Source organism: Achromobacter aegrifaciens (genome assembly GCF_902859735.1).
GTDB lineage: Bacteria > Pseudomonadota > Gammaproteobacteria > Burkholderiales > Burkholderiaceae_B > Achromobacter > Achromobacter aegrifaciens.
In genome coordinates this window covers 1-53540 of the sequence record NZ_CADIJY010000016.1, presented here as the reverse complement: position 1 = coordinate 53540, position 53540 = coordinate 1, and the positions used below count along the sequence as shown (strand labels likewise).

Genomic DNA, 53540 nt, shown 5'->3' with positions numbered 1-53540 from the left:
CGGCCTCATGCCGCAGCCATAATATTTCCTATGCCTAATACAGACATCGTCATCAGCAATAAACTGGGCCTGCATGCCCGGGCGGCTGCCAAGCTGACGCAGCTGGCCAGCAAGTTTTCCAGCGAGATCTTCATCTCGCGCGGCGCGCAGCGCGTGAACGCCAAGAGCATCATGGGCGTCATGATGCTGGCGGCCGGGCTGGGCGTGACGGTTAAGCTGGAGGCCTCCGGCAATGACGCCGATCAGGCCCTTTCCGAAATTCAATCATTGTTCGACAGCAAATTCGGTGAGCAGGAATAGAATTTCTTCCGAATCGGCCGGCCTGAGCGTTGCCCAGGCCGGCTCGTCTACGACCCTCAATGACGCACCCAACAACGGGGCTGGTTCTGCCAGCCCCGTTGTGTGTCTGTATGGCAAAGGCGTGGCCAAGGGATACGCCATCGGCCGCGCGGTCGTCATGGGTGCGGCGGCGCTGGAGGTCGCGCACTACCGCATCTCGCCCGAGGACGTGCCTGCCGAAAGCAGCCGGCTCACCGATGCCCTGGCTTCGGCGCAGCAGGAACTGCTGCAGCTGGCCGATACCTTGCCGGCCGACGCGCCGCGCGAGCTCGGCGCCATGCTCAACGTGCACAGCCTGCTATTGGGCGACCCGCTGCTGGCCGAGCAGACCCTGGCGCTGATTGCCGAACGCCACTACAACGCCGAATGGGCGCTGACGACGCAGGGGCAGATCCTGGGCCAGCAGTTCGACGCCATGGAAGACGAGTACCTGCGCGAGCGCGGGGCCGACGTGCGCCAGGTCATCGAACGGGTATTGCATGTGCTGGCTGGCACCTCGGCCATCCTGCCCGACATGTCCCACATGGGCGGCGACGACGCGTTGGTGGTCGTGGCCCACGATATTTCGCCCGCCGACATGCTGCGCCTGCGGGGCGGCCGCTTTGCCGCCTTCGTGACGGACCTGGGCGGTCCCACTTCGCATACCGCCATCGTGGCGCGCAGCATGGCCGTGCCAGCGGTGGTCGCCATGGGCAACGTGCGGGAACTGGTCCGCGACGGCGACATGCTGATCATCGACGGCGCAGCCGGCGCGGTGATCGTCAATCCGTCCAGCCGCATTCTCGAGGAATACCGCCGCCGCCAATCGGCCTATGCCGACGAGCGCGCCGAACTGAGCCTGCTGCGCGACGAGCCCTCGGTCACGCTGGATGGCATTGATGTGGTGCTGCACGCCAACATCGAACTGCCGGACGAAGCGGCGCTGGCATTGGCTTCCGGCGCGCACGGCATCGGCTTGTTCCGCAGCGAATTCCTCTTCATGGGGCGTCCGGACCTGCCGGGCGAAGAAGAACAGTACGAAGCTTACTCGTCGGTGGTCAAGGTGATGGCCGGCCGGCCCGTCACGATCCGCACGCTGGACATCGGCTCGGACAAGACGCTGGATGGCGAGGCCACGGTGGCCACCAATCCCGCGCTCGGCCAGCGCGCCATCCGCTATTGCCTGGCGCGCCCGGAGATGTTCGCAACACAGCTGCGCGCCATCCTGCGGGCCTCGGCGCACGGGCCTGTGCGCCTGCTGATACCGATGATTGCGCACATGCACGAGGTGGTGGCGACCAAGGCGGCCATCGAATCGGCGCGGCGCGAACTGGACGCGCGCGGCCAGGCCTATGCGCCCCACATGGAAGTGGGCGCCATGGTCGAGGTGCCCGCCATCGCCATCGCCATCGAACCCTTTGCGCAGGCGCTGGACTTCCTGTCCATCGGCACCAATGACCTGATCCAGTACACGTTGGCGATCGATCGCGGCGACCACGACGTGGCGTCCCTGTACGATCCGCTGCATCCCGCGGTGTTGCGTCTGGTCGCGCACACCATCAATGCGGGCGAGCGTGCCGGCAAGCCGGTTGCCGTGTGCGGCGAGATGGCGGGGGATTCGCGCATGACCCGGCTGCTGCTGGGTCTGGGCCTGACCGAGTTCTCCATGCACCCTCAGCAACTGCTGGACGTCAAGCGCGAGGTCCGGCGCGCGCACTCCAACGCTTTGCGCGTGAAGGTGGCCAGCGCCCTGAACCGCGCCTTGCCGGTGGATCTGGACACGCTGGACCTGGCCTGAGGCGGTTCGCCGCTGCATCAAAAAAGGCGCCGGGGCAGAATGCCCCGGCGCCTTTTTTATCCCCGCCCACCTATGCCATCCGGTGGGGAGGGGTTCCAGGTTTAGCTGTGGTACGCCGATTCGCCGTGGCTGGTGACGTCCAGGCCTTCGCGCTCCTGATCTTCCGGCACGCGCATGCCGCACAGGGCGTTGGCGATCTTGTAGGCGATCCATGCCACCACGCCGGACCAGACGATGGTCAGCAGTACGCCTTCCAGCTGGACCCACAGTTGATGGCCGATCATGCCGGGCTCGGCCAGGCCGGGGCCGCCGAGGATCTGCGCATTGAACACGCCAGTCAACAGGGCGCCAACGATGCCGCCCACGCCATGCACGCCGAACACGTCCAGCGCGTCGTCGGCGCGCAGCAGGCGCTTCAGGCCGTTCACGCCCCAGACGCAGACGATGCCGGCGATGACGCCGATGACCAGCGCGCCCACGGGGCCCACCAGGCCGGCGGCCGGGGTGATGCCGACCAGGCCTGCGACGGCGCCCGAGGCGGCGCCCAGCATCGAGGGCTTGCCCTTTACGGCCCATTCGGTGAACAGCCAGGACAGCACGGCGCCGGCGGTCGCGATCATGGTGTTGAAGAAGGCCAGCGTGGCGTTTTCATTGGCGGCCAAGGCGGAGCCTGCATTGAACCCGAACCAGCCCACCCACAGCAGCGCCGCACCCACGAAGGTCATCGGCAGGTTATGCGGCTGCATGGCTTCGCGGCCGTAGCCTACGCGCTTGCCCACCACGTAGGCGCCCACCAGGCCAGCCACGCCAGCGTTGATGTGCACCACGGTGCCGCCGGCAAAGTCCAGCGCGCCCTTCGCATTCAGCAGGCCCGGCGCCGTTTCGGACGCGAACCAGACCATGTGGGCGATCGGCACATAGGCGAAGGTGAACCAGATCACCGTGAACACCAGCACCGCCGAGAAGCGGGCGCGTTCGGCGAAGCTGCCCACGATCAGCGCGCAGGTGATGCCGGCGAACGTGGCCTGGAATGAGGCGAACAGCAGTTCGGTCAGCGAGTTCGACATGGCGTACTTGCCGTCGGACGGGGTGAACATGCCGGAGAAGAAGGCGCGCGACAGGCCGCCGAAGAAGGCGTTGCCCTCGGTGAAGGCAAGGGAATATCCGTAGATGAACCAGAGCACCAGGCCCAGCACGAACGTGCACAGCACTTGCAGCAACACGGACAGCACGTTCTTGCTGCGTACCAGGCCGCCATAGAACATCGCCAGACCGGGTACGGCCATCATCAATACAAGCAGGGTAGAGACGAGCAACCAGGAGATATCTGCTTTATCCATTTTCAGGCTCCATTGAGTCTTTATTTATTTACAGCGCAGCTTCGCCGGATTCACCCGTTCTGATGCGGATCACTTGTTCGAGCGGGGCGGCGAAGATCTTGCCGTCGCCGATCTTGCCGGTGCGGGCAGCCTGTTCGATGGCTTCAATGACCTGATCCACCAGATGGTCGGGCACGGCGGCCTCGACACGCAGCTTGGGCAGGAAATCGACGGCGTACTCGGCGCCGCGATACAGCTCGGTATGGCCCTTCTGGCGGCCGAATCCCTTTACTTCAGTGACGGTCAGGCCCTGGACGCCGATCCCGGATAGAGCCACCCGCACTTCGTCGAGCTTGAAGGGCTTGATGATGGCGATGATGAGTTTCATGGCATTTCCTCTCATAGTTGCACGTTGGCTTCGTCTATCAAGCAAATTCCATGCCATGTCGGATATGGCCCAGCGAAGGAGGTTGGCGCGCTCAAAGCGTGCTTGATTGCACCGGTTTGGTGCTTCATGCACCGCAAGTCAGCTTCAAGTTGGTGCGCAGCGCCAGCCCTTGGGGCAAGCAACAAGATATGTTTGGCGTCCGATATTTGTAGCAAATTGATGCGCGTTTTATTGCGTTTTATGTTGGCATATCAGCTTTTTTATCGAGTCATCGATGACTCGCCTGCTGCCCGCTGAGCCATATGCGGCGCGCCTTTGGCCTAAATCGGCAGACCGTTGGCGAGACGCAGAGGAGCGCCGGAATCGGCGCGGCCGGCGCGGTCTCGTGATACGAGGGTTTACACCCGTCGGCTTGTTGCCGAAGAGCGGCTGCAGAAGAATCGATAACAGTTCAAGCCTGTCCCCGAACAGGCTGGGCCGCAGGCGGAGTCTCCGCGTCGACGGATCTCCAAAAGAAAGCAGGAACGGGAAAGGGTAGTCATGAAAATCCACCGCAAGGCTTTCTGCACTTTGGTCCTGGCCGCGTCGCTTGCCGCGCTGGCCGGCTGCAACAAGAGCGAAGAAAAGGCCGCCACCGCACCTGCGCCCGCACCTGCGGCTCCCGCGGCGCCGCCTCCACCCGCGACTTCGCCTTCCTCGGCTGCTCCGGCGGCAGGCACTGCAGCGTCCGTTCCCGCCGAGTGCGAGGCCTACGTCGCCAAGATCAATGCCTGCATGGACAAGCTCGGCAGCGGCAACCCGGCTGCCGCCGCGATCAAGGAGCAGCTAGACGCGGCCAGAGCGCAATGGGGCGCGGTCAGCGACAAGACGCAGTTGGCGGCGCAATGCAAGCAGTCGTCGGATACGTTCACGCAGTCGGCAAGCCAGATGGGTTGCCCGTAACGATGTTGGTAGGGGGTTGCCGCCATGGCAGCCCGGTTTTCTCCTGTGCTTTGAAGGGCGGTCACCGCATGCGGCCCGCCCTCTTTTTTTGGATCGAGGCGGCCCTTTTTTTGCGCGGTCAGTCCGGAAACGGCGTTCCGACGCACTACACTTGAGGCATCAAGAACACAGTGAGGCCGTCATGAACAATCGCACCCAATGGATGGAAGACATCCAGAAGAACATCTCCGACCTGATCGCCCGCAGTCCGGCCGCGGATGTGGAGCGGAATGTGCGCGCGATGATGACGCAGGCATTCTCCAAGCTGGATCTCGTCACGCGCGAGGAATTCGACGTCCAGGCCGACCTGCTGGCGCGCACCCGCGCCCGGGTGGACCAATTGGCCGCGCAGGTGCAGCAGCTGGAGTCGCGCTTGTCCGCGCTGGACAAGTAAGCGCTGGAGGCCGCATCTCGCGGCCGGCAGAAATGCTTTCCGGAAACGGCCGCGATCAGCGGCCGTTTTCCATTTCCGCGTGCGCATCTGTGGTTGACGGGAGTGATGCTTCTGTCACGGCCGCCGCCGCGCGGGCCTCGCGTTTGCGGATACTGGCGGACCCAACTCTTGCTCGGAGGCCGCCTTGACGCTAGCCGTACTTGCCAGCCGCGCCCTGTGCGGCCTGGATGCCCACGCGGTGCGCGTGGAAACGCATCTGGGCCCGGGCCTGCCCAGCTTCAATGTGGTCGGCCTGCCCGATACCGAAGTGCGCGAAAGCCGCGAGCGCGTGCGCGCCGCCATCCTGAACAGCGGCTTCGAGTTCCCGCCCGGCAGGATCACGGTCAATCTTTCGCCCGCCGACATTCCCAAGGAGTCGGGGCGTTTCGACCTGCCGATCGCCCTGGGCCTGCTGCTGGCCTCCGGCCAGTTGGCCGCGCCGGCGGACGTTCGCGATCCAGAATCGCCCGTTCGGGATCCAGCCTTGGCCGACTTGGTGCTGGCCGGGGAGCTGTCCCTGACCGGCGCGTTGGTGCCGGTCGCGGCGCCGCTGGTCATCGCGCTGAGCGTCGCCCGGGAGGCGCCCGGCGCCACGCTCATCCTGCCTGCGGGCAGCGCCGAGCAGGCCGCCTGGGTTCCCGGGCTGCGCGTGCTGTCGGCGCGCACGCTGGCTGACGTGGCAGCGCACGCCACCGGTGCCTGCCTGTTGTCCAACGCCGTGCCCCGGCCCTGGCCGGCGGCTGCGCCCGGACCCTGCCTGTCGGATGTGCGGGGGCAGCCGGGGGCGCGGCGGGCCTTGGAGGTTGCTGCAGCGGGCGGACATAGCCTGTTGATGATAGGGCCGCCGGGAGCGGGCAAGAGCATGCTGGCGGCGCGCCTGCCGGGCCTGCTGCCGCCGCTGGCGCGCGGCGAGGCGTTGGAAGTGGCCGCCGTCGCCGCGCTGGCTGGCTTGTCCGACGCGCCCGTGGGGCAGCCCCCGTTCCGCGCGCCACACCATTCCGCCACGGCGGCGGCGCTGGTAGGCGGGGGGAGTCGTCCGCGTCCGGGCGAGATCAGCCTCGCGCATCATGGGGTGTTGTTTCTGGATGAGTTGCCAGAGTTCAGCCGTCGTACGTTGGAGGCCTTGCGGGAACCCCTAGAGACGGGCAGGGTGGTCATCGCGCGGGCGCTGCGCGCGGCGCAGTTTCCCGCCCGTTTCCAGTTGGTGGCGGCCATGAACCCGTGCCCTTGCGGGTGGCGCGGGCATCCCGGGCGGCCCTGCGCCTGCACGCCGGATCAGGTGGCGCGCTATGCAGGCAAGATATCGGGCCCGTTGCTGGACCGCATCGACCTGCACGTGGCCCTGCCGCCATCCGACCCCGAATGGATGGGCAAGCCGCCGGGGGAGGCGTCCGGCCCGGTCCGGGAGCGCGTGGCGCGTTGCCGCCAGCGTCAGCAGGCCCGCCAGGGCAAGCCCAACGCTGCGCTGGCGGGGGCGGAACTGGACGAGCATTGCCGCCTGGACGACGAAGGCCAGGCCTTGCTGCTACAGGCCATGCGCCGCCTGTCGGGGTCGGCCCGCGCCATGCACCGTGCGCTGCGGGTGGCGCGTACGATCGCCGATCTGGAAGGGGAGGACGCCCTGGGGGCCCGCCATATTGCCCAGGCGGTACAGTACCGGCGGCCGGGCGTATGACACCCCTCTGTGGCGTTCGCCGCCCCTGGGGTTGCGCTTTGCCGGCTGGCTGGCTCGACAAAATGCGGGAAATCACCATATAATCAAAGGCTTTCCCGGATCTGGATCAGATTTGATCTGTTTCTGGGGAGAATCCGCCAGGCAGCAATGCTGGCGGAACGTACCCCGGAAATGCTTCGGATGTAATCCAGAAGTGTCCCGGAAGTACCCCGGAAGTACCCCCAAGAAGTGGCAACAGGTCTCCAAGTTTTGCCGCCATGGAAGGTTTCATCGGCCGTCCATGCGTCAAGCACCTGGCGTCATGCATATCAACAATGAGTGTTTAGTTTAGGGAATCAACATGCCCAAGATGAAAACCAAGAAAAGCGCCTCCAAGCGCTTTAAGGTTCGCGGCAGCGGCTCCATCAAGCGCGGTCAGGCGTTCAAGCGCCACATTCTGACCAAGAAGACCACCAAGGCCAAGCGTCAACTGCGCGGCTCGGCAGCGGTCCATGACTCCAACGTGGCCTCCGTCAAGGCCATGATGCCTTTCGCTTGATCTAAGGGAGATCTACTATGCCTCGCGTCAAACGCGGCGTAACCGCCCGCGCACGTCACAAAAAAGTCATTGCCGCCGCCAAGGGTTACCGTGGCCGCCGCGGTAATGTGTTCCGTATTGCCAAGCAAGCAGTCATGCGCGCTGGCCAATACGCCTACCGCGACCGTCGTAACAAGAAGCGCACGTTCCGTGCTCTGTGGATCACGCGTATCAACGCCGCCGTCCGCGAACATGGCGTCAGCTACAGCGTGTTCATCGCCGGCCTGAAGAAGGCTTCGATCGAACTCGACCGCAAGGTTCTGGCCGACCTGGCCGTGCGCGACAAGGCCGGCTTTGCCGCCATCGTGCAGCAAGCCAAGGCTGCCTTGGCTGCCTGATCGCGCTTTAACTCATCGCGCATCGCTGCAAACGGGGCTGTAATGGCCCCGTTTGCGTTTTGAAGGCTGGATTTCATGACTCAAACGGTTGACGACCTGGTCTCCCAGGCGCAAGAACGCTTCGCCGCGGCCTCCGATGCCGCCGCGCTGGAAAATGCAAAGGCTCGGTTCCTGGGCAAGGAAGGCGCGCTGACGGTGCTGCTCAAAGCCCTCGGCAAGCTCGACCCGGAGCAGAAGCGCGAGATGGGCGCCCGGATCAATCAGGCCAAGCAAAGGGTCGAAGAGCTGCTGAACCTGCGCCGCGCGGCGCTGGCACAGGCTGAACTGGACGCCCGCCTGGCATCCGAAACCATTGACGTCACCCTCCCGGGCCGCGGCCGCGCGCCGGGCGGCATCCATCCGGTGATCCGGACCTGGGAACGCGTGGAAGAGATCTTCCGTTCCATAGGCTTCGACGTGGCCGACGGCCCCGAAGTGGAAAACGACTGGACCAATTTCACTGCTTTGAACAGCCCGCTGGACCATCCTGCGCGCTCCATGCATGACACGTTCTACGTCGACATGCAGGACGCCGAAGGCCAGCCGCTGCTGCTGCGCACGCACACCAGCCCCATGCAGGTGCGTTACGCCCGCATGCATAAGCCGCCCATCAAGGTCATCGCACCGGGCCGCACCTACCGCGTCGATAGCGACGCTACGCACTCGCCCATGTTCCACCAGGTGGAAGGGCTCTGGATCGCCGAGGACATTTCGTTCGCCGACCTGAAGGGCGTGTACACCGATTTCCTGCGCTGCTTCTTTGAAACCGACGACCTGGCCGTGCGTTTCCGCCCGTCGTTCTTCCCGTTCACGGAGCCGTCCGCCGAAATCGACATGATGTTCACCTCGGGGCCGAACCGCGGCCGCTGGCTGGAGATTTCCGGCTCGGGCCAGGTGCATCCGCAAGTGGTGCGCAACTTCGGCCTCGATCCCGAACGCTACATCGGCTTTGCCTTCGGTTCCGGACTTGAGCGCCTGACCATGTTGCGCTACGGCGTCAACGATCTGCGCCAGTTCTACGAAGGCGATTTGCGCTTCCTGCGCCAGTTCAACGAATAACAGACGGCTGATCATGCAATTTCCCGAATCCTGGCTGCGTACGCTGGTCAACCCCGCCATCGCCACCGAAGAACTTGCGCACCGGCTCACCATGGCCGGCCTGGAAGTCGAAGACACCGTGCCCGCCGCGCCCGCCTTCAGCGGCGTGGTCGTGGGCCACATCGTCGAAATCGCGCCCCATCCCGACGCCGACAAGCTGCGCGTCTGCAAAGTGGACGACGGCGCCGGCGAACTGCTGCAGATCGTGTGCGGCGCGCCCAACGCCGCTGCCGGCCTGAAGGTGCCGCTCGCGCGCGTCGGCGCCGAGCTGCCTGGCGGCATGAAGATCGGCGTGGCCAAGATGCGCGGCGTGCAGTCCTCGGGCATGTTGTGCTCGGCCCGCGAACTGGGACTGTCGCAAGACCATGCAGGCCTTTTGGAACTGCCCGCCGACATGACGCCGGGGCAGTCGATCCGCGAGGCGCTGAATCTGGACGACACGCTCTTCACGCTGAAGATGACGCCCAACCGCGCCGACTGCCTGTCCATCCTGGGCGTGGCGCGCGAAGTGGCCGCCCTGACCGGTGCGCCGCTGTCGGTACCCACCGCTGTCGCTGTGCCGGTCACGCTGGACGAGCGCCTGCCGGTCAAGGTCGAGGCGCCTGATCTGTGCGGCCGTTTTGGCGGCCGCGTGATCCGCGGCGTCAACGCCCGCGCAGCGACTCCCGAATGGATGAAGACGCGCCTGGAGCGCGCCGGCCAACGCTCGGTATCGGCGCTGGTGGACATCTCCAACTACGTCATGCTCGAACTGGGCCGTCCGTCGCACGTGTTCGACCTGGACAAGATCCGCGGCGACCTCAGCGTGCGTTGGGCCCGCGAAGGCGAAACGCTTGAACTGCTGAACGGCCAGACCGTCACGCTGGATTCGACGGTGGGCGTGGTGGTCGCTGGCGATCAGGTGGAAAGCCTGGCCGGCATCATGGGCGGCGAAGCCACCTCGGTCACGCTCGACACTCGCAACATCTATCTGGAAGCCGCGTTCTGGTGGCCGCAGTCGCTCGCCGGCCGCGCGCGCCGCTACAAGTTCAGCTCGGAAGCCAGCCACCGCGGCGAGCGCGGCGTGGACTACGCCACCATCCCCGAGCACATCGAATTCATCACGCGCCTGATCATTGACATCTGCGGCGGCGAAGCCGGTCCGCTGGATGACCAGATCATCAACTTGCCCAAGCGCGAGCCCGTGCGCATGCGCCTGGCGCGTTGCCACCGCGTGCTGGGCGTGCCCGTCACGCAGGCCGAAGTCGCCAAGATCTTCGGCAGCCTGGGGCTGGACTTCAAGATCGAGGGCGACGACTTCATCGTCACGCCGCCTTCCTACCGCTTCGACCTGGAGCTTGAAGAAGACCTGATCGAGGAAGTGGCCCGTATCTACGGTTTCGAGAACATCCCCGTGGAGCCGCCGATGGCGCGCGCCAAGATGTTCTCGCAGCCGGAAATCCGTCGTGGCGCCCATGCGCTGCGTCGCCTGGCTGCCGCGCAGGACTACCAGGAAGTCGTGAACTACAGCTTCGTTGAAGCCGACTGGGAACGCGACTATGCCGGCAACGAAACGCCGGTGCGCCTGGTCAATCCGATCGCCAGCCATCTGTCGGTCATGCGCTCCAGCCTGATCGGCAGCCTGGTCGCCAACATCCGCCATAACGCCAACCGCAAGCAGACGCGCGTGCGTCTGTTCGAACTGGGCCGCGTGTTCATGCGCGATGCGTCCGTTCAGGACGGTCCGCTGGAAGTGGCCGGCGTGCGCCAGCCCATGAAGCTGGCCGGCGCGGCCTGGGGACCGGCCGTGGAAGAGCAGTGGGGCGTGGCGACCCGCCAGGTGGATTTCTATGATGTGAAGATGGATGTCGAGGCGCTGTTCGGCGCGCGAGGCAGCCGCCTGCGCTTCGAAGCCGCCTCGCATCCCGCCCTGCATCCGGGCCGCAGCGCCCGCATCGAGCTGGACGGCAAGCATGTCGGCTGGATCGGCGAACTGCATCCGCGCTGGGCTCAGCAGGCCGACCTGGCGCATGCGCCCGTCGTGTTCGAACTGGACGCCGCAGCCTTGTCCGAAGGCGAACTGCCGCAAGTGCGCGAACTCTCGCGCCAGCCCATCGTGGTGCGCGACCTGGCGCTGTGGGTCGATGCCCACGTGTCGGCGCAATCCATGCTCGACACCGTCGCCGCGGTCGTGAAGGCGGATCCGCAACTGTCGGTGGTGCAGGACGCGCGCCTGTTCGACGTGTGGCGCGAGAAGGCCCACGGCAGCGAACCCGTCACCGAGAAAAGCCTTGCTTTCCGTTTCTGGCTACAGGACACTGAGGTCACGCTGGACGAGGCCCGCGTGGCGGATTGCCTGGCACGCATCAAGGAAGCCTTGGTGGCTGCGCACGGCGCTCGCCAACGCGCTTGAACCATGGGGAACAGTATGCTTGCTGCCGAGCCGCGCACTCTGACCAAGGCTGAACTGGCCGAACTGCTCTTCGAGCGGGTCGGCCTGAACAAGCGCGAAGCCAAGGACATCGTCGATACCTTCTTCGAGGAAATCCGCGACGCCTTGGCGCGCGGTGATTCCGTCAAGCTCTCCGGCTTCGGCAACTTCCAGGTGCGCGACAAGCCGCCGCGCCCTGGCCGCAATCCCAAGACCGGCGAGACCATCCCCATCGCCGCGCGCCGCGTGGTCACCTTCCACGCAAGCCAGAAGCTCAAGAGCGTGGTGGAACAGGCCGCGCCCGCAGCACCCGACGCCGAGGAGTGATACGCTTTGTCGGCAATTGTTATCGGCACCTGACGCATCGCGGCATAAAATCCCCTTATGACACGTACCGAATCCACCGTTACCTTACCGCCCATTCCCGCCAAGCGTTACTTCACCATCGGTGAAGTCAGCGACCTGTGTGGCGTCAAGCCCCATGTCTTGCGGTATTGGGAACAGGAATTCACGCAGCTCAAGCCGGTGAAGCGGCGCGGCAACCGCCGCTACTACCAGCATCACGAAGTGCTGCTGATCCGCCGCATCCGCTCGCTGCTGTATGAGCAAGGCTTCACGATCAGCGGCGCGCGCAATCGCCTGGGCGATGCGCGCGACGTGCCGCATGATCAGGACGCGGCAGTGCGCCTGTCGGGCGCCGAGATGCAAGCCTTGCGCAATGAACTTGGCAACGTCTCGACGATGCTGGCCGAAGCCTTGGGCACGGCGGCAAACGCAGCAGGCGCAAGCGCCAGCAACGTCAGCCCTGCGGCCTGATCGTCGGCGCATCGTCTTCCCCATATGGTTTGAACGCAGTACCAGCAACGCGCGGCGCAAGCCGCGCGTTGCATTGAGCAGTACCTCGCGCAGCAATCATCGATGCGCATGCGGTTGATGCAATCGATGAACGCAGCGCGAAAATTTTTTTGAGTATTCAGCACTTTTTTTGCACGAATGCGTGCAAACAATTTTTTGTTCTGCTATACTCTTTTTCTTTCGGGGCGTAGCGCAGCCTGGTAGCGCACTTGCATGGGGTGCAAGGGGTCGCGAGTTCGAATCCCGCCGTCCCGACCAGTAGTTCCAAAGGCCGTCAGTGAGAAATCACTGACGGCCTTTTCATTTTTGTTGGCCTGATTTCAGCGAGCGCGGTGCAAGCGCGTTATGCCAATGGCTGATAAAAAACTGCCGGCGTAAAATGGCACCCTGGCAAAGTGTCAGCCATGGAAAAAGCCACCCGCAGGTGGCTTTGTTTTTTCCGATCAGCTCCGATACTCCAGATGGATCAACGGGTAGGCCCTGCCTTGATCATCAAGCGGCGAACGGCCCGTGCGCTTGAAGCCCATCCTTTCATAGAAGCCCACCGCCTGGCCGTTCTGTTCATTGACGTCCGTCGTCATGTTGGGATGGAGGGATAGGCCGTGCCGCACCAGCGCGGCGCCTATGCCGGTTCCGCGGCAGGCGGGATCGACGAACAGCGCTTGCATGTGGCCGTTGTCGATGAGCATGAATGCCTGGGGGTAGTCGCGGGCGTCGACCGCAAGCCAGAGCGGCACTTGCGGGAGAAAACCGCACACCATCTCGTCGATGGCCTGGCGATCCTCGGGTGAAAGAAAGTCGTGCGTGGCGTCTACTGCGCTGCGCCAGATTTCGACTGCGCGCGCGCCTTCGTCGGGGCGGGAGGTTCTTATCGTAATCATCCTCGCAGCGTATTTGATTTCTTTTTGCGGCGTCAAATTGACGAACCCGAATGGGTACACTGGGACGCTCTTCGACTAGGAAAAGAAATGGCGCAACAGAATGCCGTGAAGAACAAGGCGCGTCGTCGCATGCCTGACGGCCGCCGCTTTTGGTTTATCAGCCTGCTGGGCATCATTGTGACCTGCAGCCCAGATATCCTAGATGCATTGCGAGGCCAATTCGGGCCGGCGCAACGGCTGGTGATCCCGGCGCTGCTGCTGTATTGGCTGTATCGGGGCAGCGAATGGGCGCGCTGGATCTTGATGGTCCTGCTGCTCGGCATCGGTGCGATGAATCTCTACCTGCTGACGGGCATGCTCAAGTATTCCGCCCATCTGTGGTTGCATGCTTACGTCGCCAGCGCTGCGATGGTCCTGACCGGGTTCTATCTGGCATTGGCGAAGAAGGACTTCACGCGTTATTGCAGCCATGTCGCTGTGCGAAACGCCCGCAAGGCAGCGGCGCGGCAGGCGGAACCTCGTTAAACGCCAGATTGGAAAAGTGGAGTGGGAGGAAGTGCCGGTGCTGTACGTGGTCTTGTGGAGCGTGTTGGCGCTAGCTGCATTCACTGGCAGCCTGTTCGTCTTCTGGACGCGGCCGTTCCAGTTCAAGGAGCAGGGCGCGGGGCCGGACTATCGGCCGTCTGCCGGTATCGCAGGGGCCTTGATGACGATCGCCGTTCTCGCGCTGGTGATTGCGCTGACCGTATGACCGCGATCGGTTACGCGCCTGAATGGTATAAGTGCGCGGCAGCGTATTGCGGTGCGATTGACGGTCAGTGATAACTCCAGGCGGTATGCGGATGAAAGTCATGAGAAGTCTTGCGGTGCTCCTTTTGCTGGCGCTACAGACGGCCAGCGCTGTCGCTGAAACGCAAGCGGACACGTCGATCTCGAGTGTGGTGGAGGGCGGCCGCTGGACCGACGGCGCGGCCACGGGCGCGTACCGGATCGTCGTGGAAGAGGTCGGGTTCGAGCACGTCAGCTGCCGCATACGGATTCAATGGGTCGCTTCCACGGCCGCTGGCCGTCCCGCCAAGCTCGTCGCGGAACAGACCTTCGCGGAACTCTCGACCACTTTCTGGAGTTGCGGGCAGGACAAGCAGAGCGTGGTTGTCGCCGGTAATGTGCTGAAAGTGCAGGCCACGCACGCGTATTCCGGTGAGCCATGCACGTTCACGGCAAAGCTTGGCAAGCCGGGCCGATATCAATACGCGGGATGCCGCAACGAGGAACCGGCGCCCAAGACTGGCGGCTGAATCGTTTGCTGCACCCATGCATGGCGCGCTTACCTCGGCCTTCTGCAGCATGGCGCGCTGCTTGGTTAAGATAAAGCCCACTCTTCGATATGCCTACTTGATGCCTCCATTCCAACGCACGTCCCTGCTCAAAAGAATATTCGCCAGCAAGATCACGCTTCTGCTGATTGCCTGCAATGTCGCGGTGTACGGCGTGGCGGGATTTTTAGACTCGCGCGCGTTCGAGAGCCTGAGCCAAACCTCGTTCCTGATCGATTGGGGCGGCAACGTACCGGCCTTGACCTTGTCCGGGGAATACTGGCGCCTGTTCACCAGCATGTTCCTGCACATCGGCTTCCTGCACCTGGCAATCAACATGCTGGCGCTGTGGTCGCTGGGGATCATCCTGGAGGCGCGCATGCGTTCCGGGGTGTTCCTGGGCGTGTATCTGCTGTCGGGCCTATGTGGCAGCCTGGTCACCGCGTTATGGCATCGCGACGAGTTTTTCCTGAGTTGCGGGGCGTCTGGCGCAATCCTGGGCATTTTCGGGGCGGCGATCGTTTACGGCCTGCATGACCGGCGTATGGGCCGGCCCCACATCCCGCCCGGCAATCTGCTGTTCAGCCTGGTGCTGACCTTCGGCGCGGGCTTCGCGTTCGACGTCGACAACGCGGCGCACCTGGGCGGCTTGCTGTCGGGGGCACTGCTCGCGGGGATCGCGTTATATGCCGAGCGCTTGCGGCCCGTAACGGCGGCGATGGTCCTGGCCGCGACGGGCACGCTCAGCGCCGTGGCGCTGGCCGCGGTGACGCTCGGCAATCATGACCGCGGCATGCAGGAACAGCTTGCCGCCGCGCAGTTTGGCCGCACGCTGGGAAAAATGGGATTGCTGGGCTCGGATCGGGCGCTGTGGAAAGCGCCGTCGCTGGATGAGTGCATTGCCGCCGCGTTGTCCGCCGCTGTGCGCGATGGATCGCGAGCGCCGGATCTGCGAGGTTGCGCGAAACCGGGAGACAGGGATCTAGCCTTGTTGGCGAGGTTCATGCCGCAGCAATACGAACGCTGCCATGCGCAGATCGCAGGGTTGCGGAAACTCTACCCGGCTGCCGCTGCGCAGGAGGCGTTGACCGCGGCAGACCAGTACTGCGAACTTCAAACTCGGCTCTATGGCGCGGTCTTTCAAAAAGACGCCGCTGAGCTCGATCCTGAAAAGGCGCGCCAGACACGTTTGAAGATGAACTTCCTGCTCGACACGAGGGGAATGTACCGGACCGATTCAGCGCAATTGCGGGCGCAGGCAGCGGCCTTGAAGGCGATACTCCGGCGGCCAGGTGAACTCGCGCTGGCGGTCATCAGCCGGTCTGGTTGCCCCTATTGGAGTTGCGAGCGCTAGCGCCTGCGATCAGGGGCATACGCAAACGCAGCAATAAACGGGAGGACAAGGCGCGTTCGCATTCGTAGGATGCAGGCATCATTCATGCCTGGAGCAGACGCCCATGTCTTTATCTCTTGCTGGAAAAGTGGCTTTGGTCACGGGCGCGTCCTCGGGTATCGGGCGCGCCGTGGCGTTGCGCCTGGCCGCCGAGGGCGCGGCGCTGGTGCTGACGGCCAGACGCCGTGATCTGCTGGAGCAGGTGGCCGACGAGATCAGGAGCGCCGGCGGGCGGGCCTGCGTTGCTGCGGGAGATGTCGCCTTGCCGGACACGCACAGACTGGCGGTGCAGTACGCCCAGCGCGAGTTCGGCGGCCTGGACATCGCGATAAACAATGCCGGCACCATCGGGCCCTTCAAGCCGCTTGCGGAAGTTGCCCTGGAAGAATGGGAGCATACGCTGAGCGTCAATCTCACGGCGGCGTTCCTGGGAGCGCGCCATCAGATTCCGGCCATGCTGGAGCGGGGCGGCGGCGCGCTGGTCTTCGTGTCCAGTTTTGTGGGGACGAGCGTGGGCCTGCCCGGCATGACGGCCTACGGCACGTCCAAAGCCGCGCTGATGGGCTTGGTCAAGGGCATTACCGCGGACTATGCCGCGCAAGGCATCCGCGCCAATGCGCTCTTGCCTGGGGGAGTGGACACCGAGATGGCCGGGAGCCAGGAGCAGAAGGACTGGGCGGCCGGCCTGCATGCCATGAAGCGGATTGCGCGCGCCGATGAAATTGCCTCGGCGGCGCTGTTCCTGGCCAGCCCGATGGCAAGCTTCGTGACCGGGTCCGCGCTCTATGCGGATGGCGGCAACTCCGCCGTGAAGTGAGCGCGCCGTCCAGGCTCAATCGCGCAAGACGGGTGCGTCGTCGGCAATCGCCTGTCGGCGCGAGTACATCTCCAGGGCTTCCTCGGCATTGACGCCCAACGGCCCGAGAACGGCATCCAGCGCCTTGGCATTGCGGGCAAGCTGATCGCGGCCGGGCAGTTCACCGTTGACCGCCATGATGACGCGATTGCCCGTTTGCAGATTGAAGAATTCTCCGAACACCGCGGCATAGGTCGCCGATTCGCGTGCATAGAGCTGGCTCTCGGTGAAGGTGTTCGCCACCGCCACGCCGCCCGGCGCGAGGATGCCGCGCACGTGTTGCAGGAATTCCAGCGTCATCAGATGTTCGGGGATGTAGTCGACGTCGAACGCGTCCAGCATCACCATGTCGTATTGCAGGCCGTCGCGATGGGCGCGTTCGATGTAGGCGCGGCCATCTTCCAGGAAGAGGCGTTGCACGGGGCCTTCCTGGTAACCGAAGTAGCGCGCCGCGACCTTGCTCACGGCGGGATCGATTTCCACGGTATCGATGACGGTATCGGGCAGGAGCGCGGCCAGGGTCTTTTGCAGTGTGGCGCCGCCCAATCCGACGATCAGGATGTTGCGCGGCTTGGGATTGATGTAGAGCGCGGTCATCATCATGCGCGTGTAGGAAAACACCAGCTGCCCGGGATGCTCGAGGCTCATGCAGGTCTGGCGGCCGACGTCGTGCATGGAGTTGAAGTTCATGCAGCGCTCGCCGTTTTCCTCGAACACGAGCAGTTTGCCGAACTGCGAATCTTCGCTGTGGATCAGCTTGGGGCCGCCCGTACCTCGCAGCAGCACCAAGGCGGCGCCGGCGATGACGAGGACGAGAATGGCGCGGAGGGCAACACGGAGCATTTGGCGGCAAGCAACAGGTAGGGGACGCGTCATCGTATCGTGGGCCGGGTCCACCGCGCGGACGCTGGCGTGAATCCCCTGGCGGCAAGACGCCGGCGGCGTCGCGACGGCAGGAATCAACGATCGGTTTTATTGAAAGACTCGTTCGATATATTTCATTTCCTTAAATGCTCGGCTCTCCTTAGAATTTCGCTCGAAACGGGGCGCATAGATTCCCGTCCGGTAAATCAGAGGAGACCTGCATGTTCTACGATCCCGTCCCCAGGATTCAAGCCAGCGTATACGCCCGGCTGCCCGACGAGCTGAAGTGGCAGGGCCAGGACCTGAACGAGTGGGTCGCTGGCCAGCCGCAGGGCAATCCGCCGCGCTCGTTGCTGGAAGGGCCGTCCTTCGGGCCAGACGGCCTGCTGTATTGCGTGGACGTCATCAACGGCCGCATCCTGCGGGTCGATGCGCGTGGCGAATTCGAGCCGCTCGTACAGTACGAGGGCTGGCCCAACGGCCTGAAGTTCCATCGCGACGGCCGCATCTTCATCGCCGACTACAAGCACGGCATCATGCAGTTCGACCTCGAGCGCCGCGAGGTGCGCCCGGTGCTCGAGCGCTACAACATCGAGCGCTTCAAGGGCGTGAACGACCTGTTCTTCTCGCAGGCGGGGGATCTCTATTTCACCGACCAGGGCATGACCGGCTGGCAGGATCCGACTGGCCGCCTGTTCCGCCTGCGGCCGGACGGCAAGCTGGACTGCCTGCTTGATTGCATACCCAGCCCCAACGGCCTGGTGATGGATCTGGACGAGCACGCGCTGTATGTGGCGGCGACGCGGGCCAACGCGATCTGGAAGGTGCCGCTGCTGCGCAACGGTCAGGTCGGCAAGGTGGGCACGTTCATCCAGATGTCGGGCGGCGGCGGCCCGGATGGCCTGGCGCTGGATGCGAAGGGCGGACTGTGCATTGCCCACGTGGGTCTGGGCACCGTCTGGTGCATGGATCCGTTGGGCCAGCCGGCTTTGCGCATCCAGTCTCCCGAGGGGCTGCACACCACCAACCTGGCCTTCGGGGGAGCCGCGGGCCGCACGCTTTACATCACCGAGTCCAGTTCGGCCAGCATCCTGCGCGTCGAACTCGATGTAGCGGGCAAGCCGATGTACCTGCCGGCGCCGGCCGCGCAGGCGCTCTGACTACCACATACCCCAACTACCAAAAGGACGGAACAGATGGATCAGGCAATTGTGCTGGGCGCGGGCACCATGGGGGCCGACGTCGCCGCCGGTTTTCATGCGGCCGGCTGGCGTGTATGGCTGGTGGAGCCCGACGCGGCGGCGCGCGCGGCGGCCACGCGGCGCGTGAACGCCTCCAGCGAAATGATCGGCGGGCAGGCGGACGCCGGGCGCATCGTCACCAGCGCAACCATGGAAGAAATCGACTGGAACGATACCCGCATCGTGGTCGAGTGCGTGCCCGAACTGCTGGAAACCAAGCGTGCCGTATTCGCTCGCCTGGAACAGCTGGCGCCCGCTTCGATTCCCTTGACCAGCAATTCGTCGAGCTTTCCCATCAGCGCCATCGGCGAGGGCTTGCAGACCCGCGCACGCATGGTGGGTCTGCATTACTTCATGCCGGCCCATCTGGTGCCCGCCGTGGAAGTGATACGCGGAGAGGCTACCGATGAAGCCATGGCCCAGGAAGTCAGCCGCATCATGCGCGATACCGGCAAGAAGCCGGTGCAGGTCAAGCGCGACGTGCCGGGGTTTCTTGCCAACCGCATCCAGCATGCGCTGATGCGCGAGGCGATCGCGCTGGTCGAGGAAGGTTTCGCGTCCGCCGAGGACGTGGACACCGCGGTGCGCTACGGGTTCGGATTCCGCTACATCGCGGCCGGCCCGCTGCTGCAGAAGGATCTGGCCGGCATCGACATCCATTGCGCGGCGGCCGCGACGATGTATCCGCACCTGCGTACGGACGACAGGCCCAGCGCGCTCATGCGCGAGCTGGTCGAGCAGGGCAACATAGGCGTCAAGTCGCCTTCCCTGAAGGGCTTCTATCAATGGACGCCGGACCGCGTCGCCCAGGAGCAGCGGCGCTACCAGGTCGCCTTGGGCAAGGCCATGCAGATCCTGAAGGATGAAGAGGCGCTGGCCTGACGCAGACTGTCGCGGAGCGGCAGGGCTTCGAACTTGCGGATGTCGGGGTTCTTTAGTCGCCGAGGCTGCCAGTCGCCTAATGCGTTGGTTTCAGCCGCCGTTCATGGGCAGATGCCGTGAGCCGGTGTCCGGGCGGAGGGATCCGAAGCGCAGCCCCACCGGGGCGAGCATCGGAATCCCGCAGTCCGGACGCCGGCGGCTCAAGAACCCTGCCGCACAAAAGAACCCAGCCTCACAAAACCGAGGCGGCAGGGCTTCGAGCTCGCGGATGTCAGGGTTCTTTAGCCGCCGAGGCTGCCCTGCGCCATTCCGATGCTCGCCCCGGCGGGGCTGCGCTTCGGATGGCTCCGGGGTCCTCGGCTGCCAGTCGCCTAATGCGTTGGTTTCAGCCGCCGTTCATGGGCAGATGCCGTGAGGCGGTGGCCGGACGGAGGGATCCGAAGCGCAGCCCCACCGGGGCGAGCATCGGAATCCCGCAGTCCGGACGCCGGCGGCTCAAGAACTCTGCCGCACAAAAGAACCCAGCCTCACAAAGCCGAAGCGGCAGGGCTTCGAGCTCGCGGATGTCGGGGTTCTTTAGCCGCCGAGGCTGCCCTGCGCCATTCCGATGCTCGCCCCGGCGGGGCTGCGCTTCGGATGGCTCCGGGGTCCTCGGCTGGCAGTCGCCTGATGCGGTGGCTTCAGACCACGTTCCTGGGTAGACACCGTGAGCCGGTGTCCGGACGGAGGGATCCGAAGCGCAGCCCCACCGGGGCGAGCATCGGAATCCCGCAGTCCGGACGCCGGCGGCTCAAGAACTCTACTTCACCAAACCGAAGTGCAGCCCGGATTTTCCTCATCCATACGTCCTAGGACTCTCACGGATTTTTTTGACAGAACATAAATTTTTTTCTCTTTTCGCAGGCGGGAGTTTGCGAACATGCGCCTAGAGCTTTCAAGCCATAAGAACGCATCGGGAGACAAAAATGTTCTGTAAGAATGCCGCGCGCAAGCGCATTCACATCGCCGCGGCCGCCTTCATCGCGGCTGCTGCTTTCACCGTTCCTGGCCATGCATCCGCGCAGGCCGCCGACAGCTATCCGAACAAGCCCATCCGCCTGATCATCCCGTATCCGCCTGGCGGCGCGACCGACGTGATCGGACGCATCGTAGGCCAGCGCCTGAGCGAGCAGATCGGCGGCCAGGTCGTGATCGAGAACCGCGGCGGTGCAGGGGGCAATATCGGTGCGGCGGAAGTGGCGCGCGCGCAACCTGATGGCTATACCTTGCTGATGGGGGCGCTGACTTCGCATTCGGTCATGGCGACCCTGGAGAAGGACACCATCCCCTACGACCTGCGCAAGGACTTCGCGCCCGCCGGGGTGGTCGGCTTTGTGCCGCTGGTGGCCGTGGTCAATCCCAAGCTGCCCATCAAATCGCTGGCCGATCTGGTGAGCTACGCGAAGGCGAATCCCGGAAAACTCAATTTCGCCTCGTCGGGCGCGGGTGCGCCGCAGCGCATGGCGATGGAACTCTTCAAGCAGATCGCGGGCGTCAACATCGTGCACGTGGCCTATCGCGGCAGCGGCCCGGCCATGACCGACCTGGTCGGCGGCCAGGTGGAGACGATGACCGAGACGGTGCCCGCCGCGATCTCCTTCATCAAGTCCGGCCAGTTGCGTCCGCTGGCCGTGCTGACGCCGCAGCGCGTCTCGATGTTGCCGGACATTCCCACCGCCGAGGAACAAGGCTTCAGCGGCTTCAACGTCAGTTCGCTCTTTGGCGTGATGGCGCCGGCCGGCACGCCGGCTCCCATCGTCGCCAAGATCAACAAGGCGCTGACCACGGCGCTGGCCAAGGACGATGCCAAGGCCCAGCTGCTGCAGCAAGGCGTCTATGCCGACGCGCTCGACGTCGAAGCCTCCAAGGCGCGCCTGAACGCCGAAATCGAGCAGTGGGCCAAGGTCATCCGCGACGGCGGCATCACCGTAAATTAACTGGAAGCAGCTTGAACACGATGAGCAAGAAAAACACCGAGGCGTCGCAGGGCGAGGCCGGCGGCCTGCGCAAAGGCCTCACCAGCTACGGCGACAGCGGCTTTTCGCTGTTCCTGCGCAAGGCCTTCATCAAGGGCGCCGGCTACACGGACGGCGCGCTGGACCGGCCGGTGATCGGCATCGCCAACACGGGCAGCGCCTACAACCCCTGCCACGGCAACGCGCCGCAGCTGCTGGAAGCCGTGAAGCGCGGCATCATGTTCGCGGGCGGCCTGCCGATGGATTTCCCGACCATCTCCATCCACGAGAGCTTTTCCTTTCCCACCAGCATGTACCTGCGCAACCTCATGTCCATGGACACCGAGGAGCTGATACGCGCGCAGCCCATGGACGCGGTGGTGCTGATAGGCGGATGCGACAAGACCGTGCCCGCCCAGCTCATGGGCGCCGCGTCGGCGGACATACCGGCGATCCAGCTTGTGACGGGATCGATGCTGACGGGGTCGCACCGTTCAGAACGGGTGGGCGCATGCACGGATTGCCGCCGGTACTGGGGCAAGTACCGCGCCGAGGAGATCGACAGCCAGGAGATCGCCGACGTCAACAACCAGCTTGTCGCCAGCGTGGGCACCTGTTCGGTCATGGGTACGGCAAGCACCATGGCCTGTATTGCCGAAGCGCTGGGCATGACCGTGCCTGGCGGCGCTACGCCGCCGGCCGTCACGGCTGACCGGATGCGCATTGCTGAACTCACGGGCGCGCAGGCCGTCGAGATCGCCAGGCAGCGCCTGTCGGTCTCGAAGATCCTGACCGCGGATTCCTTCGAGAATGCCATGCGCGTGCTGCTGGCCATCGGCGGGTCCACCAACGGCATCATCCACCTGACCGCCATCGCCGGCCGGCTGGGGCTGGACCTGGATCTGCAGGCGCTGGACCGCATGGGGCGCGAGACGCCCGTGCTGGTGGACCTGAAGCCTTCGGGCCAGCATTACATGGAAGACTTCCACAAAGCGGGCGGCATGGCCACGCTGCTGCGCGAACTCAAGCCGCTGTTGAAGCTCGACGCGCTGACCGTGACCGGCAGGACGCTGGGCGAGGAGATCGAACGCGCGGGGCCGGGGTTCCCGCAAGCCGTGGTCAAGACCAGGCAGGACCCGATCTATCCGCAGGGCGGGATCGCGGTGCTGTCCGGCAACCTGGCGCCCGAGGGCGCCATCATCAAGCAGTCGTCCGCCAACGCCGGACTGATGGAACACGAAGGCCGCGCGGTGGTGTTCGAGAATGCCGAGGATCTGGCGGGCCGCATCGATGCCGCCGATCTGGACGTCACGCCGCAGGACATCCTGGTGCTGAAGAACATCGGCCCCAAGGGCGCGCCGGGCATGCCGGAGGCGGGTTATATCCCGATCCCCAAGAAGCTGGCTTCGCAGGGCGTGAAGGACATCATCCGGATCTCGGACGGCCGCATGAGCGGCACCGCGTTCGGCACCATCGTCTTGCACGTCACGCCTGAAGCGGCCATAGGCGGGCCGCTGGCCTACGTCAGGAACGGCGACCGCATACGCCTGAGCGTGAGCCGGCGCGAGATCTCCCTGCTGGTGTCGGATGAAGAACTCGACCGCCGCCGCCGCGAGCAGCCCGTCACGCCGCCCACGGCCGAACGCGGCTACAAGAAGCTCTTTCTTGACACGGTGACCCAGGCCGACAAGGGCGTGGATTTCGATTTCCTGCGCGGCGTGCCGGGCAAGCCGAAACAGGGCTAGGGCATTGTCCCGCGCGATTCCAAGCCCCCGAAGATGGTCCGGGCGTCCTGGGAAATCGACGCGGCCATCTTGGCATGATGGCCGCGGGTGTTCCAGATCAGGCCGTTGCGGCGCACGGGCGCGCGGTTGGGCAGCGGGATGCGTGCCACGTCGAGCGACTTCCACATGGACGACCAGTCCGGAATCAGCGCAACGCCCAGGCCTTCATGCACCAGCGCGACGATGGCGAGCAGGCCGTCGATCTCCAGCCGCTGCTTGGGCCAGATCTGGTGGTCGCGCAGATAGCGGTCGGCCAGCTGGCCGCCGTAGATGTTGCGGTCGTAGCGTATGAAGGGTTGGGTCGAGAGCAGGGTGTGGGCGTCCTGGTCCGCAAGATGGGACGGCGCGACGACGACCAGCGGTTCTTCCATGAATGGCTGCCAGAGACAGCTCTTGGGCACCGCGAACTGCGGTTCCACCACGATGGCGGCGTCGAGTTCGCCGTTGACCACCTTGCCGCACAGGTCTATGGAGCCGCCGGGCGTGACGAAGACGGAGGCGTCCGGATGCTTGCGGTACAGCGATTTCAGTATCGGCGGCAACACGTTCGTCAATGCGGACACGAAACAGCCGATGCGGAATTCGCCCGGTTGGTCGCCGTCGATGGCCATGGCGCGCAGATCGCGGATGTTGCGGATGGCCGCCTTGGTGCCTTCGAGGATACGCATGCCGCTCTCGGTGGGCCGGACCGAACGCCCCGAGCGCTTGACCAGCGCCACGCCCAGGTCCATCTCCAGCGCCTTGATGCGCGCGGCGATGGCGGCCGAGGTCAGATCGAGCTTGCGCGCCGCTTCGGCGAACGAACCGGCTTCGACGACTGCGACGAAGCTCTGCATGCACTTGATGTCCATGATGCGATGGGCCTATTGCCCTGAAAGGAGAAACTTCAGGTTGAAGATCGCACGAACCGCTACGAACCCGGCTGCGATGGCTGCAGGCTTATCGCGCCAATTTTCCGTATGTTATAGCGTCGAGGTTGAAATCCATGATCGAGCATGAACTGGCCCAAGCGCGCCAGGCAGCAGCAAATGTCTCCGGCAAGGGGGACGGCAAGTTTCCCCCTCTGCTCAAGGTAGGGGTTTTTCCCGAGTCGGTGGAAGCGCAGTTCCGCTCGAGGTTCACGTTGATCGACGAGGCGGCGCTGCAAAACGATCCTGCGCAGGCCGATGCGATCGGCGGCATCGTCACGCGCTCGAACTACCGGATTTCCGCCGAGCTGATGGATCGCTTGCCGGGGCTGCGCATCATCGCCACCAACGGCGTCGGCTACGACGGCATCGCGCTGGACCGCGCGCGTGAGAAGAACATCGTCGTGACCAACACGCCGGACGTGTTGAACAAGGCCGTGGCTGAATTGGCGGTGGGGTTGTTGCTCGCCTTGCTGCGCCAGTTGCCTGCGGCCGACAGCTTCGTGCGCACGGGCGCATGGGAGGCCTCGCCCTTTCCGTTGGGGGCGAGCCTGGCGGGCAGGAAGGTCGGCATCGTCGGTTTAGGGCGCATCGGCAAAGAGATCGTCCGGCGGCTCGTGCCGTTCGAAGTGGACCTCAGCTACTTCGGCCGCACGCCCCAGGATACGCCGTGGCGGCATTTTGATTCTCTGCCTGCCATGGCTCGCCATGTGGACGTGCTGGTCCTGTCATGTCCCGGCGGGGCGGCAACGCGCCACATCGTCGACGCCGCCGTGTTGAGTGCGCTGGGGCCGGAGGGGGTGGTCGTCAACGTCGCCCGCGGCTCGGTGATCAATGAGGCCGACCTGTGCCATGCGTTGGCCAACGGCATCATCCAGGGGGCCGCGCTCGACGTGTTCGAAAGCGAGCCGCTGGGCGAGAGCCCCCTGCGGCGCCTGTCGAACGTAATCCTGGCGCCCCATATCGGCAGCGCCACGCACGAGACGCGCCGCCAGATGGCGGAGCTGGCGATGCGGAACCTGGTGTCGTTCTTTACGACGGGGAGGGCGGTTACGCCAGTGGCGTAGCCGGACGTCGGGCTACCCGCTAGAACCACACTGTCGCAATCAGCAGCGCGCAGCCCGCCGTGGCTGTGGCTGCCATGATGGCGGCCAGGCGCAAGGCGATCTTGCGTTCCTTGCGGCCGACGTTGGGGTTGCCGACGTTGGCGGACCGCAGTTGTTCCCAGGTCGACGCGGCGCCCGCTTCGCGGCTTTGCAGGGCCGACGCGGCGTTCGCCGTGGAGCGGGAAATGCGGGTGAGCCGCAGCGCCGGATAGGCCAGCAGCAGCCCGGCCAGGAACAAGGCGCAGGCGCTGATTGCGCCTGCCGTGAAGGCCGAGCTGTCGCGCGCCGCGAACAGGATTAGGGATGCCGCCAGGCCGATGAGGTTCAGGCCGGCCAAGGCTTTCAGCGCCTGGACTCCCCAGGGGCCGGTGGCTTCCTCGGTGAAGTCTCCGACCGAGCGCCAGTAGGCGGCGTCGTTGGATGCGGCCTGGAAAAAGAAGGCGAGATCTCTCAGGAGCACCTCGCCTTGCCTGTCATCGGGGCTGGTGTCTCCATGCCATTGGGTGGCGAACTTCCTGCTTCGATCAGCGTCCGCGTGATGCGCGCGGGCCCAGTTTTCAGCCAAGCCTATCGCGGCTTCGACGGTAAGCGCCTCTGCGGGTCTGGCACTGTCTTTCATGTTTAGCGTCCCCATATATGGGACATTGTACTAGGCCTGAGTGGACGCTACCTTGATGCAAGGCACACCCCGCGCGGATCAAGGCAAGGCGGCGCCGGGATGGGGTGCTGTCCGGGAAAAACAGACTTCGAGCAAGCTGTTGCTGCGCAGTTTGAGGGTGACGTCCGTACGCTGCCCGCCCGGCGTAGTGGCGGCGAAGAAACCAAGGGCCAGCGCGCCGAACCAGGCGGGAAGAAAGCTGGCCAGATCCCAGCCCGACACGCTGGCGTTGTAGGGTTGCTTGACCGTCCGCACGGTCAGCCCATGTTCGCGGCACAGCGCCTGCAGCGCTGCCGCGGTTTCGTCGATGTCGACGATGTTCTCCAGAAAGAACGGCTCCTGGACTCGCATCAATCTGGCAAGTTCGCCTGCAGGCAGGCGGTTCTGGAAGTAGGTGCGTACCGTGGACATGTGGCGGGTTCCTGGTGAGCGCAAATCGTCATGCACCGGCTTGGGGGGGCGGAAAGCGCCGGGCCAGCATAGTCTATGCCAGATCCACCCGCTGTTACGGTCCCGATTCATCGCCTCTGTGTCTGGTGGACCGCGCGCCGGCCCCGCACACTTCCCGGGTCGCCGCGCTGTCCGCGTGGCCTGAGAGGACGTTCCATGCGCTACCGTTATGTCACCGCCGATGTGTTCACCAGCCAAGCGTACGGCGGCAATCCGCTGGCGGTCGTGTTCGACGCCCAGGGCCTGAGCACGGCGCAGATGCAACGCATCGCGCGCGAATTCAACTATTCCGAAACCAGCTTTGTGCTGCCGCCGCGGGATCCTGCCCATACGGCCTGGGTGCGCATCTTCACGCCCGACCGCGAGGTGCCGTTCGCCGGACATCCCAATGTGGGCACGGCCGTGGTGCTGGCGCGCGAAATGGCTGCCTCGGGCCTGACCGTGCCGGATGCCTTCGCGTTTGAGGAGGAGGCGGGACTGGTGCGCATTGCGCTGCGCCCAGGCGCAAACGGCGCGGCGGGTGCGGAACTGCTTGCGCCGCAACCGCTGTCGCGCGCCAGCGAGGCGCCGGCCGCCGCGGTTGCGCGGGCCTTGAGCCTGGAGCCTGCGGACATCGATACCTCCACGCATGCGCCGCAGGTGGCGTCGGTAGGCCTGATCTTCCTGGTGGTGCAATTGGCCAGCCGCGACGCCTTGCGCCGGGCCGTGCCAGATCCGGCGGGCTACGCGGCCCTGCTGCCGCTGGACGGCGCAAAGTCCATCTATGCCTACACCACGGACACGGGGGCGGGCGGGGCGGATGTCCAGGCCCGCATGTTCACCGGTCGCATGACGGAAGACCCCGCGACCGGCAGCGCTACGGCGGCCATGACGGCCTTGCGCACGGCCCTGCGCGGCGCCGGCGCAATGCGCCTGAGGGTGGAGCAGGGCGTGGACATGGGACGCGCCAGCGTGCTGCTGGCTCACGCCGAACCGCGCGCCGATGGCGTATGGGCGGGCGTGGCGGGCGAGGCCGTGGTGGTCATGGAAGGCACGCTGGAGGCGCCTGACGCGTCCTGACGTTGGCTGCGCTTCGCCGCCTCGTGTATGCTTGCCCTCATGAACGCACAGCATTTCGCGCCTATGTCTGGCGCAGCCTACCGACGAATCACTCGACGCTTACGTTGAGTGGCTGGTCACGTCCCGGCGCCAAACCATCGGCGCCATATCCTGAAAGCCACGATACCCCTCGTGGCTTTTCTGTTTCTGGCTGGTCCCGCTGTCGAGGCGTATCGCAAGGCTTTCGTTGCCATCCTTGAAGGAACGAAGCATGAGTGCGCAAGACCTCGCCATCCGGCCCTACCATTCGACCGACGAAGCGGCCGTCATCCAGCTGTGGCATGACTGCGGCCTGACCCGCCCATGGAACGACCCGCGCAAGGACATTGCGCGCAAGCTTGCGGTGCAGGCGGACTTGTTTCTGGTGGGAGAGGCGGACGGCGCGATCGTCGCGACGCTGATGGGCGGCTATGACGGCCATCGCGCCTGGATCAATTACCTGGCGGTATCGCCCGCGCATCAGCGCCGCGGTCATGCCACCGCACTGATGCAGGCGGTGGAGCGCCGGCTGCTGGAAATGGGTTGCCCCAAGATCAATCTGCTGATCCGGTCGGGCAATATTGCGGTGAAGGACTTCTACGCGACCCTGGGCTTTCAGCAGGACGAGGTCATCAGCCTGGGCAAGCGCCTGATTCCGGACCTTTGACGGATCCCGATCAGACGCTTGCGGATGGCGATCAGATCGCCACGGTCAGGTACACCGCTTCGCGACCCACGATGGGCATGCGCGTGGGCATGAAGATGGTGCAGTCGTCGCAGGGCGAACGGATTTCCTCGGTGCCGTTCATGGCGATGAGTTCACCCTTGGCGAAGGTTTCGAAGCCGATCACCGGACGGGTAAAGGTGAAGTCCTCGGACTTCACCATATGCACTTCGAGCAGGCGGTAGCGCTGCGGCGCGGGCGGGGGCGGCGTGCCGGCAGGCATGTCGATCAGGCCCGTGTGTGCGAGGAAGCGCAGCGTGACGTCGGTGGCCAGGTCGGCGGCGGATTGCGCGAAGTGCTGGCCGCATTCGACCACCAGCGAGCCGCTGCTGTCGGAGTGCGGATCGCCGTGGCGGCCGTAGCCCATGACGCCAGTGCCGGGGAAGAGGTCGGGCGGCATCACCAGATGCACCTGCGGCACGCCGACGGCGCTGGCCAGCGCCGTGTTGCGGTCCATCTCGGTGTAGACCCAGAAGGGTTGCACCGGCGCACGCGTGGAATGGATGTCCAGCACGAAGTCGGCTGCGTCCAGCACCGGACGCAGCTCGCGGGCGCGGCGCAGTTCTGGGCTGTCTTCCGGGCCGTCCAGCATGGCTGCGGACCAGATGCGGTTCAGGTTGTGGACGAGCTGGCGGTTCTCGTAGGGGTTCTCGATATCGAAGGCTTCATAGGCTTCGACGTGCGCGAAGCTGACGGTGAGCGTGCCGATCTTGGGGCGCACGCCTGAGTCCAGCAGATGGGTCGCAGCCACCATGCCGCAGATTTCGTTGCCGTGCGTGATGGCGTTGATCAGCACATGCGGGCCGGGACGGCCCGACTCGAACCGGTGCACGTAGGGGATGCCGACATTGCCCTCGCGATAGGCCGAGAGATCGCGCGGCAGGACTTCGAGCGGGGCGGTGTCGGGTTCGAAAGCGGGATTTTTCATGGGAGTAGGGCCTATTCAGGACGGATGCCGGCGCGGTCGATCAGGTCTTTGTACAACGCCAGGCGCTCGGACATCATGGCGGTGAACTGTTGCGGGGTCTGGTTCTCGGGGGGCAGCGCGCCGGCCTTTTCCAGGGATTGCGGCATGCCGTCCTCGGTGGCGGCGGTGCGCACGGCGGCCAGCAGCTTCTGGACGATGTCGGGCGGCGTGCCTGCGGGCGCGGCCAGGCCGATCCACGACATGGAATTGAGCACGGGGTAACCCAGTTCCTCGAAGGTCGGCACGTCGGGCAGGGAGTCCAGGCGTTTTGGCGCGGCCACCGCCAGCGCGCGCATCTTGCCGACCTGGATGTGGGGCAGGAAGGGCGCGAGGTTGTCCAGCGCGAACTGCGCCTGGTCGGACAGCAGCGCGTTGATCAGCGGCGCGCCGCCGCGATAGGGCACGTGCACGGCCTGCAGCTGCAGGGTGTTCTTCAGCAGTTCGGCGTTGAGCTGGCCCATGCTGCCGATGCCTGCGGTGGCATAGTGCAACTGGTCGGGGCGCGCCTTCAGCAGCGCCACGAACTCCGCCAGGTTGCGGGCCGGCACGGCGGCATTGGTCACCAGCACATTGGGCGTGCGCGACAGCTGCGAGATCGAGACGAAGTCCTTGATCGGGTCGTAGCCCAGGTCATTGCGCATCAGCGGATTGGCCAGGTGCGAGCTTTGCGACGACGCGACCAGCGTGTAGCCGTCCGGCGCGGCGCGCGCGACGCGCTTGCTGCCGATGGCGCCGCCCGCGCCGTCGCGGTTCTCGATGATGACGCTGGTACCCAGCGCCTTGCCCAGGGCGTCCGCGTACAGTCGGCCGATCAGGTCGACGGAGCCGCCCGCAGGGAAGGGGACGACCAGCGTGATGGGGCGCGAAGGATAGGCGTCGGCGCGCGCGGCCAGCGGCAGCAAGGCGGCGCCCAGACCGGCCAGGATCAGGCTGCGGCGGATCGAGGACGGTCCCTGCGATTGATGCTTCATGGAATTCTCTTGTGGTGACTGCGGGTTTGGTCTAATTTGCAATGAAGATTGCAGGCAGAAATATAAGATGCAATGTGTATTGTGAAATTTGGGGTTATCACCTAGGGCCATGCAAGGATGAACCTGCACCAACGTATTGCCGGCTACGGCCGCAAGCTCAGCAAGAGCGAACAATTGCTGGTCGAGGAGATGCAGGCGCGCTATCCGCAAAGCCTGCTGGAATCGGCGACGGCGCTGGCCAGGCAGGTCGGCACCAGCGCTTCCACCGTGGTGCGCCTGTTGGCCAAGCTCGGCTACGAAAGCTACGCGCAGGCCCAGATGGAGGCGCGCACGGAAGTGACGGCGCGCCTGGCCTCGCCCGGCGAGCGCGCGGACGCGGTGGGCTCGGACAAACCGTCGGCGCGCGCCTGCCTGCATAACGCCTTGCTGCATGACCAGCACAACCTGAAGGAGACCTACGCGTCGATCGACGTGGCCGCCTTCGAGGCTGCCGTCCGACTGCTGACGCAGCGCAAGGGGCGGGTGCATGTGCTGGGGCTACGCCAGGCCGCGCCGCTGGCCAGCCACGTGGCGCTGTACTTGAACCTGTGCCTGCCTTCGGTCAAGCCCATGGTCGCCGCCGGCCCGCTGTTCCTGGAAGACCAACTGCTCTGGATCGACGAGGCCGACGTGCTGCTGGCGTTTACCTTCAGGCGCTATTCGGTTGCCGCGGCCAAGGCGGTGCAGTATTTCCGGCAGCGAGGCGGCAAGGTGATCCTGATCACCGATTCGGCGTCGGCGCCCGCCGCGGCCTCGGCACACCACGTGCTGATAGCGCGCAGTTCCAGCGCGTCGCCATTCGATTCCTACACTGCGGCCTTTTCCGTCTGCAATGCCTTGCTGGCGGCGGTTGCGCAGCGCAGCAAACAGGCCTTGGGCGCGGCTCTGGAGCGCGGCGAAGGCTTGTGGGACGCGCAATGGATACGTCCGCCGGGCGGCTGAAAGATGCTGCTCGCACCGTTCTTGCGGCGAGCGCGAAAGGCCAGGATTTGGACCGATTTTCGGCCATTTGGATGAGCTTCAAGATGCGTTCGCACTACCTGCTCTAGTACTTCATAACTCCTTGAAAACATTACTTTTCAAGCCAAAAATTTTTTGGCATATTGCGGCCGGGAAAAACAATTTCGAGGAGCAAGGAATGGGCGCGTGGCCACAGCGTCATATTGATGGATTCGAGGTGGAATGTCAGGTCATCCGGCTGGATACCGGCATGTTGGCGATCGAGGTAGCGGTGTGCCGGAGGGTGGAAGGCGAATTCGAGCGGCGTTGGTCGCTGCCGCGTTTCGTGACCTTCGAGGATCCCGGGACGGCAAGACGCCACGCCGAACTGGTGCTGTCGGGCATCGTGTCGGTGGACGAAGCCACGGGCGAACCGCGCTACGGCATCCTGTAGCGGCGGGCCGGACCCGCAGCGGCAGGCAGGGTTTTGTTTCTTTTCACACAATCGCGTGCTTTGCGCTGGCGGATTTGCCCGGTACATTGGTGTAGGGTGACAACAACAAAGGAGAGTTCCATGTTTGATACTTTTCCTGTCTTGCGTCGTGTCGGCCTGGCCGCCGCGGCGATCGGCGTGGCCGGCCTGATGTTCACGGGTTGCACCACCAACAGTTCCAAGTCAGAGGCCACCGCGACCGAACAGCGCCAATCGTTGAACAGTGCGGCCGACGCCACCTTGGGCAAGCTCTATCAAGCGTCGCCGCAGTCCAGGGAACTGGTCGCCCGCGCCCGAGGCGTGCTGATTTTTCCTGATGTGTTGAGCGGCAGCTTCATCATCGGGGCCGAGCATGGCAAGGGCGTGCTGCGCGTGGGCAGTTCCACCGCCGGCTACTACAGCACCACGGCGGGTTCCGTCGGCTTCCAGGCGGGGGCGCAGTCCAAGGCGATGGTGCTGTTGTTCATGACGGATGAGGCGCTTGCCAAGTTCCGCAACAGCAGCGGCTGGACCGTGGGCGCCGATGCGACGGTTGCGGTTGTCAATGTGGGCGCCAACGGCCGCATCGACACCAACACGGCACAACAACCCATCGTCGGCTTCGTGATGAACAACGGCGGCCTGATGGCAGGCGTGTCCCTGGCCGGTACTAAGATCTCCAAACTGAATCTTTGAACGGGCCTGCCAAGCAAAACGCCGCGGATGTTCTCCGCGGCGTTTTGCTTGGCGCGTCTGCCGGCGCTTCAGCCCATGAGCGTGTCGCCGTTGTTGCGCACCGAGCTCTCGCGCTGCATTTCGGCGGCTTCGATGTCCGGGTCCAGGCCGCGCCAGCGTCTGATCCGGCCGCGATCCTGTTCGGGCTCCCAGCCGAGCAGGCCGTAGCGCGTGATTTCGGTTTGACCCGTTTCGAATTCCACTTCGAAGTAGCCCTGACGATCGGGTAGCGTGCCGCCGGGGAACCAGTCGGTTTCAGGCATGGTGTTCTCCTTGCTAGGCGATGGGAGGGGCGCCGGCGCGGGGCGCGGCGCTTTCATTGTGGAGGGGTGCCACGGATCCCGCAAGTTGCCGCCGCGGGCTTCACGCGAGCGGGACGGCGGTGGTGTACAGCACCTGCTTCAAGGCGAAGCTGGAACGGATGCTGGCGACGCCCGGGATGCGGGTGATGTGTTCGACGATCAGCCGCTCCAGCGCGTCCACGTCAGGCACCAGGGCGCGTATCAGGTAGTCGGCATCGCCCGACATGAGGTAGCACTCCATGATTTCCGGCAGGACCGCGATTTCGCGTTCGAACACGTCCAGCGCCGCCTTGCGCTGCTTGTCCAGCGAGATCTGGATGAATACGTTGACCTTCAGGCCCAGCTTGCGCGCGTTGAGCAGCGTGACGCGGCGGTCGATCAGGCCCTCGGTTTCGAGCCGGCGCACGCGCGCCAGACAGGGAGAGGCGGACAGGTTCACGCGCGCGGCGAGTTCGACATTGGTCAGCCGCGCATCGCGCTGGAGTTCGTTGAGGATACGGATGTCGGTGGCATCCAGGTTGATTTCCGGCATAAGTCACCCAGTTACGGTCATTCAGCAATTCATCTGTGCTGAGTATGACGGGTATCTCCCTTGAATGCAGTGAAATATGCTGGGGTTAACCCTATAGACTATTCCATCGTTTGGCAATTGTGCCAAAGCGCGGAATATTCAAGCAGTAGATTGGGCAGTAATGAGTCAGCAGAGCACGTTGGGCAGGTTTTTGCCGCTGGTCGGTGCGGTCGCCATCTGGGGCGGCAATTGGCCCGTCATGAAGCTGGGGCTGACGCACATGAGCCCGCTGTGGCTGGCCGCCAGCCGGTTCGGCTCGGCCGCGCTGATCAGCGCGCTGGTGCTGGGCATGCTGGGCCGCCTGCGCCTGCCGACGCGGCAGGAAATGCCGCTGGTGGCGGGTGTGGCGCTGCTGCAGATGGGGGCGTTCACGGCGCTGGCGCTATGGGCGATGCAATACGTGGCGCCGGGACGCGCGTCCGTGATCGCCTACGCCACTTCCATCTGGGTGATTCCCCTGTCCTCGCTGATCCTGAAGGAGCGCCTGTCGATGGCGCAATGGCTGGCGACGGGGCTGAGCTATGCCGGCATCGCCGTCATCGTCGCGCCCGCGTTCAGCCCTTGGCAGGCGCACACCGTGGTCGGCCTGGCCATGTTGCTGGGTGCGTCCTTTGCGTGGGCCTGCAATATCATCCAGCTGCGCGGCTACCGGCATATCCGCCTGGGCGCGGACATGATTCCCTGGCAGACCGCCATCGCGGCGCTGCCGCTGGCCGCGCTGGCGTGGATGCGCGATGGCGCGCCCGTTTTCCTGGCGCAGCCCGAGGCATGGCCCGTGATCCTGTACACCGGTCCGCTGGCTACCGCGCTGACCTTCATCGTGGTGCTGGGCATGACGCAGAAGATGCCGCCGGTGGCGACCTCGATCGCCATGCTGTGCGTGCCGGTGATCGGGCTGATCGTGTCGTCGCTGGTGTTCCAGGAGCGCATCTCGGCCGACCTGGCGCTGGGCTTGGCCCTGATCGGCGCCAGCGTGGCGGCGTCGGCGGCGGCGACGCGCCTGAAGCGGCCGCTGGCGCTGCGGGCTTCCTAGCCCGTCAGTACGCCGCAGGCGCGAAACCGGCCATCGGCGCGTTCTAGAATGTCGAGCGCCGGAACCGTTCCGGCTTCTCTTGCAGGCGTGCGGCGGGTATGGATTCCTTATATGTGCTGGTCGCGGCGGGCGCCATGGCCGCCGGTTTCGTGCAGGGCCTCTCGGGCTTCGGCTTCGGCATGGTGGCCATGTCGTTCTGGGCCTGGACGATAGATCCCAAACTCGCTGCTGCGATGGTGGTGTTCGGCTCGCTGACCGGCCAGTTGCTGGCCGCGTTCACGATGCGCCGCGGATTCACGATGGCGCACCTGCTGCCCTTCGTGGCGGGCGGATTGCTGGGGATTCCGCTGGGCGTCAAGCTGCTGCCCTATCTGGATCCGCTGATGTTCAAGGCGCTGGTCGGCGGACTGCTGGCGGTCTGGTGTCCGGTGATGCTGTTCGCGACGCGCTTGCCGCCTATCACGGCGGGTGGACGATGGGCCGACGGCGTGGTGGGCGCGATGGGCGGCGTCATGGGCGGCATAGGCGGCTTCACCGGCGTCATTCCGACTTTGTGGTGCACCTTGCGTCGCTTTGACCGCGACGTGCAGCGCGCGGTGATCCAGAACTTCAACCTGTCGATGTTGGTCGTGACGATGGCGAGCTATGTCTACACCGGCGTGGTGACGCGCGACATGCTGCCGCTCTTTGCGGTGATCGTGCCGGCGATGCTGGTGCCGACCTTGTGGGGCACGCGCGTCTACGTGGGCATCAGCGACGTTGCGTTTCGCCGCATCGTGCTGGGCCTGCTGACCGTTTCGGGCGTGGCGCTGCTGGCGTCGTCCTTGCCCAAGCTGCTTGCCTAGCGACTTTTACAGGTCGCCAGGGCGGGGCATGGCAACATGCTATCGTTGGGTATTCAAGAGAGAATCACCGCATGGCATTGCACCGTTTCGAGAAAGGCGAGTTGGGACATTGGCTGCGCATCGTGGCCGACAATTGCGAGCCCGGCGCTGCCCAGACTGAAGTGCCCGCCCACGTGGCGCAGGCGCTGGAGACGTTGCGTTGCATTGCAGCCGACGCCGACGGCCGCTGGCTGATCACCGAGAAGGGCAAGCTCGCCCTGCGCATGGAAGAGCCGGGCGCCATCCATTTGCGCTAACCCGCAAAATCCAATTATGTCGACAGCAGGCGCGGCCCGGGGCCGCCCTCCGCGTTTCGCCGCGTCTTGACCGTTTGGCGCGGGGATTTCCACACAATTTGCGAATGTTTTCGCAGTATTTCGCGAGTTCGCGACCAATAGGGCCGTGCTACGGGAATTTCCTGAGACGGAATGCGCGATTTGGCTGCTTTTCGACGTATCGCGACCCACGAGTCGCCAGTAAGATGAACTTGCGTGACGTTTGCAGGTCTATTCATTTGCGCGGGGATTCTGCCCCCGCAACGTCACGCGTGGTTCACGCGTTTAGGTAACCGACTGGGAGGTAGCACATGCAGCATCGTGACCAGGAAGTTCTGATCGACGTTTCCACAGCGGCCATGGATACCGGCGGATATGGCGTACTGCTGACGGTTACGGCCGAGGGCGGCACCGAAGTGGATGCCGCGTTTTCCCACTTGGGCAACTGCGCTTCGTTGGACGAAGCACGCGATCGCGCGGAAGTATTCGCGCAGAACTGGGTAGAGGAAAACATCTTCCGATAGGGCGCCACGCCCTGGACGGAGCTGATCGGCGGGACCGGTCTGTGTGAGCATGACGCTTCGGAGAATACTCAAAGGTTTGCGACGAAAATTTCGGTTATCGTTGCTGCTCCAAAATCTGGGGCCCTCATTGGGTATGCGCCGTTCCAAGATGACTGCCGCACAGACCAACTCTTCACTTGCGGAACACATCCGCGCATTCCGCGACCATTTTGATTCCGTTGTCCTGCCCCTTTGGATGGGGCAGGGTTTCAATGGCGCGCTGGGTCTGCCTTATGAATCGCTGGACGCGGCGACGGGCGTCGCGCTGCCGGTCGAGCGCTACCGCGCCATGGCTTGCGCGCGCCAGCTCTACGTTTTTTCGGAAGCGCCGGGCGACGCTGCGGGCGCGCATGCAGATGTGCTGTTCGAATCGCTGCGGCGCGTGTTCCGCGACGAGCTTCACGGAGGCTGGCGCTATAGCGTGGACGCCGCGGCGCATCCGCTCGATGACACGCAGGACCTGTACACCCACGCGTTCATCGTGCTGGCCTGCGCCGCCTATTTCCGCCGCAGCCGCAATGCCGATGCGCGCAAGCTCATGCTGTCGACTTCCTCGACCATCGAAGCGCGCTTCAAGACCGCCGACGGGCTGTATCACGCGGCGCTCAGCGCCGACCTGAGCCAGCCTCTGCGCGCGCCCGCGCAGAATCCCATGATGCATCTGACCGAGGCCTACCTGGCCGCAGCCCAGGTCGCGGAGCCGGCGCTGTACGCGCAGCGCCTGCGCGGCCTGGCGCAAGGCATCAGCCATTTCTTCGTGCATGCGGCCTCGCAGTGCATCGCGGAAGAGCGGCAAGGCTCGGCCGGCAACCGGCTGGAGCCCGGGCATCAGTTCGAGTGGCTGTCGCTGGTGCAAGGCTCGGCCGAGGTTTTCGACGGCCTGGAGCTGACGGAGTCGCTGCCCCGCGCTGTGCGCTGGTCGCGCCGCCATGGTGTGGACGCGGGCGGAGTGGTGGCGTCGCTGGACGAGTCCGGCGCCGTGATCGACGATACGCGTCGGATCTGGGCGCAGACCGAGTACCTGCGGGTGCTCGGCGTGCTGGGCGACCTGCCCGCGCTGGAGGCCGGCCTGTCCATGTTCCGCGCGCGTTTCCTGCACCCCGGCGGCTGGTACGAATGCCTGGACGCGGAAGGAGCGGTGGTGCGCAATGACATGCCGTCGACCTCTCCGTATCACCTGGCAACCTGCCTGGCGGCCCTGCCCACTGTTGTTTAATTGTGGCGTTAACAATATTTTTTGGATTTAGGGGCCTGATTCGATAGAAAAGTATTGGTGGAATCCCTTACAATTTAGTTACTAAAATTGTAGGGAAGCACCAATGAGCGTTATGTGCCTGGCTTGCCAACGCATTAACCCCGGGCTTGCAGGCGTTGCGCCGCATGCCCATCTGGGACACCAGGGGTTCACCAATCCCACGCAGAAAGGCCGTGAAGAAAGCCGTGAAGACCATTTCCGCTGCCTGAATTGCGGCGCGAAATGGCTGCGCGAGACCGACAAATGGGGCGTGGACCTCGGGTTCAAGCTCGCACCCTGAGCATTTTCGACCGCGCCGGCAGCATGGCGCAGACCCCCGCAGCGGGCTCCAGATCGGGAGTCCGTTTTCATTTTGTAGTATTCCCGCGCAGGACGCCGGCAACGGGTTGTGTCCGCAGGCTAGGCGCTCAGGCTGGGCTGGCGGCGATTACGTCGGGGTCCTGCCCGGCGGTTTCCAGCAGCCATCGCCGGAAACAAGCCAGCGCGTAATGGTCGCGGCGCTGGGCCGGGGCGCATAGATGGTAGCCACGGTCGATGCGGATGGGCAGGTCGGGAAACGGGGCCACCACGCGTCCGGCCTGCAGGTCGTCGCGGACCAGGCAGCGCTGCAGCACGGCGATGCCCATGTCGGCCATGACGGCGCGAACCAGGATGGAAACCTGGTCAAAGCCATTGGACAGCTGGACCGAGGCGCGCGGCACGCCGGCGGCGGCCAGCCACTGCGCCCAGTTGTCCATGCCATTCGAGTGATACAGCAGCGGTTCCCCGAGCAGGCCGGCTGGCGTGTCCCAGAGTCCCTGCGCGCGCCGGGCCGCCAGACGGGCGGGGTGGCAGATCACGACCAACTCGCGCCCGATCACGTAGTCCACCTGCCAGCCCGGCCATTGCTCCGGCATGCCGGACAGGATGCTGGCATCGGGCGTCTCACCCGAAAAATCTTCGTTGCGGCGGTAGGCCGCGAAGCTGAGCTGGATATCCGGATGGCGCGCATGAAAGTCGGACAGGCGGGGCACCAGCCAGGCGCTGGCCAGCGTCGGCACCGTCGACAGCGTCAGGCGCAGGCGACGGTCATTGGCGCGCAATCCGGCGCTGAGCGACTCGATCTGCTGCAGCGGGCCTAGCGTGCCGTCGTACAGGCGGCGTCCGGTTTCAGTCAGGGTCAGGCCATGGGCGTTGCGATGCATCAGCGGCTGGCCGAAATGCGCTTCCAGTCGGGAAATGGCGCGGCTGACGGCGCCCTGGGTGACGCACAAGACCTCCGCGGCGCGGGTGAAGCTGCCCAGGCGTGCCGCCGTCACGAAGGCGTGCAGTTCGGACATGGAGGGCGAGTGCAGTCGCATCTAGCATGACCATTGGTAATGAAGCCGTGCAATATAGTCGTTTGAAAGGGGATCGTAAAGTTCGGACACTGGCGGCCTTGTCGACTGACCTTCAACTTTCGGAGTCATCCCCCATGTCCCGCCGCCTCCTGGGCCGGTCCGCGCGCTTCGCGCTCGCCGGCATGTTCGCCACGTTGTCCTTTGCCGGCATCGCCCAAGCTGCCGACTATCCCGCCCGCCCCATCAAGCTGGTGGTGCCGTTCGCCGCTGGCGGTTCGACCGACATCGTGGCGCGCCTGGTGGCCGAGTACGCCGGCCGCGACCTGAAGCAGACCATCGTGGTCGAGAACAAGGCCGGCGCCGGCGGTTCCATGGGCATGGAGCAGGTGGCCCGCGCCACGCCCGACGGCTACACCATCGGCATGGCCACGATGAGCACGCACGGCTCGAACCCGGCTGTGTTCCGCAAGATGAACTACGACCCGGTGAAGGACTTCGTGCCGGTGGCCAACGTGGTTGCCGTGCCCAGCATCTTCGCGATCAATCCGGGCCTGCCGGCCAAGAACATGGCCGAGTTCGTGGCCCTGGCCAAGAAACAGCCGGAGCGCTATAGCTTCGCCTCGCCGGGCGTGGGCTCGCTGGGCCATGTGAACATCGAGAACTTCATGATGCTGTCCGGCATCAAGCTGCTGCACGTGCCGTACCGCGGCGCGGGTCCGGCGTTGAATGACGTGATGGGCGGGCAGGTGGACGCGATCACCGACAACCTGTCCTCGACCCTGCCGCAGGTGCAGGGCGGCAAGCTGCGCGCGCTGGCCGTGCTGGGCGCCGAACGCTCGCCGCTGTTGCCCGACGTGCCGACCTACATCGAGCTGGGGTACCCCGACATGGGTACGGGCGGCTGGTTCGGCCTGGTGGCGCCCGCCGGCACCCCGCCGGCCGTGATCGAACGCCTGAACAAGGCAGTGCGCGCGGCCCAGGACGATCCGGAATTCCGCAAGAAGGCCGAGGAAGTGGGTGGTACGCTGGTGCGCACCACGCCCCAGGAATTCGAGGCGCAGATCCAGCAGGCCCTGGCGCGCTACGCCAAGGTCGCCAAGACTGCCAATATTCAGGCTGATTGACGATGACCCACGCCGACTTCGACGCTGTTTCCGTACACGAGCCCACGGGCCCGGGCTTGCCGCTGGTTTGCGATTCGCCGCATAGCGGCGAGCGCTATCCCGACGACTTCGGCGCCGCGGCCACCCTGGCGCAATTGCGCCAGGGCGAGGACACGCACGTGGACGCGTTGTGGTCGGCGGCGCCGGCCCTGGGCGCGACGCTGATCGCCGCGAACTTTCCGCGCGTCTATATCGATCCCAACCGCACGCTGCAGGACCTGGACCCGGAGCTGCTGGCGCAACCCTGGCCCGAGCCGCTGGACCCGGGCGAGAAGACCCGCCTGGGCAAGGGTTTGATCTGGCGCAGGATGGACAGGTCCACGCCGATCTACGACCGCAAGCTCACGCTGGCCGAAGTGCGCCACCGCATCCAGGCGTATTACGAGCCCTACCACGCGGCGCTGTCGCAGGCGATCCAGCAGGTGCGGCAGCGTTTTGGCGCGGTCTGGCACCTGAACCTGCACTCCATGCCCAACGACGCCTACGAGCGCCTGGGCCGCAAGAGCGAGCATCCGCTGGCGGACTTTGTGCTGGGCGACCGCGACGGCACCACCTGCGAGCCGGAGTTCATCGCCCTGATCGAGACCGCTTTGCGCGGCAAGGGCTACACCGTGGCGCGCAACGACCCCTACAAAGGCGTGCAGTTGATCGCGCAGATCGGCCAGCCGGCCTTGAATCGGCACAGCTTGCAGGTGGAGATCCGCCGTCCGCTGTACATGGACGAAGCTACGCGCGAGCGCAACGCCGGCTTCGCGCCGCTGCAGGCGGACCTGTCCGACGTGCTGGCCCAGGTGGCGGCCTACGTGCGTGCGCGCCAGGCGGCGCTGGCTTAAGTTTTCCCGCGGCGGGCCGTAGTCGGTAACAAGGAACCGCGCTTTTTTGGGCGCGGCCACACGGAACCGCAATGGCTGAGAAGATCATCAACGGATTTTCGGTGCTCGCGTACGCGACCCAACCCGAGGGGCGCGTGCCGCCGCGCGCTTTCATCGAAACGCGGCGGTTGCCGAAGAAAAAGAGCCAGGCCGAACGGGACGCGCAAGCGGCAGCCCAGGCCGATGCGCCACCGGATGACGCCGTGCAGCAGGAAGCCGAGCCCGACACCCAGGCTTTCGAGATCTTCATCAGCCGACGCTTCCGCAGCACGGTCGAGGCCATGTCGGCCGCGCGCAACGCGCTGGACCGCGTCAAGCAGGTCGACGAGGACGGCGTTCCGGACCACTTGCCCGAATAGTCCAGCCCCTGGGCGGCCATGCGTCGCCCATATTGTTATCCCGACTTTGTATTTGTCTAACCCCTGAGCGCAGGTCGATGATGCCGCATGGCAATCATCGCCATTCACAGTCTGCTCAAAAGGAAGGTTGATGAATACGAACGTCCATTCCCGCGCCATCTCCACGCGGGGAATTTCGCGCCGTGCGCTGCTGCGCGCGGCAGGCGCCGCAGGCCTTGCGGCGCCGCTGGGCATGCTGGGCTCGCGCGTGCTGGCCGCCAACGCCGCACCGCGCACGTTCAAGATCGCATGGAGCCAGACCGCAGTCTGCCAATCGCCCGTGTCGGTGGCGCTGGAGCGCGGCTTCTTCGACAAGTACAACCTCAAGGTCGAACGCATCAACTTCAGCGGCTCCACCGACCAGCTGCTGGAGGCGATCGCCACCGGCCACGCCGATGGCGGCATCGGCATGGCGCTGCGTTGGTTGAAGCCGCTGGAGCAGGGCTTCGACGTCAAGCTGGCGGTGGGCACGCATGGCGGCTGCATGCGCTTGCTGACGGCGCAGGATTCGCCGATCAAGAGCGTCAACGACCTGAAGGGACGCCGCGTGGCCGTGTCGGACCAGGCCAGTCCGGTGAAGAACTTCTTCGCGATCCGCGTGGCGCAGCTGGGTATCGATCCCGAATCCGTGGACTGGCGCCAGTACCCGCAGGACCTGTTCGGCGAAGTCCTGCGCAAGGGCGAGGTCGACGCCATTGCGGGTGACGATCCGCTGATCTACACGCTGCGCGAGGACAACAAGCTGCGAGAGATCGCCACCAACATCGAGGGCGATTACGAGAACCGAACCTGCTGCGTGCTGGGCCTGCGCGGCGATCTGGTGCGCAAGGATCCAGAGGCCGCCGCGGCCATTGCGCGTGCGGTGATCGACGCGCAGCGCTGGACGGCTTCCAACCCGGACGAGACCGCGCGCATCTTCGCGCCGTATGTGCCCGGCAAGGTGCCGGCCGAACGCGTGGCCGCGATCCTGCGCAGCCATAGCCATGGCCATGCCTCGACGGGCGCCGCGTTGCGCGAAGAGATCGTGGGCTACGCCCGGGACCTGAAGACGATCAAGGTGCTGAGCGCGGGCCTGGACGTCAACAAATACGCGCAAGTGGTGGTGCCCAATGTCCTCGGCTGACGTATTGCACGCCCTGGCCGCGGGCGTGAATCCGCCCGCGCGCGACTGGCGCTTGTGGAAAACCGGTATCGCCGCCGCCGCGCTGTGGGCGGGCGTGGGCGGCGTGACGCTGGCATGGCCGAACGTCGAGGTGGGCTTCTCGTCCTGGGGCTACACGCGCGAATTCGGCGCGGCGGCCTTGGCGCTGGCGCTGCTGCTGTTACTGGCGGCGGCGCCGGGGGCGGGGCAGTTGCGCGCCGTGCGCGCCTTGCACCGCGCCGGCCCCTGGCTCGCGGCCCTGGCCGTGGCGGTGGGCGCCTGGGAGATCGCGACGGCCAAGCTGGCGCTGCTGCCCAGCCCGTTCTTCGCGCCGCCGCAGTCGCTGATCGAAGTCTACGTCTCCGACTACAAGCGGCTGGCCGACAGTCTGGCGAATTCGCTTTGGCTGCTGGCCAACGGCTTTCTGCTGGGCGCGGCCGCGGGTTTCCTGACCGGGGTCGCGATCGGCTGGTCGCGCGGCCTGGGCTATTGGGTGCATCCGGTGCTGCGCTTCCTGGGGCCGGTGCCTTCCACGGCCTTGCTGCCTATGGCGTTCTTCTTCTTTCCGTCGAGCTGGTCGGCAGCGGTCTTCCTGATCGCCCTGGCCACCTGGTTTCCGGTCACGGTGCTGACCTGGTCGGGCGTGGCGGGCGTCAACCGGGCCTACTACGACGTGGCGCGCACCATGGGCGCCAATGAGTGGTTCCTGGTGCTGCGCGTGGCGATTCCGGCGGCCTTGCCGCAGGTCTTCGTGGGCCTGTTCATGGGCCTGGGCGCCTCGTTTTCGGTGCTGGTGGCGGCCGAGATGATGGGCGTGAAGTCCGGGCTGGGCTGGTACCTGTCATGGGCCCAGGGCTGGGCGTCCTACGCCAACATGTACGGCGCGCTGATCGTGATGGCGCTGGTGTTCTCGGGCCTCATCACCTTGCTGTTCCTGGGGCGCGACCGCCTCCTGGCCTGGCAGAAGGGAGTCGTGAAATGGTAGCGGCAGCGGTGCCTGACAAGCGGGATGCGGCCGGCGCCGCATTGGCCGTGCGCGGCGTGAACCATCACTTCGACCTGGACGGCGCGCAACTGCCGGTGCTGGACGGCATAGACCTGGACGTGAAGCCGGGCGAGTTCGTGGCGCTGCTGGGACCCAGCGGCTGCGGCAAGTCCACGCTGCTGCGCCTGGTGGCGGGCCTGGAGCCGCCCGCCGCGGGCGGCCTGCTGGCGGACGGCGAGCCGATCACGGGGCCTTCGCCTTCGCGCATCGTGGTGTTCCAGGACCCCACGCTATATCCGTGGCGCACGGTCTGGGACAACGTGGCCCTGGGACTGCAGGCGCGCGGGCTGTTGAAGACGCAGCGCAGCCGGGTGGACGAGGCCTTGCAGCGCGTGGGCCTGAAGGCGTTCAGCCAGGCCTATCCGCATCAGCTGTCCGGCGGCATGGCGCAGCGCGCCGCGCTGGCGCGGGCGCTGGTCAACGATCCGCGCATCCTGATCCTGGACGAGCCGCTGGGCAAGCTGGACTCGCTGACCCGCATCGCCATGCAGTCCGAACTGGTGGACCTGTGGCAACGCGAAGGCTACACGGCCTTGCTGGTCACGCACGATGTGGAGGAGGCGCTGTTCATGGCCACGCGCATCGTGGTGCTGAGCGAGCGGCCGGCGCGGATCAAGGACGAAATCGTCAACGACCTGCCGTACCCCAGGCATCGCGGCGATCCGCGCCTGGCCGCGTTGCGCCATCGCGCGCTGGCCTTGTTGGGGCTGGATGCGACGTGGTGAGCATCGTGCAACGCCGGCCGGCGGATGCCGCTGGCGCGGCGCGGTGGGCCCGGCGGCGCATGGCGGCGCTGTTGACGGTCGGCTTGGCCGCATTGGCGTTGGCCCTGGGCGCCGCGGTCTGGCGCTCGCTGGGCCAGGCTCCGGCATTGGCGTATTGGCCATTCGCGTGGCGCTACGACCCGGACCTGCCCGTCAGCCCGCACACGTGGCGCCAGCTTTGGCTGGCGCTGGCGCAGTCGGCGGCGGCGCTGGCGTTGCTGTGCGGCGCGCTGTTCGCCAAGCGCCGCCGGCTGGCATGGCTGGGCGCCGCCGTCGCGCTGGCGCTGCTGGCTGACTGGCCGAACCCGCGGATGTTGCTGGTCGAGGCGCACAGTTCTTCCTATCAGCGGTCGCCGTTGCCGTTTTCCGATGCCAATCTGTTGCAGGGCGGACGGCTGTACCAGGCGCATTGCGCCGCATGCCACGGCGCGGCGGCAGATGGGCGGGGCGAGCGCGCCGCCAGCCTGCCGGTGTGGCCCAGCGTGCTGGGACCGGCCCTGTTCCAGAACAGGCTCGAAGGCGAGCTGCACTGGCGCATCGCGCAGGGCGGCCAGGAACCGGCGGCCAACCCCGCGATGCCGGCGTTTGGCGCAATGCTGAACACGGAAGAGATCTGGCAGGTGCTGGACTATCTGCGCCTGCGGGCCTATGGCGTCAGCGGCGGCAGCGGTATGCCGGCGGTCGCCGCACCCGTCGTGGCGCTTGCCTGCCGCGACGGCCGGGCGACGCGGCTCAGCGGCTTGCGCGGCTTGCCCCTGCGTGTGATGGCCTACGCGCAGGGCGCGGCCGAGGAACCGCAGGATCCACGCCTGCTCACCGTGGCGCTGACGCGTGGCCACACACAGCGCGTAGACGCGGATTGCGTGGCGGCAGGCGTAGAGGCCTGGAACGCCTATGCGCTGGCAGCCGGCGTGTCGCCTGACGAGCTGGCGGGCGCGCAGTTCATGGTCGACCGCCAAGGCTGGCTGCGTGCGCGCCGCCTGCCGGGCGCGGCTCCGGCGTGGACCAGCGCGGACGATGTCTGTGGGCCGGGAGGACGGATGGAGGGAGCGACGGCCCGCGGGCTGGGCCAACTATTGCAGGCGATGGATCGTGCGCCCATCGCCATTCCGGATATGCGCCGCGAACATTGACTGCGGCGCTTGCCCAAGCACATATCAACCCCAAGCGAGGTCTGCAACATGAGTACGTTGAACGAATACCTGGGCCAGAAACGCGAGGCCGTGCTGGCGCGCAACGCGCGCGATCCGCACACCGTGACGCCGGTGAAATTGCGCGCACAGGTCAGCGCCGAAGGCCGCAGCGGCGTGCGCCGAATCCGGATCCGAGATCACCAGGTGGTCAGCGACAGTCCCGCGGATTTCGCGGGCTATGACCTGGGACCGAGTTCGCCCGAGCTGCTGCTGGGATCGCTGGGCAGTTGCCTGACGCATATCTTCCTGATCAAGGCGGCCGAACTCGAATTGCCGCTGGAGTCGCTGCAGGTGGAGATCGAAGGCGACCTGGACCCGCGCGGCGGCAAGCCGGGCTATGAGCAGGTGCCGTTCTTTCCGCACAACATCCGCTATACCGCGCACATCGTGTCGCCGGCCGACGAGAGCGCGGTGCGCGCCGTGCATGAGGCGGTGGAGCAATGGTGCCCGATCCTGAACCTGCTCAAGCAGCCGCAGCCGCTGGAAGGCCGCGTGCAGCACACCCGCTCGGCGGCGCAATAAGCAAAGGCCTCAAGTCAGCGTGCTGCGCATCAGGATCTCGGTCAGCGCGCGCGTGGGCTTGTTGGGCGCGGGCGCCGAGATCACGATGAATTCCACCTGCGGCAGCGCGGGCAGTTGCGCGGCGCCTGCTGGCGCGGCAAGGCCGAGCGTGGACAGGTGCGAAGGCTGCACCGTGATGCCCAGGCCGGCGCGGGCGGCCGCCTGGCAGCCCGCATAGCTGGTGCTGGTGCAGACGATCTGCCAACTGCGGCCGGCGCGGGCCAGCGCGTCCAGCGTCAGGCCACGGGTCACGCTGGGTTCGCGCAGCAGGATCAGCGGCAGCGGTTCGTCCGGCGCCACCCGCAGGCCTTCCTTGGCCTGCCACAGCAGGGCTTCCTTGTGCAGGGTCTGGCCGCGGCGGTCGCCCTTGCGGCGCTTGCCTATCATGACGTCCAGGCCGTTGTCGTCCAGCAGCTTGTAGAGCTCGCTGGTGACGCCGATGGTCAGGTCCAGTTCGACCTCCGGGTGGGCCAGCCGGAAGGCGGCCAGCACGTCGGGCAGAGGTCCCATTGCCAGATCGTCCGAGGTGCCCAGGCGCACGCGCCCGCGCAGGCGCGGCGCGTCGAACAGGCGCTCGGCCCGCTCGTGCGCGTCCAGGATGATCTGCGCATGCACCAGCAGGCTGCGGCCGTCGCTGGTGAGTGCGAGCGAATGCGTGTCGCGCTGGAACAGACGCCGGTTCAAGGCCTGTTCCAGCTGGCGGATGTGTTCGCTGACCGTGGGCTGGGTCAGGCCCAGGCGCCGGGCGGTCTCGGTGAAGCTGGGCGCGGCGGCGGCCGCGGCGAAGGTCTTGAGCCACAAGGGATTGAGCATGGCGGCCTGATCATAGGAAAGTCCGATGACAGTTAAAGTACCCAGTGGGCTTCACGATGGCAAGCGCCGTGCCTATAGTTTCCGCAATCCCTACGGAAATCTTTGCCATGCGCCGCTTCCTGCCCGACCAATTCACGCTCATCCTGATCGCCACGGTGGTCTTCGCCAGCTTTTTCCCTGCCGTGGGCAAGGGCGCGGCGTTCATGACCGTGGCCAGCAACATCGCCATTTCGCTGCTGTTCTTTCTGCACGGCGCCAGGCTGTCGACGGACGCCATCGTGGCTGGCGTGAAGGACGTGCGCCTGCACGCGCTGATCCTGGCTTGCACCTTCCTGCTGTTTCCGGCGCTGGGGCTGGGCCTGCGGGCGCTGTTTCCCGGCCTGTTGACGCCTTCGCTGTGGCTGGGCGTGCTGTTCGTCTGCACCCTGTCTTCCACCGTGCAGTCGTCTATCGCCTTTACCTCCATGGCGCGCGGCAACGTACCGGGCGCGATCTGCGCGGCCACGGCTTCCAACCTGCTGGGCACCGTGCTGACGCCGCTGCTGGTGGCGGTGCTGCTGCACCGCCAGGGCGGAGGCCACGGGCTGGCCGACGCCGGCCGCATCCTGCTGCAGCTGCTGCTGCCGTTCGCGGTGGGCAGCCTGCTGCGGCCCTGGATCGGCGCCTGGGCCCAGCGCAACAACCGCACGCTGTCGAAAGTGGACCGCAGCTCCATCCTGCTGGCCGTCTACACGGCGTTCAGCGAGGCGGTGGCGCAGGGTATCTGGCACGCGTTCCCGGCCATCGACCTGGCGTCCATGGTGCTGGTGAACGCCTTGCTGCTGGGAACGGTGCTGCTGGTCACGACCTGGGGCAGCCGCAAGCTGGGGCTGTCCAAGGAAAACGAGATCACGCTGGTGTTCTGCGGCTCGAAGAAGTCGCTGGCCTCGGGCATTCCGCTGGCCACGGTGCTGTTCGGCACCTCGCAGATGGGCGTGGTAGTGCTGCCGCTGATGATCTTCCATCAGATGCAGCTGATGGTCTGCGCGGTGCTGGCGCGCCGCTACGCGGAGCGGCAGGCGCCGGCTGAAGCGGCGGCGGCGCGGGCTTGAAGTCTCTTGCTTGAGCGTAGCCCCCTAGGCGGGCGTATCTTCCAAAGGGCGGATCTTGCCGGCCGGCTGCCAGTAGACCGCGCCCTCGCGTTCCTCGACCGTCAGCACGGTCAGGCGGCCGTTCTTACAGGGGCCGCCCACGCATAGCCCGGTGTCCGGCTGGTAGGTGGCGCCGTGGCGCGCGCACATGATCAGGTCGCCGGCGCGGGTGAAGAAGCTGCCTTCCCAATCCAGTTCCACGCCCACGTGGGCGCAGCGGTTCAGATAGCCGTGCACGCGGTCCTGGTAGCGCACGAAGAAGGCCGTGGTGCGGCCGGCGGCATCTGACACGGGGATCTTCACGCCCAGGCCGCCGTTGGCGAGGTCGGAGGAAGCGCAGACGCGGACGGCGGGGACGGGGGCTGAATCCTGCATGGTGGGCCTGGAAATCAAAGGGTGCGATGTTCGGACAGGGGCGCGGGCTTGTCAATCCGGCGAGCCGGTCAGGGCGCTTTGCTGCTGGCGGGCCCACATGCCGGCGTAGATGCCGTCCTGCGCCAGCAGTTGGGCATGGCGGCCGCGCTCGACGATGCGGCCTTCGGCCAGCACGATGATCTCGTCCGCGTCCGCCACGGTGGACAGGCGGTGGGCGATGATCAGCGTGCTGCGGCCCTGGCTGACTTCTCGCAGATTGGCCTGGATTTCGCGTTCGGTGTGGGTGTCCAGAGCGCTGGTGGCTTCGTCGAACAGGAAGATGGGCGGGTTCTTCAGGATGGTCCGGGCGATCGCCACGCGCTGCTTCTCGCCGCCGGACAGCTTCAACCCGCGTTCGCCCACCATGGTCTGGTAGCCGTCCGGCATGGCCATGATCAGATCGTGGATGTGGGCCAGGCGCGCCGCCGCCTGGATCTCTTCCTCGCTGGCGCCGGGGCGGCCGTAACCGATGTTGTAGAGGATGGTGTCATTGAACAGCACGGTGTCCTGCGGCACGACGCCGATCGCGGCGCGCAGGCTGGACTGCGTCACGTTGCGCACGTCCTGGCCGTCGATGAGGATCGCGCCGCCGTCGGCGTCGTAGAAGCGGAACAGCAGGCGCGCGATGGTCGATTTCCCGGCGCCGGACGTACCGACGACGGCCACGGTCCTGCCGGCGGGGATGGTGAAGCTGACGCCCTTCAGGATGGGGCGGCGCGCGTCGTAGCCGAAATGCACGTCGCGGAACTCCACCGCGCCGCCCGCCACGCGCAGGGGCTGGGCATCGGGCCGGTCGGCCACCTCGCGGTCCTGTCCCAGCAGTTCGAACATGCGCTCCATGTCGATGATGGCCTGCTTGATTTCGCGGTAGACGAAGCCGAAGAAGCTCAGCGGCTGGTACAGCTGCAGCAGGTAGGTGTTGACCAGCACGAAATCGCCCAGCGTGTAGCGGCCTTCGGCGATGCCGGTGGCGGCCATCCACATGACCAGGGTCAGGCCCACCGAGATGATGGCGGCCTGGCCGATGTTGAGGATGGACAGGCTGACCTGGCTGCGCACGGCGGCGCGTTCATAGCGCTTTAGCGACGCGTCGTAGCGGCGCGCTTCGTGTTCCTCGTTGCCGAAGTATTTGACCGTTTCGTAGTTCAGCAGGCTCTCGATGGCTTTGGTGTTGGCCTCGGAGTCGGTTTCGTTCATCTGGCGCCGGAACTTGGCGCGCCATTCCGTGACCAGCAGCGTGTACGCCATGTACAGCGTGACGGTGGCGCCCGTGGCCAGCGCCAGCCAGATGTCGAACATCTTCCACAGCACCACGCAGACCAGCCCGATTTCGAAGAAGGTCGGCAGGATGCTGAAAAGCAGGAACGACAGCAGGGTCTGGATGCCCTTGGTGCCGCGCTCGATGGCGCGGTTCAGGCCGCCGGTCTGGCGCGTCAGGTGAAAGCGCAGCGCCAGCGCATGCAGGTGGCGAAAGACCTGCAGGCCGACCGCGCGGATGGCGTGCTGCCCGACGCGCGCGAAGATGGCGTCGCGCAGTTCCGAGAACAGCAGCGAAAGCACCCGGGCCGTGCCATAGGCCAGGATCAGGCCCAGCGGCACGGTGACGGAACCCGGGGCGCCCTGGCCCAGCTCGTCGATGGCGTGCTTGTACAGCAGGGGGACATAGACCGTGGCCACCTTGGCCGCGAACAGGCACAGCAGGGCCGCGATCACCCGCGTTTTCAGGCCCGTCTCGCCGGGCGGCCAGAGATAGGGAAAGAGCGTGCGCAGGGTGGAAAAGCCGCCGCGGCGCTCGGGCCGCGTGTCAGGAGCGTTCATGGTCTTGGGGGGATGCATGGGCCGTCGGGCCGTCGGAAGCGCATTATCGGCCACAGGCTGCAATTCTGCCGCAGCACCGCGCCCAGGGGCGGAAACGCCTGCTTTGGCAGAGGGGATTCAGGGATTTTGCGGCTCTGGGGGTAATATCGGCCTCACGACCCCTGGGATGTGTAGACCTCTCCCGGGGGTTTTCAATCCGGCATGGTGACTCGGGCGCAGCCTGGCGGGCCCGTTCTTTACTGTCTCAACCAAGGATGAAGCCTGGCTGCCCCTTGGTTGCGCGACCCGGCGCATATTCGCCGCGCGGACGTCGCGTCGCAAGCTACGGAGGGTCTTATGGCGAAAGTACCGGCAATGCAATTGAACGACGGCGGCAAGATTCCCCAGCTGGGCCTGGGCGTCTGGCAGGTGCCGAACGATCAGGCCGCCGCAAGCGTGAAAGAGGCGCTGGCGGCAGGCTACCGCTCGGTGGACACTGCGGCCATCTACGGCAACGAGGCTGGCGTGGGCGCGGGCTTGCGCGCGGCCGGCGTGGCGCGCAAGGATCTGTACGTCACGACCAAGCTCTGGAACGACAGGCACGGCTACGACGAGGCCCATAAAGCCATGGACGAGAGCCTCGAAAAGCTGGGCCTGGCCTACGTGGACCTGTACCTGATCCACTGGCCCGTGGCCGGCAGCACGAAGTTCCTGGACGCCTGGAAGGCCATGGTCGAAATGAAGGAAGACGGCCGCGCGCGCTCGATCGGCGTGTCCAACTTCACCCAGGCCAACCTGGAGCGGCTGCTCGACGCGTCCGGCGTGACGCCGGCCGTGAACCAGGTCGAACTGCACCCAGGCTTCACGCAGCAGGCGCTGCGGGCCTTCCACGCCAAGCACGGCATCGCGACGGAGTCATGGAGCCCCTTGGCCCAGGGCGGCGTGGCCAAGGACAAGGTCATCCTGGAGCTGGCCAGGAAGCACGGCAAGTCGCCCGCCCAGGTGACGCTGCGCTGGCATCTGCAGCACGATCTGATCGTGATCCCGAAGTCGGTGACGCCCGCCCGCATCCGCGAGAACATCGACGTCTTTGACTTCGAGCTGTCGGCGGCCGACATGGCCGCCATCGACGGCATCAAGGAAGGCGCGCGCCTGGGGCCGGACCCCGAGACCTTCGGCAAATAATGCCGCACGCCGGCACGGAACTGGCGGTCGCGCCTAGCGCTGCAGCGGGAATACCCAGTAGCGCACGATGACCGCCAGCAGGATGGCCAGGGCGATCCAGGACGCCCAGTGCCAGCCTCCCGTGCCCAGCAACGCGGCCAGCAGGCCGAACACGCTGAGCACGCCCAGCAGGATCGGCGCGCCCCAGACAAACATGAAACCACGGGCCGTCTTGCTCATGCGGGAGTCCTTTTCGGGATGGCGGCGGCCTGGTGCTTGCGCACGAGTTCGGCGATGCGCGCCTCGGTGGCGCGGCGGCGGGCCAGCCAGAGATAGAGGCCGCTGACCAGCACGATGATGGTAATGACGTCCAGCAGCGCCCAGATGATCTTCAGCGGCATGCCGCCGTAATCGCCGAAATGCAGCGGCCGCGACAGCTCCAGCGCGGTCAGGTACCAGGGCATCTTGGCCACGGTGGTCAGTTCGCCGGTCTTGCCGTCCACCAGCACGGGCGTGTTCAGCTTGGAGGTGAGCGGCGTGTCGCCGCGCATCCAGGTGATGTAGTGGTGGGGACTGCCGAAGGCATTGCCGGGAAAGGCGATGAACGACACCTCGTTGCCGGGCAGGGCCTTCCTGGCCGTGTCGGCGGCGCCCTGGGCCGAGGCCAGCTCGGTGGGTACGTTCTGGCCCTTGTAGGGTTCCAGGATGCGCACCAGTTCGGTGGACTGCCACAGGCGGAACAGCGGCGTGGAGAGTTCGTTGATCACGCCGGTCACGCCCACCACGAAGGCCCAGACCAGCGTCACGATGCCCAGCAGGTTATGCAGATCCAGCCACTTCAGGCGCGTGGAGCGGGAGGCGCGCACCGTGCCGAATTCCAGCTTTTTCATGAAGGGGCCGTAGAGCACCACGCCGGACACGATTGCGACGCAGAACAGCAGCCCCATGAATCCCAGGAACAACTCGCCGGGCAGGCCCGCGAACAGGTCCACGTGCAGCGCCAGCATGATGCCCATGAAGGAAAACTTGTCCTCCGTGTACAGCGGACCGTCCAGCAGCACGTCGCCGGTGCGCGCGTCCATGCGCACGGCGTGGCCGGACACCTGGCCGTCGCCGGGCGTTTTCGCCATGCCCACATAGACCTGAGGTTCGTCGGGATCGAAGAACAGATAGTCGACGACCTCGCCCGGATACATGGCGCGGGCGCTGTCGACCAGCTTGTCCAGGTTGGCGCGCGGGGTCGAGGCAGGCACGTCGGACAATGGCTTGCCGTCGTCGAGCCAGTGTTCGATCTCGTGGTGGAACACCAGCGGCAAGCCGGTAAGACAGATGACGAGCAGGAAGATCGTGCAGACCAGGCTGGTCCATTTATGGACCAGATACCAGGTTTTGATGGTGGACGCGGCAGTCATGGGGGAGGGCGGGGCCCTTGCAGGCGCGGATTGGGGAAAACTGAATATTATCGCGAATAATATCGATTCTCGTAACCAAATTTTGACCACGGCGCGGCAAAGGGGGACAGACGGGGCGGCGCCAAAGCGGGTTAAAAAGAGGGATCGAGCATCAACCAGTGGTAGTCCCCGGATCATCATGGAGCAGCGTTTTCTCAAAGTCCCGCGCAACGAGCTAGGCCGCGATTTCGCGGTGGGCGATCTGCATGGGCATTTTTCCCGCCTGCAGGAAAGCCTGGACGAGCTGGGCTTCGACCCGTCCCGGGACCGCCTGTTTTCGGTCGGCGACCTGGTGGACCGGGGGCCGGAAAGCGAGGCCGCGCTGGAGTGGCTGGCGCGGCCGTGGTTTCACGCGGTTCAGGGCAATCACGAGGATTACGCGATCCGCCACGTGCGCACGGGGCAGGTGGACGTGGATAACTGGCGCGGCTATGGCGGCGGCTGGTTCCTGGACCTGCCTTCTGATCGCCAGCAGGTCTTTGCCGAGGCTTTCGCGCAATTGCCCATCGCCATCGAGGTCGAAACGCTGGACGGCGCCGTGGGGCTGCTGCACGCGGATTGCCCGGTGCTGTTCTGGCCGCGGCTGGAATCCGCCTTGCAGGACCGCTACCGGCGCACCAGCGCCGCCTGCCAGTGGTCGCGCGACCGCCTGCGGCAGATGGACCGCACCGGCATCCGCGGGGTGCGGGCAGTGGTGGCCGGGCACACGCCGGTGCCGGCGCCGCTGCTGCTGGGCAACGTCTACCACATCGATACCGAGGGCTGGAAATCCGGCTACTTCACCTTCCTGGACCTGGAATCCCTGCGGGCCTGGCCACGCGAGGTCGTGACCGAACTCGCGGAGCAGGAATAGCCAGGCCTGGATTCCCGGCGGCCGGCGCCGGCCGCGGTCAGAGCGGCCGGGCGGCCACCGGTCCGGCGCCGCTGACGGCGCTGGCGCGGGCGG

The 53540-nt window shown here is 65.6% G+C and carries 60 protein-coding genes and 1 tRNA gene; 44 read left to right on the top strand and 17 right to left on the bottom strand.

Annotated features, from left to right (window positions below):
• Positions 1 to 30: 30 nt before the first annotated feature.
• Both HV766_RS26715 and ptsP read left to right on the top strand, forming a co-directional pair.
• Positions 31 to 300: an HPr family phosphocarrier protein gene (locus tag HV766_RS26715; RefSeq protein WP_013392913.1), complete on the top strand. Its 270-nt coding sequence runs from the start codon at positions 31 to 33 to the stop codon at positions 298 to 300.
• 106 nt (positions 301 to 406) lie between these two features.
• The gene (ptsP, locus tag HV766_RS26710) at positions 407 to 2116 is read left to right on the top strand and encodes a phosphoenolpyruvate--protein phosphotransferase (protein WP_054458308.1); all 1710 of its coding nucleotides are present in this window, start codon (positions 407 to 409) and stop codon (positions 2114 to 2116) included.
• A gap of 101 nt (positions 2117 to 2217) precedes the next feature.
• Here ptsP and amt read toward each other — a convergent pair whose 3' ends face one another.
• A complete protein-coding gene (amt, locus tag HV766_RS26705) occupies positions 2218 to 3456 on the bottom strand; it encodes an ammonium transporter (protein ID WP_013392915.1) in 1239 nt (412 codons plus the stop codon).
• Between the two features lie 28 nt (positions 3457 to 3484).
• A complete protein-coding gene (locus tag HV766_RS26700) occupies positions 3485 to 3823 on the bottom strand; it encodes a P-II family nitrogen regulator (RefSeq protein ID WP_054458254.1) in 339 nt (112 codons plus the stop codon).
• 540 nt (positions 3824 to 4363) lie between these two features.
• Here HV766_RS26700 and HV766_RS26695 point away from each other — a divergent pair.
• The 10 genes from HV766_RS26695 (at position 4364) to HV766_RS26650 (ending at position 12487) form a co-directional block, all read left to right on the top strand.
• Positions 4364 to 4765, top strand: a complete 402-nt coding sequence (locus tag HV766_RS26695) for a DUF5339 family protein (protein WP_175182140.1) — start codon at positions 4364 to 4366, stop codon at positions 4763 to 4765.
• A gap of 181 nt (positions 4766 to 4946) precedes the next feature.
• Positions 4947 to 5198 (top strand): accessory factor UbiK family protein, encoded by a 252-nt coding sequence (locus HV766_RS26690; RefSeq protein ID WP_054458252.1) that lies wholly within the window; start codon positions 4947 to 4949, stop codon positions 5196 to 5198.
• Positions 5199 to 5382: 184 nt separating this feature from the next.
• Positions 5383 to 6912, top strand: coding sequence for a YifB family Mg chelatase-like AAA ATPase (locus HV766_RS26685; protein WP_054458251.1), 1530 nt, complete (start codon positions 5383 to 5385; stop codon positions 6910 to 6912).
• A gap of 340 nt (positions 6913 to 7252) precedes the next feature.
• On the top strand, positions 7253 to 7450 hold the full coding sequence (rpmI, locus tag HV766_RS26680; protein ID WP_008159912.1) for a 50S ribosomal protein L35: 198 nt from the start codon (positions 7253 to 7255) through the stop codon (positions 7448 to 7450).
• A gap of 17 nt (positions 7451 to 7467) precedes the next feature.
• The gene (rplT, locus tag HV766_RS26675) at positions 7468 to 7827 is read left to right on the top strand and encodes a 50S ribosomal protein L20 (protein WP_006218741.1); all 360 of its coding nucleotides are present in this window, start codon (positions 7468 to 7470) and stop codon (positions 7825 to 7827) included.
• A 75-nt stretch (positions 7828 to 7902) separates the two neighbouring features.
• Entirely contained in the window at positions 7903 to 8925 is a 1023-nt protein-coding gene (gene pheS / locus HV766_RS26670; protein ID WP_054458250.1) for a phenylalanine--tRNA ligase subunit alpha, read from the top strand.
• Positions 8926 to 8938: 13 nt separating this feature from the next.
• Entirely contained in the window at positions 8939 to 11356 is a 2418-nt protein-coding gene (gene pheT, locus HV766_RS26665) for a phenylalanine--tRNA ligase subunit beta (protein ID WP_175182139.1), read from the top strand.
• 3 nt (positions 11357 to 11359) lie between these two features.
• A complete protein-coding gene (locus HV766_RS26660; protein ID WP_054458248.1) occupies positions 11360 to 11701 on the top strand; it encodes an integration host factor subunit alpha in 342 nt (113 codons plus the stop codon).
• A 57-nt stretch (positions 11702 to 11758) separates the two neighbouring features.
• Positions 11759 to 12190 carry a MerR family transcriptional regulator gene (locus HV766_RS26655; RefSeq protein ID WP_054458247.1) on the top strand — a complete coding sequence of 144 codons (432 nt, stop codon included), beginning with the start codon at positions 11759 to 11761 and terminating at the stop codon, positions 12188 to 12190.
• 220 nt (positions 12191 to 12410) lie between these two features.
• Positions 12411 to 12487, top strand: a tRNA-Pro gene (locus HV766_RS26650).
• 185 nt (positions 12488 to 12672) lie between these two features.
• On the opposite strand, the gene HV766_RS26645 is transcribed toward HV766_RS26650, so the two are convergent.
• Positions 12673 to 13110, bottom strand: a complete 438-nt coding sequence (locus HV766_RS26645) for an acetyltransferase (protein ID WP_054458246.1) — start codon at positions 13108 to 13110, stop codon at positions 12673 to 12675.
• Positions 13111 to 13197: 87 nt separating this feature from the next.
• On the opposite strand from HV766_RS26645, the gene HV766_RS26640 reads away from it, so the two are divergent.
• From HV766_RS26640 to HV766_RS26620, 5 genes are all read left to right on the top strand, one after another.
• On the top strand, positions 13198 to 13635 hold the full coding sequence (locus tag HV766_RS26640; protein WP_119451627.1) for a hypothetical protein: 438 nt from the start codon (positions 13198 to 13200) through the stop codon (positions 13633 to 13635).
• Between the two features lie 37 nt (positions 13636 to 13672).
• The gene (locus HV766_RS26635) at positions 13673 to 13861 is read left to right on the top strand and encodes a hypothetical protein (protein ID WP_054458306.1); all 189 of its coding nucleotides are present in this window, start codon (positions 13673 to 13675) and stop codon (positions 13859 to 13861) included.
• 100 nt (positions 13862 to 13961) lie between these two features.
• The gene (locus HV766_RS26630) at positions 13962 to 14408 is read left to right on the top strand and encodes a hypothetical protein (protein ID WP_175182138.1); all 447 of its coding nucleotides are present in this window, start codon (positions 13962 to 13964) and stop codon (positions 14406 to 14408) included.
• Between the two features lie 100 nt (positions 14409 to 14508).
• Entirely contained in the window at positions 14509 to 15780 is a 1272-nt protein-coding gene (locus HV766_RS26625) for a rhomboid family intramembrane serine protease (protein ID WP_254593366.1), read from the top strand.
• A 103-nt stretch (positions 15781 to 15883) separates the two neighbouring features.
• The gene (locus HV766_RS26620; RefSeq protein ID WP_054458239.1) at positions 15884 to 16636 is read left to right on the top strand and encodes an SDR family oxidoreductase; all 753 of its coding nucleotides are present in this window, start codon (positions 15884 to 15886) and stop codon (positions 16634 to 16636) included.
• 15 nt (positions 16637 to 16651) lie between these two features.
• Here the strand turns inward: HV766_RS26620 and HV766_RS26615 are convergent, their stop codons facing one another.
• Positions 16652 to 17518, bottom strand: a complete 867-nt coding sequence (locus HV766_RS26615) for a spermidine synthase (protein WP_175182136.1) — start codon at positions 17516 to 17518, stop codon at positions 16652 to 16654.
• A gap of 242 nt (positions 17519 to 17760) precedes the next feature.
• On the opposite strand from HV766_RS26615, the gene HV766_RS26610 reads away from it, so the two are divergent.
• From HV766_RS26610 to HV766_RS26595, 4 genes are all read left to right on the top strand, one after another.
• On the top strand, positions 17761 to 18699 hold the full coding sequence (locus HV766_RS26610; RefSeq protein WP_175182135.1) for an SMP-30/gluconolactonase/LRE family protein: 939 nt from the start codon (positions 17761 to 17763) through the stop codon (positions 18697 to 18699).
• 36 nt (positions 18700 to 18735) lie between these two features.
• Entirely contained in the window at positions 18736 to 19662 is a 927-nt protein-coding gene (locus tag HV766_RS26605; protein ID WP_054458236.1) for a 3-hydroxyacyl-CoA dehydrogenase family protein, read from the top strand.
• Positions 19663 to 20627: 965 nt separating this feature from the next.
• Entirely contained in the window at positions 20628 to 21638 is a 1011-nt protein-coding gene (locus HV766_RS26600; protein WP_054458235.1) for a Bug family tripartite tricarboxylate transporter substrate binding protein, read from the top strand.
• 20 nt (positions 21639 to 21658) lie between these two features.
• Positions 21659 to 23401: an IlvD/Edd family dehydratase gene (locus HV766_RS26595; protein ID WP_175182134.1), complete on the top strand. Its 1743-nt coding sequence runs from the start codon at positions 21659 to 21661 to the stop codon at positions 23399 to 23401.
• Here the strand turns inward: HV766_RS26595 and HV766_RS26590 are convergent.
• Complete coding sequence (locus HV766_RS26590) at positions 23398 to 24291, bottom strand: LysR family transcriptional regulator (protein ID WP_175182133.1); 894 nt, start codon at positions 24289 to 24291, stop codon at positions 23398 to 23400. The genes HV766_RS26595 and HV766_RS26590 overlap by 4 nt on opposite strands.
• Positions 24292 to 24425: 134 nt before the next feature.
• Between HV766_RS26590 and HV766_RS26585 the strand changes: the two genes are divergently transcribed.
• Entirely contained in the window at positions 24426 to 25415 is a 990-nt protein-coding gene (locus HV766_RS26585; protein ID WP_119451635.1) for a 2-hydroxyacid dehydrogenase, read from the top strand.
• A 19-nt stretch (positions 25416 to 25434) separates the two neighbouring features.
• On the opposite strand, the gene HV766_RS26580 is transcribed toward HV766_RS26585, so the two are convergent.
• Together HV766_RS26580 and HV766_RS26575 are read right to left on the bottom strand one after the other, a co-directional pair.
• On the bottom strand, positions 25435 to 26073 hold the full coding sequence (locus HV766_RS26580) for a hypothetical protein (protein WP_125471554.1): 639 nt from the start codon (positions 26071 to 26073) through the stop codon (positions 25435 to 25437).
• A gap of 78 nt (positions 26074 to 26151) precedes the next feature.
• On the bottom strand, positions 26152 to 26523 hold the full coding sequence (locus tag HV766_RS26575; RefSeq protein WP_125471556.1) for a hypothetical protein: 372 nt from the start codon (positions 26521 to 26523) through the stop codon (positions 26152 to 26154).
• Between the two features lie 195 nt (positions 26524 to 26718).
• On the opposite strand from HV766_RS26575, the gene HV766_RS26570 reads away from it, so the two are divergent.
• Together HV766_RS26570 and HV766_RS26565 are read left to right on the top strand one after the other, a co-directional pair.
• Entirely contained in the window at positions 26719 to 27621 is a 903-nt protein-coding gene (locus tag HV766_RS26570; RefSeq protein WP_054458231.1) for a PhzF family phenazine biosynthesis protein, read from the top strand.
• A gap of 250 nt (positions 27622 to 27871) precedes the next feature.
• Positions 27872 to 28306 carry a GNAT family acetyltransferase gene (locus tag HV766_RS26565; protein WP_175182132.1) on the top strand — a complete coding sequence of 145 codons (435 nt, stop codon included), beginning with the start codon at positions 27872 to 27874 and terminating at the stop codon, positions 28304 to 28306.
• Between the two features lie 31 nt (positions 28307 to 28337).
• Here the strand turns inward: HV766_RS26565 and HV766_RS26560 are convergent, their stop codons facing one another.
• Positions 28338 to 29291, bottom strand: a complete 954-nt coding sequence (locus tag HV766_RS26560) for a M14 family metallopeptidase (protein ID WP_054458229.1) — start codon at positions 29289 to 29291, stop codon at positions 28338 to 28340.
• An 11-nt stretch (positions 29292 to 29302) separates the two neighbouring features.
• Positions 29303 to 30301, bottom strand: coding sequence for a Bug family tripartite tricarboxylate transporter substrate binding protein (locus tag HV766_RS26555; protein WP_054458228.1), 999 nt, complete (start codon positions 30299 to 30301; stop codon positions 29303 to 29305).
• A 117-nt stretch (positions 30302 to 30418) separates the two neighbouring features.
• Between HV766_RS26555 and HV766_RS26550 the strand changes: the two genes are divergently transcribed.
• From HV766_RS26550 to HV766_RS26540, 3 genes are all read left to right on the top strand, one after another.
• Entirely contained in the window at positions 30419 to 31282 is an 864-nt protein-coding gene (locus HV766_RS26550; RefSeq protein WP_054458227.1) for a MurR/RpiR family transcriptional regulator, read from the top strand.
• 268 nt (positions 31283 to 31550) lie between these two features.
• The gene (locus HV766_RS26545) at positions 31551 to 31733 is read left to right on the top strand and encodes a hypothetical protein (protein ID WP_225589211.1); all 183 of its coding nucleotides are present in this window, start codon (positions 31551 to 31553) and stop codon (positions 31731 to 31733) included.
• 120 nt (positions 31734 to 31853) lie between these two features.
• On the top strand, positions 31854 to 32447 hold the full coding sequence (locus tag HV766_RS26540) for a BPSL1445 family SYLF domain-containing lipoprotein (protein ID WP_054458225.1): 594 nt from the start codon (positions 31854 to 31856) through the stop codon (positions 32445 to 32447).
• A 68-nt stretch (positions 32448 to 32515) separates the two neighbouring features.
• On the opposite strand, the gene HV766_RS26535 is transcribed toward HV766_RS26540, so the two are convergent.
• Both HV766_RS26535 and HV766_RS26530 read right to left on the bottom strand, forming a co-directional pair.
• Positions 32516 to 32749 (bottom strand): hypothetical protein, encoded by a 234-nt coding sequence (locus HV766_RS26535; RefSeq protein WP_054458224.1) that lies wholly within the window; start codon positions 32747 to 32749, stop codon positions 32516 to 32518.
• A gap of 100 nt (positions 32750 to 32849) precedes the next feature.
• Positions 32850 to 33320 (bottom strand): Lrp/AsnC family transcriptional regulator, encoded by a 471-nt coding sequence (locus tag HV766_RS26530; RefSeq protein WP_006226939.1) that lies wholly within the window; start codon positions 33318 to 33320, stop codon positions 32850 to 32852.
• A 160-nt stretch (positions 33321 to 33480) separates the two neighbouring features.
• Between HV766_RS26530 and HV766_RS26525 the strand changes: the two genes are divergently transcribed.
• The 6 genes from HV766_RS26525 (at position 33481) to HV766_RS26500 (ending at position 37649) form a co-directional block, all read left to right on the top strand.
• Entirely contained in the window at positions 33481 to 34392 is a 912-nt protein-coding gene (locus HV766_RS26525; protein ID WP_054458223.1) for a DMT family transporter, read from the top strand.
• 98 nt (positions 34393 to 34490) lie between these two features.
• A complete protein-coding gene (locus HV766_RS26520) occupies positions 34491 to 35237 on the top strand; it encodes a sulfite exporter TauE/SafE family protein (RefSeq protein ID WP_054458222.1) in 747 nt (248 codons plus the stop codon).
• Between the two features lie 71 nt (positions 35238 to 35308).
• Complete coding sequence (locus tag HV766_RS26515; protein ID WP_054458221.1) at positions 35309 to 35533, top strand: hypothetical protein; 225 nt, start codon at positions 35309 to 35311, stop codon at positions 35531 to 35533.
• Between the two features lie 329 nt (positions 35534 to 35862).
• A complete protein-coding gene (locus HV766_RS26510; RefSeq protein ID WP_008159938.1) occupies positions 35863 to 36075 on the top strand; it encodes a hypothetical protein in 213 nt (70 codons plus the stop codon).
• Between the two features lie 148 nt (positions 36076 to 36223).
• Positions 36224 to 37330 carry an AGE family epimerase/isomerase gene (locus tag HV766_RS26505; RefSeq protein WP_175182131.1) on the top strand — a complete coding sequence of 369 codons (1107 nt, stop codon included), beginning with the start codon at positions 36224 to 36226 and terminating at the stop codon, positions 37328 to 37330.
• A 103-nt stretch (positions 37331 to 37433) separates the two neighbouring features.
• Positions 37434 to 37649 (top strand): hypothetical protein, encoded by a 216-nt coding sequence (locus HV766_RS26500; protein ID WP_042792993.1) that lies wholly within the window; start codon positions 37434 to 37436, stop codon positions 37647 to 37649.
• Positions 37650 to 37776: 127 nt separating this feature from the next.
• Here HV766_RS26500 and HV766_RS26495 read toward each other — a convergent pair whose 3' ends face one another.
• Positions 37777 to 38709: a LysR substrate-binding domain-containing protein gene (locus tag HV766_RS26495; protein ID WP_175182130.1), complete on the bottom strand. Its 933-nt coding sequence runs from the start codon at positions 38707 to 38709 to the stop codon at positions 37777 to 37779.
• 113 nt (positions 38710 to 38822) lie between these two features.
• Between HV766_RS26495 and HV766_RS26490 the strand changes: the two genes are divergently transcribed.
• The 8 genes from HV766_RS26490 to HV766_RS26455 all read left to right on the top strand — a co-directional run bounded on the left by HV766_RS26490 (position 38823) and on the right by HV766_RS26455 (position 45786).
• The gene (locus HV766_RS26490; RefSeq protein ID WP_054458219.1) at positions 38823 to 39812 is read left to right on the top strand and encodes a Bug family tripartite tricarboxylate transporter substrate binding protein; all 990 of its coding nucleotides are present in this window, start codon (positions 38823 to 38825) and stop codon (positions 39810 to 39812) included.
• Positions 39813 to 39814: 2 nt separating this feature from the next.
• Complete coding sequence (locus HV766_RS26485) at positions 39815 to 40684, top strand: N-formylglutamate amidohydrolase (RefSeq protein ID WP_119451640.1); 870 nt, start codon at positions 39815 to 39817, stop codon at positions 40682 to 40684.
• Positions 40685 to 40755: 71 nt separating this feature from the next.
• The gene (locus HV766_RS26480; protein WP_175160932.1) at positions 40756 to 41082 is read left to right on the top strand and encodes a hypothetical protein; all 327 of its coding nucleotides are present in this window, start codon (positions 40756 to 40758) and stop codon (positions 41080 to 41082) included.
• Between the two features lie 130 nt (positions 41083 to 41212).
• The gene (locus HV766_RS26475; protein ID WP_054458216.1) at positions 41213 to 42244 is read left to right on the top strand and encodes an ABC transporter substrate-binding protein; all 1032 of its coding nucleotides are present in this window, start codon (positions 41213 to 41215) and stop codon (positions 42242 to 42244) included.
• Positions 42231 to 43247 carry an ABC transporter permease gene (locus tag HV766_RS26470; RefSeq protein WP_175182129.1) on the top strand — a complete coding sequence of 339 codons (1017 nt, stop codon included), beginning with the start codon at positions 42231 to 42233 and terminating at the stop codon, positions 43245 to 43247. The genes HV766_RS26475 and HV766_RS26470 overlap by 14 nt, the downstream gene beginning before the upstream one ends.
• Positions 43241 to 44032, top strand: a complete 792-nt coding sequence (locus HV766_RS26465; RefSeq protein WP_119451643.1) for an ABC transporter ATP-binding protein — start codon at positions 43241 to 43243, stop codon at positions 44030 to 44032. Before HV766_RS26470 ends, HV766_RS26465 begins: the two co-directional genes overlap by 7 nt.
• Positions 44029 to 45204 carry a c-type cytochrome gene (locus HV766_RS26460; protein ID WP_254593364.1) on the top strand — a complete coding sequence of 392 codons (1176 nt, stop codon included), beginning with the start codon at positions 44029 to 44031 and terminating at the stop codon, positions 45202 to 45204. Before HV766_RS26465 ends, HV766_RS26460 begins: the two co-directional genes overlap by 4 nt.
• 48 nt (positions 45205 to 45252) lie before the next feature.
• A complete protein-coding gene (locus tag HV766_RS26455; RefSeq protein ID WP_054458213.1) occupies positions 45253 to 45786 on the top strand; it encodes an OsmC family protein in 534 nt (177 codons plus the stop codon).
• 9 nt (positions 45787 to 45795) lie between these two features.
• Here HV766_RS26455 and HV766_RS26450 read toward each other — a convergent pair whose 3' ends face one another.
• A complete protein-coding gene (locus HV766_RS26450) occupies positions 45796 to 46638 on the bottom strand; it encodes a LysR family transcriptional regulator (RefSeq protein ID WP_054458212.1) in 843 nt (280 codons plus the stop codon).
• A 107-nt stretch (positions 46639 to 46745) separates the two neighbouring features.
• Here HV766_RS26450 and HV766_RS26445 point away from each other — a divergent pair, with 107 nt between their 5' ends.
• Entirely contained in the window at positions 46746 to 47729 is a 984-nt protein-coding gene (locus HV766_RS26445) for a bile acid:sodium symporter family protein (protein WP_054458211.1), read from the top strand.
• A gap of 24 nt (positions 47730 to 47753) precedes the next feature.
• On the opposite strand, the gene HV766_RS26440 is transcribed toward HV766_RS26445, so the two are convergent.
• Together HV766_RS26440 and HV766_RS26435 are read right to left on the bottom strand one after the other, a co-directional pair.
• Complete coding sequence (locus HV766_RS26440) at positions 47754 to 48143, bottom strand: Rieske (2Fe-2S) protein (protein WP_054458210.1); 390 nt, start codon at positions 48141 to 48143, stop codon at positions 47754 to 47756.
• A gap of 51 nt (positions 48144 to 48194) precedes the next feature.
• Complete coding sequence (locus tag HV766_RS26435) at positions 48195 to 50000, bottom strand: ABCB family ABC transporter ATP-binding protein/permease (protein ID WP_054458296.1); 1806 nt, start codon at positions 49998 to 50000, stop codon at positions 48195 to 48197.
• Between the two features lie 336 nt (positions 50001 to 50336).
• On the opposite strand from HV766_RS26435, the gene HV766_RS26430 reads away from it, so the two are divergent.
• Positions 50337 to 51164 (top strand): aldo/keto reductase, encoded by an 828-nt coding sequence (locus HV766_RS26430; protein WP_054458209.1) that lies wholly within the window; start codon positions 50337 to 50339, stop codon positions 51162 to 51164.
• Between the two features lie 33 nt (positions 51165 to 51197).
• Here HV766_RS26430 and HV766_RS26425 read toward each other — a convergent pair whose 3' ends face one another.
• Positions 51198 to 51383, bottom strand: coding sequence for a hypothetical protein (locus tag HV766_RS26425; RefSeq protein WP_054458208.1), 186 nt, complete (start codon positions 51381 to 51383; stop codon positions 51198 to 51200).
• Entirely contained in the window at positions 51380 to 52555 is a 1176-nt protein-coding gene (locus HV766_RS26420) for a PepSY-associated TM helix domain-containing protein (RefSeq protein WP_054458207.1), read from the bottom strand. Before HV766_RS26420 ends, HV766_RS26425 begins: the two co-directional genes overlap by 4 nt.
• A gap of 178 nt (positions 52556 to 52733) precedes the next feature.
• On the opposite strand from HV766_RS26420, the gene HV766_RS26415 reads away from it, so the two are divergent.
• Positions 52734 to 53447, top strand: a complete 714-nt coding sequence (locus HV766_RS26415) for a metallophosphoesterase (RefSeq protein ID WP_054458206.1) — start codon at positions 52734 to 52736, stop codon at positions 53445 to 53447.
• Positions 53448 to 53540: the final 93 nt, after the last annotated feature.

Excerpts from the sequence above, each read along its gene's own strand:
- HV766_RS26715 (WP_013392913.1), top strand. The coding sequence starts at position 31 with ATGCCTAATACAGACATCGTCATCAGCAATAAACTGGGCCTGCATGCC.
- amt (WP_013392915.1), bottom strand. The coding sequence starts at position 3,456 with ATGGATAAAGCAGATATCTCCTGGTTGCTCGTCTCTACCCTGCTTGTA.
- HV766_RS26700 (WP_054458254.1), bottom strand. The coding sequence starts at position 3,823 with ATGAAACTCATCATCGCCATCATCAAGCCCTTCAAGCTCGACGAAGTG.
- HV766_RS26695 (WP_175182140.1), top strand. The coding sequence starts at position 4,364 with ATGAAAATCCACCGCAAGGCTTTCTGCACTTTGGTCCTGGCCGCGTCG.
- HV766_RS26690 (WP_054458252.1), top strand. The coding sequence starts at position 4,947 with ATGAACAATCGCACCCAATGGATGGAAGACATCCAGAAGAACATCTCC.
- rpmI (WP_008159912.1), top strand. The coding sequence starts at position 7,253 with ATGCCCAAGATGAAAACCAAGAAAAGCGCCTCCAAGCGCTTTAAGGTT.
- rplT (WP_006218741.1), top strand. The coding sequence starts at position 7,468 with ATGCCTCGCGTCAAACGCGGCGTAACCGCCCGCGCACGTCACAAAAAA.
- pheS (WP_054458250.1), top strand. The coding sequence starts at position 7,903 with ATGACTCAAACGGTTGACGACCTGGTCTCCCAGGCGCAAGAACGCTTC.
- pheT (WP_175182139.1), top strand. The coding sequence starts at position 8,939 with ATGCAATTTCCCGAATCCTGGCTGCGTACGCTGGTCAACCCCGCCATC.
- HV766_RS26660 (WP_054458248.1), top strand. The coding sequence starts at position 11,360 with ATGGGGAACAGTATGCTTGCTGCCGAGCCGCGCACTCTGACCAAGGCT.
- HV766_RS26655 (WP_054458247.1), top strand. The coding sequence starts at position 11,759 with ATGACACGTACCGAATCCACCGTTACCTTACCGCCCATTCCCGCCAAG.
- HV766_RS26645 (WP_054458246.1), bottom strand. The coding sequence starts at position 13,110 with ATGATTACGATAAGAACCTCCCGCCCCGACGAAGGCGCGCGCGCAGTC.
- HV766_RS26640 (WP_119451627.1), top strand. The coding sequence starts at position 13,198 with ATGGCGCAACAGAATGCCGTGAAGAACAAGGCGCGTCGTCGCATGCCT.
- HV766_RS26630 (WP_175182138.1), top strand. The coding sequence starts at position 13,962 with ATGAGAAGTCTTGCGGTGCTCCTTTTGCTGGCGCTACAGACGGCCAGC.
- HV766_RS26625 (WP_254593366.1), top strand. The coding sequence starts at position 14,509 with ATGCCTCCATTCCAACGCACGTCCCTGCTCAAAAGAATATTCGCCAGC.
- HV766_RS26620 (WP_054458239.1), top strand. The coding sequence starts at position 15,884 with ATGTCTTTATCTCTTGCTGGAAAAGTGGCTTTGGTCACGGGCGCGTCC.
- HV766_RS26615 (WP_175182136.1), bottom strand. The coding sequence starts at position 17,518 with ATGCTCCGTGTTGCCCTCCGCGCCATTCTCGTCCTCGTCATCGCCGGC.
- HV766_RS26610 (WP_175182135.1), top strand. The coding sequence starts at position 17,761 with ATGTTCTACGATCCCGTCCCCAGGATTCAAGCCAGCGTATACGCCCGG.
- HV766_RS26605 (WP_054458236.1), top strand. The coding sequence starts at position 18,736 with ATGGATCAGGCAATTGTGCTGGGCGCGGGCACCATGGGGGCCGACGTC.
- HV766_RS26600 (WP_054458235.1), top strand. The coding sequence starts at position 20,628 with ATGTTCTGTAAGAATGCCGCGCGCAAGCGCATTCACATCGCCGCGGCC.
- HV766_RS26595 (WP_175182134.1), top strand. The coding sequence starts at position 21,659 with ATGAGCAAGAAAAACACCGAGGCGTCGCAGGGCGAGGCCGGCGGCCTG.
- HV766_RS26590 (WP_175182133.1), bottom strand. The coding sequence starts at position 24,291 with ATGGACATCAAGTGCATGCAGAGCTTCGTCGCAGTCGTCGAAGCCGGT.
- HV766_RS26585 (WP_119451635.1), top strand. The coding sequence starts at position 24,426 with ATGATCGAGCATGAACTGGCCCAAGCGCGCCAGGCAGCAGCAAATGTC.
- HV766_RS26580 (WP_125471554.1), bottom strand. The coding sequence starts at position 26,073 with ATGAAAGACAGTGCCAGACCCGCAGAGGCGCTTACCGTCGAAGCCGCG.
- HV766_RS26575 (WP_125471556.1), bottom strand. The coding sequence starts at position 26,523 with ATGTCCACGGTACGCACCTACTTCCAGAACCGCCTGCCTGCAGGCGAA.
- HV766_RS26570 (WP_054458231.1), top strand. The coding sequence starts at position 26,719 with ATGCGCTACCGTTATGTCACCGCCGATGTGTTCACCAGCCAAGCGTAC.
- HV766_RS26565 (WP_175182132.1), top strand. The coding sequence starts at position 27,872 with ATGAGTGCGCAAGACCTCGCCATCCGGCCCTACCATTCGACCGACGAA.
- HV766_RS26560 (WP_054458229.1), bottom strand. The coding sequence starts at position 29,291 with ATGAAAAATCCCGCTTTCGAACCCGACACCGCCCCGCTCGAAGTCCTG.
- HV766_RS26555 (WP_054458228.1), bottom strand. The coding sequence starts at position 30,301 with ATGAAGCATCAATCGCAGGGACCGTCCTCGATCCGCCGCAGCCTGATC.
- HV766_RS26550 (WP_054458227.1), top strand. The coding sequence starts at position 30,419 with ATGAACCTGCACCAACGTATTGCCGGCTACGGCCGCAAGCTCAGCAAG.
- HV766_RS26545 (WP_225589211.1), top strand. The coding sequence starts at position 31,551 with ATGTTGGCGATCGAGGTAGCGGTGTGCCGGAGGGTGGAAGGCGAATTC.
- HV766_RS26540 (WP_054458225.1), top strand. The coding sequence starts at position 31,854 with ATGTTTGATACTTTTCCTGTCTTGCGTCGTGTCGGCCTGGCCGCCGCG.
- HV766_RS26535 (WP_054458224.1), bottom strand. The coding sequence starts at position 32,749 with ATGCCTGAAACCGACTGGTTCCCCGGCGGCACGCTACCCGATCGTCAG.
- HV766_RS26530 (WP_006226939.1), bottom strand. The coding sequence starts at position 33,320 with ATGCCGGAAATCAACCTGGATGCCACCGACATCCGTATCCTCAACGAA.
- HV766_RS26525 (WP_054458223.1), top strand. The coding sequence starts at position 33,481 with ATGAGTCAGCAGAGCACGTTGGGCAGGTTTTTGCCGCTGGTCGGTGCG.
- HV766_RS26520 (WP_054458222.1), top strand. The coding sequence starts at position 34,491 with ATGGATTCCTTATATGTGCTGGTCGCGGCGGGCGCCATGGCCGCCGGT.
- HV766_RS26515 (WP_054458221.1), top strand. The coding sequence starts at position 35,309 with ATGGCATTGCACCGTTTCGAGAAAGGCGAGTTGGGACATTGGCTGCGC.
- HV766_RS26510 (WP_008159938.1), top strand. The coding sequence starts at position 35,863 with ATGCAGCATCGTGACCAGGAAGTTCTGATCGACGTTTCCACAGCGGCC.
- HV766_RS26505 (WP_175182131.1), top strand. The coding sequence starts at position 36,224 with ATGACTGCCGCACAGACCAACTCTTCACTTGCGGAACACATCCGCGCA.
- HV766_RS26500 (WP_042792993.1), top strand. The coding sequence starts at position 37,434 with ATGAGCGTTATGTGCCTGGCTTGCCAACGCATTAACCCCGGGCTTGCA.
- HV766_RS26495 (WP_175182130.1), bottom strand. The coding sequence starts at position 38,709 with ATGCGACTGCACTCGCCCTCCATGTCCGAACTGCACGCCTTCGTGACG.
- HV766_RS26490 (WP_054458219.1), top strand. The coding sequence starts at position 38,823 with ATGTCCCGCCGCCTCCTGGGCCGGTCCGCGCGCTTCGCGCTCGCCGGC.
- HV766_RS26485 (WP_119451640.1), top strand. The coding sequence starts at position 39,815 with ATGACCCACGCCGACTTCGACGCTGTTTCCGTACACGAGCCCACGGGC.
- HV766_RS26480 (WP_175160932.1), top strand. The coding sequence starts at position 40,756 with ATGGCTGAGAAGATCATCAACGGATTTTCGGTGCTCGCGTACGCGACC.
- HV766_RS26475 (WP_054458216.1), top strand. The coding sequence starts at position 41,213 with ATGAATACGAACGTCCATTCCCGCGCCATCTCCACGCGGGGAATTTCG.
- HV766_RS26470 (WP_175182129.1), top strand. The coding sequence starts at position 42,231 with ATGTCCTCGGCTGACGTATTGCACGCCCTGGCCGCGGGCGTGAATCCG.
- HV766_RS26465 (WP_119451643.1), top strand. The coding sequence starts at position 43,241 with ATGGTAGCGGCAGCGGTGCCTGACAAGCGGGATGCGGCCGGCGCCGCA.
- HV766_RS26455 (WP_054458213.1), top strand. The coding sequence starts at position 45,253 with ATGAGTACGTTGAACGAATACCTGGGCCAGAAACGCGAGGCCGTGCTG.
- HV766_RS26450 (WP_054458212.1), bottom strand. The coding sequence starts at position 46,638 with ATGCTCAATCCCTTGTGGCTCAAGACCTTCGCCGCGGCCGCCGCCGCG.
- HV766_RS26445 (WP_054458211.1), top strand. The coding sequence starts at position 46,746 with ATGCGCCGCTTCCTGCCCGACCAATTCACGCTCATCCTGATCGCCACG.
- HV766_RS26440 (WP_054458210.1), bottom strand. The coding sequence starts at position 48,143 with ATGCAGGATTCAGCCCCCGTCCCCGCCGTCCGCGTCTGCGCTTCCTCC.
- HV766_RS26435 (WP_054458296.1), bottom strand. The coding sequence starts at position 50,000 with ATGAACGCTCCTGACACGCGGCCCGAGCGCCGCGGCGGCTTTTCCACC.
- HV766_RS26430 (WP_054458209.1), top strand. The coding sequence starts at position 50,337 with ATGGCGAAAGTACCGGCAATGCAATTGAACGACGGCGGCAAGATTCCC.
- HV766_RS26425 (WP_054458208.1), bottom strand. The coding sequence starts at position 51,383 with ATGAGCAAGACGGCCCGTGGTTTCATGTTTGTCTGGGGCGCGCCGATC.
- HV766_RS26420 (WP_054458207.1), bottom strand. The coding sequence starts at position 52,555 with ATGACTGCCGCGTCCACCATCAAAACCTGGTATCTGGTCCATAAATGG.
- HV766_RS26415 (WP_054458206.1), top strand. The coding sequence starts at position 52,734 with ATGGAGCAGCGTTTTCTCAAAGTCCCGCGCAACGAGCTAGGCCGCGAT.